Genomic DNA, 42,700 nt, shown 5'->3' with positions numbered 1-42,700 from the left:
GGAGCCCCTGAGTCAGGGACGATGGGGGTCCCCCCGCTCGAGCGAAGCCGAGAGTGGGGGAGGGTAGGGGCGGCGGGGGCGAGAAGAAGGCCCTACACGAACGCCAGGTTCACGATCCAGAAGCTCGCTGCCGCGACCAGCGCCGCCGCCGGCATCGTGATGAACCAGCCGAGGATGATGTTCTTGGCGACACCCCAGCGGACGGCGTTCACGCGCTTGGTGGCGCCGACACCCATGATGGCCGAGGTGATCACGTGAGTGGTCGAGATCGGCGCGTGGAAGAGGAACGCCGAGGTGAACATGATCGACGCACCGGTCGTCTCCGCGGCGAACCCCTGCGGCGGATCCAGCTCGATGATCTTCCGGCCGAGCGTCCGCATGATGCGCCAGCCACCCGCGTACGTACCGAGTGACAACATCACCGCACACGCGATCTTGACCCACACCGGGATCGGATCACCCGCGTCCTCGACATCCGCGATGACCAGCGCCATCACCACGATGCCCATCGTCTTCTGGGCGTCCTGAAGGCCGTGGCCGAGGGCCATACCGGCCGCCGACACGGTCTGCGCGATACGGAAACCGCGCTTGGCCTTGTGCGGGTTGGACTTGCGGAACATCCACAGGATCGCGCACATCACCAGATAGCCGGCGACCAGACCGACGACCGGCGAGATGAACATGGGGATGACGACCTTCTCCAGGACGCCGGACCAGATGACCCCGATCCCACCCGCGAGCGCCGCCCCCACCATGCCGCCGAACAGCGCGTGCGAGGAGGAGGACGGAAGGCCGAAGTACCAGGTGACGAGGTTCCACACGATCGCGCCCACCAGCGCGGCGAACAGGATCCACATGCCCTTGTTGCCGTGCGGTGTCTCGATCAGGCCTTCACTGACGGTCTTGGCGACCCCGCTGCCGAGGAACGCGCCGGCGAGGTTCATCACAGCGGCCATCGCGAGCGCGGCCCGCGGCGTCAGCGCGCGCGTGGACACGGACGTGGCGATGGCGTTGGCCGAGTCGTGGAAGCCGTTGGTATAGGTGAATCCGAGCGCGACACCGATGGTCACGATCAAAGCGAAGGTGTCCATGAAGAGGTCAGGACTCCTTGACCGCGATGGTCTCCACCGTGTTGGCCACGTGCTCGAAGGCGTCGGCGGCCTCTTCGAGGACGTCCACGATCTGCTTGAGTTTCAGTACCTCGATGGCCTCGTACTTGCCGTTGAACAGCATGGCCAGCAGCTTGCGGTGGATCTGGTCGGCCTGGTTCTCCAGACGGTTGACCTCGATCCAGTACTCCGTGAGGTTGTCCATCGTGCGCAGGTTCGGCATGGCCTCGGCGGTCAGCTCGGCCGCCCGCGCCAGTACCTCGATCTGCTGCTCGACGCCCTTCGGGAGATCCTCGACGTTGTAGAGGACGACCAGGTCGACGGCCTCCTCCATGAAGTCCATGATGTCGTCGAGGGACGAGGCGAGGTTGTAGATGTCCTCGCGGTCGAACGGCGTGATGAACGAGGAGTTCAGCTGGTGGAAGATCGCGTGCGTGGCATCGTCACCGGCGTGTTCCGCGGCCCGCATACGCTCGGCGATCTCGGCCCGGCCGGAGGCGTCCGCCCCGAGCAGTTCCATCAGGAGCTTCGAGCCCGTGACGATGTTGTCCGCGGATGCGGCGAACATGTCGTAGAAGCTCGTCTCCCTGGGGGTCAGACGAAATCGCACGTGGGGTCCTCGGATTGCTTGGGTTTCGGTCAGGCTGATGCTAGGCGCATCATCCGGCCACGGCTAACCGGCCGCCCACCAGTGTCGCCCATCGGGCACAGTGATCAGCACGGGGTCCTTCGAGGACGTTGCCCAAGGGCCCTATACCCAGCAAAGTTCGTTACCATATACCCGGTAGGGGTATCAGTCAGCAGGAGGACGCGATGACGACCACCGAGGCCGGCGCCACAGTGCCCTCCGGGGAGTCGCGGGAGGCCGGGGCCCAGGAGATCGTGACCGATCACGACCGCGGGATCCACGGCTACCACAAGCAGAAGGACGAGCACCTCAAGCGGCTGCGGCGCATCGAGGGGCAGATCCGTGGTCTGCAGCGCATGGTCGACGAGGACGTCTACTGCATCGACATACTCACCCAGGTCTCGGCCTCCACCAAGGCGCTCCAGTCGTTCGCCCTGCAGCTCCTGGAGGAGCACCTTCGTCACTGCGTGGCGGATGCGGCTCTCAAGGGCGGTACGGAGATCGATGCGAAGGTGGAGGAGGCCACGAAGGCGATCGGGCGGCTCCTGCGGACGTGAACCCTCCGGGGCGGGCGGTCTGTCAGGTGCGGGTCCGTTGGGGCTGGTCGCGCAGTTCCTCGCGCCCCTAAAAGACTGCGCAGTTCCCCGCGCCCCTGAACGGCAGGCGGTGCTACCTGTCCGTCTTCTCGCCGTGTTCTTCCAGGAAGCGTTCTTCGGCCAGCTTCAGGACCTCGTCGATGCGGTCGGGGCTGAGCCGGTCCTCGCGGGCGGCCGAGGCGGCGATGATCAGGTCGCCGCACAGTTCGATCTCGGCGAGGGCCACGTGGTCCTGAACTGCCGTACCGCGCGCCGGAGCCACGTGCATCACCTCTTCCTGCCGTCACCGACTTCCTAGAGTAGGGAGGGGCCCACGGACGGCGCATGGCACCAACGGACCATTTCCGGCCCCGCACATTCCGGCCTCCCTATTCGGCGATCCGTCCGGCGTAGATGTCTTTCGCGTCCGGCAGCCGTACGTCGACGGGGGCTCCGAAGTCGTACAGCAAGGTCGTCGAGGAGACGGCGACCGTACCCTTCTGCTGCCCGTTCACGAAACTGAAGCGGTGGCGGACCTTGCGGATGCGGCCCTCGTCGTCGAGGTAGACGTCGAAGGGGACCGTCGCCGTCGCGAAGCCCTTCGCCGCCGCCCGCAGGGACGCCCGGCTCCCGGGAGAGGCGTCGCGCGCCGCCGCGCCGAGATCGGCCGTACCGCGGTAGTGCCGTACGGGGGTGCCCGCGACCGACGTGCGGCCCATGTACGTCGCCTTCCGCGTGCCCCGCAGCAGTTCCGCGGCGGCGAACGGGTCGGTCGCGCCGCCGGTGACCAGGTTCCCGTCGGAGAGCGTGGCCGTGTCGACGCGTACCCACTTGTCGGCCGGGACACCCGCGCCGCGGTTCTTCATGTAGAGGGCGCCCGGCGCGAGGAGCTCGGTGATCGGGCGGCGCTCGTCGACGCCGGCCGGGTCCTGGGGGAGGAGCACCTTCAGGCGGCCCACCTGGTCCTCGTAGTCGTAGACGCCCTCGCCGCGGATCGTCACGCGGGTGCCGCCGGTGGCCATCTCCATCGACGTACGCGCCTTGGAGCTGCCCGCCCGGACCAGGTTCTCCGCGCTCCGGTGGAGGATCCCGACCGGGTCCTCGGCGGCCCGTGCGTCCTCGGCGGCGGCCCCGGGGCCCGAGCAGCCGGCGGCGCAGACCACCAGCCCCGCCGTCGCGGCGGCCAGGGCGACAGCGCTGCCCCGCAGTCTCAGTTGCCGCTCCACCATCGCCTGCCAACCCCCAGCCTGGCCGTCCTCGCGCGGGCCTCCTGTCGTTCCGCTTAACGACGGGTGGGGGGTGTTGTCACGCGAGGACCCGGCCCGGGGTGGTGTTCACCCGCGGTGGGTACCGTTGTTCCCGTGGCGCATCAGGAGCAGAGCAACCCTCCGGAACATCACACGACGACGGTCGACCAAGGCCGTTTCTGCCTGGCGCGCTGCACCTGTGGCTGGAGAGGCCCGGCCCGCCGCGCCCGCAGCCTGGCCCGCACGGACGCGGAGACCCATTCAACGGCTCCGGCTTGAGCGTGCCCTCAGCCCTACACGTGCGGGCCGCCCTACATGCGGGCCGCGCGGCGCTACGCGTGCCGCAGCACGGCCAGCAGCTCGTCGACGAGATCCTTGTCACGGGGCTGGGTGAGCCGGTGGCGGGCTCCCGTCGGGGAGAGCCAGAGGATGCGGTCGACCTCGCGGTTGGGGGCGAAGCGGCCCTCCGTCGCCTCGGCGGCCCAGTAACTGACCTGCTTGGGGCGGTCGTTGGCCATGTAGTGGAGCGTGGCGAGCCGGGGTCCGGTGGCGCACCGGTAGCCGGTCTCCTCCTCCACCTCGCGCACCGCGCCCGCGAGCGCGGCCTCGGCGCGTTTCAGCTTGCCCTTCGGGTGTGACCAGTCGTCGTACTTCGGCCTGTGGACCAGGCAGATCTCCAGTTCGCCGTCGAACGGCGAGTGGCGCCACAGTACGCAGCCCGCCGCGAGCACGGGGTCTCCGTTCGTCGCGTGCACTGGGCCTCCCATCGCGTGTACGGGGCCTCCGCGGGTCACGGAGTGCCGACCGTCTCCCTCATCCAGGCCCGCTGGAACGCGAACCTGGCCGCTTCCACCTCGTGTCGCTGGTCCGCGTGCAGCACCCCGAGCGCGTACGCCGTCGCCGGGGCGATCCGCGGGGTGCGGGCCGCGGAGGCCGCCGCCGCGGCGGCCTCGGCCGCGTCGCGGTGCCGGTCCAGGGCCTGCCCCGCGGTCAGCAGGCGTACGTCCACGGGGGCTTCGTCGCCGAACCGGACCTCGCACGCATAGCGGTGCAGGCGCAGCAGGAGCCGGACCTGGTGCCAGGGGGAGTCCTGGGGCTGCGGGGCGGTATCGGCGGAGAGGCCGTGGACGAGGGCCTCCGCGTTGTAGGGGTGGCCCGCGGTGATCAGGGGCAGCCCCGCCACGGCGTCGCGGAGGCGTTCCTCCGCGGCGGCGGCCAGGGGCTTGAGGCCGGTGGCGGACGCGGACGCGGTCAGCGGGACCTCGCTGGCGAGGACGGCGACGTTGTCGGCGACGGCGTGGAAACGGGAGGAGCCGAGTGCTTGCAGAGCGGCGGAGTGGGCGCGCGTCCGGGCCAGCGTCAGCTGGCGCTCCAGAAGGGCGCCCGCCTTGGCTGCTCCGACGGTCAGGGCGCCTTTCTCCGAAGGGAGTTGGGCGCGAGCGCCGGGGTGCGTGCCGGGATGCGCGTCGGGGTCGGAGGCCTGGGCCGGGAACGCCGAAGAGCCCGACAGGCGGTGCAGGGCCGCCAACAGGCGTTCCAGCCGGGCCCCGTACGCGTGCTCGCGGGCCAACGTGCCCGAAAGCCAGGCCAGTTCGGGGCGCATGCCCTCCGACCAGCCCTCGTCGAGGAAGGGCCGGAACGTGTGCAGCGTGCCGCTGATGCGGCGCGCCGAGCGGCGCAGGGCACGCGCCGCGTCCACAGCCTCCTCCACGCCGTTCGTCGCCGTCGCCGTCGTACCGCCGGTCTCGCGGTGCTGGCGCAGCGCGCGGAGGAACTCCGTGGCCTGGGCCTGGAGATAGGCCTCCAGGGTGTCCCCGGCCACGGGTCCGGCCGTGGGGTCAAGGTGTTGCTGTGCCACGCCGGCGCCTCCGGGCGTCTATGAGCATCTCCTGGACGTTGCGCAGCGGCTGGCCGTCGGCGTCGGTCGCGTGCCGGGTCCATTCGCCGTCGGGGCCGAGGTGCCAGGAGGAAGTGGAGTCGGACATGCCGGTCTCTAGGAGCCGGTTGAGCGCCGCCCGGTGCGCCGGGTCGGTGACCCGGACCAGGGCTTCGATACGGCGGTCGAGGTTGCGGTGCATCATGTCGGCGCTGCCGATCCACACCTCGGGCTCGCCTCCGTTGCCGAAGCCGAAGACCCGGGAGTGTTCGAGGAAGCGGCCGAGGATGGACCGTACGCGTATGTTCTCGGACAGGCCCGGGACTCCCGGTCGTACGGCGCAGATTCCGCGCACCCACACGTCCACCGGCACGCCTGCCTCGGACGCGCGGTAGAGGGAGTCGATGAGTGCCTCGTCCACCATGGAGTTGACCTTGATGCGGACGTAGGCGGGACGTCCGGCACGGTGGTGCTGGACCTCCTTGTTGATCCGGGCGATCAGGCCGTCGCGCAGGGACTTGGGCGCGACGAGCAGCCGGCGGTAGGTCTCGCGGCGTGAGTAGCCGGAGAGCCGGTTGAAGAGGTCCGAGAGGTCCGCGCCGACCTGTGGGTCCGCGGTCAGAAGTCCCAGGTCCTCGTAGAGCCGGGCGGTCTTGGGGTGGTAGTTGCCCGTGCCGACGTGGCTGTAGCGGCGGAGGGTCTCGCCCTCCTGGCGCACGACGAGGGAGAGCTTGCAGTGGGTCTTGAGGCCGACGAGGCCGTAGACCACGTGGCAGCCCGCCTCCTCCAGCTTCTTCGCCCACTTGATGTTGGCCTGCTCGTCGAAGCGCGCCTTGATCTCGACCAGGACCAGCACCTGCTTGCCGGACTCGGCGGCCTCGATGAGCGCGTCGACTATCGGGGAGTCGCCGGAGGTCCGGTACAGGGTCTGCTTGATGGCGAGGACGTCCGGGTCCTCGGCCGCCTGCTCCAGGAAGGCCTGGACGGAGGTGGAGAAGGAGTCGTACGGGTGGTGGAGGAGTACGTCCCGCTCCCGGAGCGCCGCGAAGATGTCCGGCGCCGAGGCGGACTCGACCTCCGCGAGGTCGCGGTGGGTGCCCGCGATGAACTTCTGGTACTTCAGCTCGGGCCGGTCGAGCTTGCCGATGCCGAAGAGACCGGTGAGGTCCAGGGGACCAGGCAGCGGGTACACCTCGGCCTCGGTGATCTTCAACTCGCGTACCAGCAGGTCGAGTACGTACCGGTCGATGGACTCCTCGACCTCCAGGCGCACCGGCGGTCCGAAGCGGCGCCGCATGAGCTCCTTCTCCAGGGCCTGGAGCAGGTTCTCGGCGTCGTCCTCCTCGACCTCCAGGTCCTCGTTCCGGGTGACGCGGAACGCGTGGTGCTCGAGGACCTCCATGCCCGGGAACAGTTCCTCCAGGTGGGCCGCGATGACGTCCTCGATGGGGACGTAGCGGTCCGGGGAGGCCTCCAGGAAGCGGGAGAGCAGCGGCGGGACCTTGACGCGCGCGAAGTGGCGGTGGCCGGAGACCGGGTTCCGCACGACCACGGCCAGGTTCAGCGACAGGCCCGAGATGTACGGGAAGGGGTGCGCGGGGTCGACCGCCAGCGGGGTCAGCACCGGGAAGATCTGGTGGCGGAAGAGCGTGAAGAGGCGGGCCTGCTCCTTCTCGGTCAGCTCGCTCCAGCGGACGAGGTGGATGCCCTCCTCGGCGAGCTGGGGGGCCACGTCCTCCTGGTAGCAGGCGGCGTGCCGGGCCATGAGCTCGCGGGAGCGGGCCCAGATCATCTCCAGCACCTCACGGGGCTGCAGACCCGAGGCGGAGCGGGTGGCCACGCCGGTGTGGATGCGGCGCTTCAGGCCAGCCACGCGGACCATGAAGAACTCGTCCAGGTTGCTGGCGAAGATCGCCAGGAAATTCGCCCGTTCGAGGAGCGGTGTGTTCGGATCCTCGGCGAGTTCGAGGACCCGTTCGTTGAACGCGAGCCAGCTGCGCTCCCGATCGAGGAACCTGCCCTGCGGAAGCTGGACACCGTCCTGCACCGTGTCCTCGTACGCGTCGAGGTCGGCGTCGAGGTCGGGCTCCAGGTCGGAGACGTTCGCGGCCACCGTGTGCGGGCGGTGCGCGGCTATGGAGCCGACGGACGGCTGCGGGTGCTGGACCTGTGCGCTGGCGTTGGGCTGACTCATGAACCCATTCTTCCGCGCCGGGGCCGAAACGGGCGCGTCGGAGAGGGCGGGCGGGAGCTGTACGGGGATGTGCGGGCTTCCGTTCTCCCTCACGGACGAGGGCTCGTGCTCCGGCGGAGGCGAGGGCTCGGGCGCGGCGGGGTTCATTGCCCGAGCGTCGCAAGCCCGTCTGAATGACCGGTTACGGCGACATGACGTGCGGGATAGCGGGGGGCGGCTCCCCGGCGTCGGGCCCGCGCCCCGCAAGGGGCGCGGGGAACGGCGCGATCAGTCACAAACGGCCCGCACGTACGACGAACCGCTCAGGCCGTACGGCGCCGAAGCACCCAGAATGCCGCCCCGGTGGCAAGAACGGCGACCCCCAGCACGATCCCGGTCTCCACGAGATGCATCGGCCAGTAGTGGGACCGGGGATGGAAACGACCGGTCCCGTCCCCGATCTGCCACACGTCCTGGGACATCTCGACCCCCTTGGTCGGGGCGGGCGTGACCGCGGGCCAGAGATCCTCGCGGTACTTCTCCAGGTTGTGGTTGACCAGGTACATCACCCCGCAGGCGACCCCCAGTGCGGGCAGCGACCGCCGCAGTACGACCCCGGCGAGCGCGCCCACGCCCAGCCCGCAGAACCCGTACGCCACCAGGGCGGGCCCCCGCGCGGCGAACACGTCGTTGAAGGTCCAGTCGTCGCCCATGAGGTCCCGGTTGGCCGCCCAGGCCCACCGGAACACGAACACGAAGACCGTGCCGCCGACAGTGAGGAGCACCGCCGGAACGGCGAGCGTGACGGCCAGCCACCGCGTCGGCGAGACGGACTGCGTCCAGGCGAGCTGCGCGGTGCCGTTCTCCAGCTCGCGCCCGATCAGCGCGCCGGCGGCGAACGCGGCCACGGCGAAGAAGCTGTAGTAGACGAGGGTGGAGGCCCAGCCGATGGTGCTGCTGTAGTCGGTCAGGTTCTGGAGCCGGCACAGGCCGCCGCCGGTCCGTTCGCACGCGGCCATCCGGTCCCGTACGGAGTCCGCGGTGATCTCGACCTCCCACACCAGCATGCCGAGGGCGGCCAGCAGGAAGGCGCCCCACACCAGTAGCGCCGCGCGGTGCAGCCGCAGCACGGCCCACGGCAGCCCCTTGACCGGCCCGCCCGGCGGCACCCCGGGGGTCTCGGCTGTTCCCCTGACGGCGAAGGCACTCATACGGCGACTCCCTCGGTGGCGGTACGGCGGCGGAGCAGGACGAACGCGGCGGTGACCGCGAGGGCGGCGACGGCCAGCACGACGCCGGTCTCGGCCAGCTGGAGCGGCCAGTAGTGGTACCGCGGGTGGTAGGTGGCCCAGATCTCGTCGAGGCCGCTGTCTGCCAGGCAGCGCCGGAGGCCGGCCACGCCGTCGGCGTCGGCGCAGGCCAGGTTGTTGGCTATGCGGGTGCCCTCGTCCGTGATCACGCCCCGGTCGAGCTGAAGAGCGTCGTCCGGCAGGTTCAGGGCCTTGGCGCCGGTGACCGTGACCGTCGGCCACAGGCTCAGGCGGTACTCGTTGCCCAGGTAGTACACGGCCAGCAGGGCCGCGAAGGCGACGCCCAGAGCGGGCAGCGCGCGGCCGACGACCAGGCCCGCCAGCGCGCCGAGGGCCAGGCCGCACAGGGCGTAGGCGAGCGGAAGGGTTCCGCTCGACGGGTAGATGCTCCGGTCGTACCAGTCCATCGAGCGCAGCCACGCGTCCTGGTCCCAGACCAGACGGTGCAGCGGGACCAGTACGGCCGTGCCCGCGGTGATGAGCAGCGCGGGCACGGCGAGCTTCGCCGCGAGCCAGCGGGTGGGGGAGACGGACTGGGTCCAGGCGAGGTGCGCGGTGCCGGTCTCCAACTCACGGGCGATGAGGGCCGCGCCCGCCCAGACGGCGACGAGGAAGGGGAAGCAGGTGACGGCGAGGGTGCTGTACGAGACGGCCCTGTCGTACCTGATGAACGCGGGGCCGTCAGGGAAGTGGCAGGTCTCCACGCTCTTGCGGCACCGCTCCTGGAGGTCTGTGTCGGCGGCGTCGTACCCAGGGCCGTACGCCCAGAGCATCGCCGCCGAGAGGACCACGACCAGCAGCAGCCAGAGCCACAGGGCCGACCGGTGCAGACGCAGCACGGACAGGGCGAGGCCGCGGCCGACGGCCGGGGAGGCGCTGGAGGAGGTGCCGGTGGAGGTGAGGAGAGTCGTCATGCGCGCGCGTTCTCCTCGTTCTCCTGGTCTTCTCCGGTCTCTCCGGGCTTGCCAGTCTCTTCGGCCTCTTTGGTCCCCTCCGCCTCGCTCCCGCTCTTCTCCTCGCCCGCTTCGGTGTCCTCGGTGAACAGGTCCGGTGCCTTCGGGTTGCGCAGATGGGCCAGGAGCAGCTCCTCCAGGGTGGGTGCGGCGGTCTGCCAGTCGTCGGACGGCGGGCCGCCCGGGCGGATCAGGGCCGTGAGCTGGCGGCCCGTGTCGCGGGACTCGACGACGGTGTGGCCGGTGAGGTCGCGCGCCGGGCCGGTGACCAGGGTGTGCGCGGCGAGCAGCTCTTCGGGGTCGCCGCCGAGCCGGATCCGGCCGCCGCCCATGAGGAGCAGGTGGTCGCAGACGCCCTCCAGTTCGGCGACGACGTGCGAGGACATCACGATCGTCGTGCCGTGTTCGGCGGCCTCGCCCAGGAGTGCCCCGAGGAGTTCGCGCCGGGCCAGCGGGTCGAGGTCGGCCATCGGCTCGTCCAGGAGCATCAGTTCGGGCCGCTTGCCGAAGGCCAGGGCGAGGGCGACGCGGGTGCGCTGGCCGCCGGAGAGGGAGCGGATCCTGGCGGTGGGTTCCAGGGCGCCGTCCCGGGCCCCCTGCTCAGTGGGGTGTCCGTACGCGATGCGTTCCGCGGCCGGCTGGTCCCAGCGGGCGCGGTTCAGCTCGGCGCCGAGGCGGAGTGTGGCGGCGACCGTGAGCTGGAGCGGCAGCGGTTTGCCCTGGGCGACGTAGGCGAAGCGCTCGCGGGCCGCGGCGGGGCTGGTGCCGAGGACGGTCAGGGTGCCCTCGGTGGGGCGTATCAGACCGGCCGCCAGCTGCAGGAGCGTGGACTTGCCCGCGCCGTTCGGGCCGACCAGGGCGCAGATCCGCCCGGTCGGCAGCCGGAAGGAGCAGTCCCGCAGCACATGGCCGCGTCGGCGCCGGTACCGCTTTCCGAGCCCGACCGCTGTCAGTGCGGTCCCATCCCCAACCCTGCTCATTGCTCCCCCTCAGGGCATTTCTCGTCCAGTACGGCGGCGAAGAGCGCGCTGATGTCCTCGCGCTCCAGCCCTTCCTTGCGCGCCTCGTCCAGCCAGGCGGTCAGCTTCGAGCGCAGGGCGGTGTGGTCGGCGGGTGCGGCGCCCAGCGAGCGCCGTACGAACGTGCCGAGGCCGCGTCTGGCCTCGACCAGGCCCTCGCGCTCCAGCTCGCGGTAGGCCTTCAGGACGGTGTTCGGATTGATCGCGGTGGCCTCCACGACCTCACGGGCCGTGGGGAGCTTGTCGCCCGGTTCGAGGACGCCAAGACGCAGGGCCTGCTTGGTCTGCTGGACGATCTGGACGTACGTGGCGACACCGCTGCGCCGGTCGATGCGGTACTCGACCACGACCGACCACCACCCTTTCACTAATTGAGTAGTGAAAGGGTGGTGGATGGTCGGGGGCCTGTCAAGGTGAATGCCGGGTTCCGGAAACTTCTCGCGGAAGCGTGAACCGATCCGTGGGGCTCGTGCGATGAGGGGGTGTGAGGGAAACGAGAAGCGACGGGGATCTGCTGCGGGCCATCGCGGCGGACGGTGACCGGCGCGCCTTCGAAGAGCTGTACCGGCGGTACGCGCCGTGGCTCGGAGCACGGCTGCGCGGGCGGTGCGCGGACGCGGGGATCGTCGACGACGTCGTACAGGAGACGTTCCTCGCGGTCTGGCGCGGCAGTGCCCGCTACCGCGAGGAGGGCGACGTGGCCGGCTGGCTGTGGCGCATCGGCTCGCGGCGGCTGATCGACGCGCTGCGGGGCGACGGCGCCCGGGGCCGGCTGCGGCAGACGCTCTCGCGGCTGCGGCACCGGGACGAGGCGTCCGCGGAGGAGCGCGTGCTCGCGGGGGTGGAGCACGGGGACCTCGCGGGCGCCCTGGTCCGGCTGTCGCCGGAGTTGCGGGCGGTCCTCCAGGCCACGGTCATCGACGGGCTGACCACCAGGGAGGCGTCCGTCCTGCTCGGCATCCCGCCGGGGACGGTAAAGACACGGGCCCTCAGGGCCCGCAAGCAGCTGCGGGAGGAGTTGGCATGAGCAGCGACACGAACGACACGAGCGGTACGAATGGCATGAGCGACGGGGACGGCATGACCTGGCACGTCGCGGAGGACGACCTCCGGGCGTACGCGCGGGGCGAGTTGGCGGCGCCGATGCTCTGGTCGGCCGACACCCACCTCCTCGCCTGCGCGCGCTGCCGGGCCCAGCTCGCCGAGGTGGGCGACCCGGTCGCCCTGGACGCGGGATGGGAGCGACTCGACGCCGAACTGGACGTACCACGGCCCGGGTTCCTGGAGTCGCTGCTCGTCCGGATGGGCGTGGCCGACCACACCGCCCGGCTGCTCGCGGCGACGCCGGTGCTGCGCCGGTCGTGGCTGGGCGCGGTCGTCGCCGTACTGGTCATCACGGTGATCGCCGCCAATGCCGCCCGGACACCCGAGTCCCCGGCGATGTTCCTCGCCCTCGCCCCGCTGCTGCCCCTGGCCGGGGTCGCGCTGTCGTACGGGCCGGTGCTCGACCCGACCTACGAGATGGCCGTGGTGTCGCCGATGCACGGGTTCCGGCTGCTGCTGATCCGCACGGTTCCCGTGCTGGCCGTCGCGCTCGTCCTCAACGGCCTCGCGACCCTCGCGCTTCCCTCGTACGGACTGCGGGCCCTGGCCTGGCTGCTGCCCGCGCTCGCGCTCACCGCGACCGGGCTCGCGCTGACGCCCCGGCTCGGCCCGGTCCTCGCGCCCGGCCTGGTCGGCGGAACGTGGATCGTCCTGCTGGTGGTCGCGCAGCGGACGACCGACGAGACCCTCGCGCCCTACACCGCGGCGGGGCAGGGCATCGCGGCCGCGGTCGCCGCACTCGCCGCCGGGCTCTTCTACCTCGGCCGCGACCGATTCGACTCGACCTCCGCGCGCACACCGTTCGCGGGCTACACGGATGGAGGTACCGCGTGATGTCCGACGCCACGCGCAGGAGGCTCAAACTCCTCAAGGCCGGGCTGCTGATGACCGCTTCGGTCGTCCTGCGGGTCCTCCACTTCATCGCCGTCCTGCTCCCGAAGAGCTCCGGCAACCGGAGTTCCTCTTCTTCCTCTTCTTACGACGGGGGCGGCGAGTGAGGGTGACCGCCCTCCCTCCGGCGCCGGTGCCGTATCCCGGCCGCCGTCTCCCCCTCCCCCTGCTTCCGCTCTCTTCCACAGGAGTCACGCATGTCTGACCTTCCTACGACGCCGACGGTGTCCGCCTCCGGGCTGACCCTCCGCTACGGCGGAACGGCCGCGCTCGACGACGTGTCGGTGCGGCTCGGCGAGGGCGTCACCGGGCTGCTCGGGCCCAACGGGGCCGGAAAGACGACCCTGCTGAGGGTCCTGGCCACCGCCGTGCCCCCGGACAAGGGAGCGTTCACGGTGCTCGGCAACGACCCGGGCACGACCGCCGGGCGGCAGGAGGTGCGGCGCGCGCTGGGCTATCTGCCGCAGGCGCCCGGTTTCCACCCGGACTTCACGGCCTTCGAGTTCGTCGACTACGTGGCGATCCTCAAGGAGCTGACGGACCGCACGGCCCGCCACCGCGAGGTGCGGCGGGTCCTGGACGACGTCGCGCTGTCCGACGTACGGGGCAAGCGCATCAAGAAGCTCTCCGGCGGGATGCGCCAGCGGGTCGCGCTGGCCGCCGCCCTCGTCGGCGACCCCGGTTTCCTGGTCCTCGACGAGCCGACCGTCGGGCTCGACCCCGAACAGCGCATGCGTTTCCGGGAGTTGATCGCCAGGGCGGGGGAGGGGCGGACCGTGCTGCTCTCCACCCACCAGACCGAGGACGTCGCGATGCTCTGCCACCGCGTGATCGTCATGGTCCGCGGCCGGGTCCGCTTCGAGGGCACCCCGGCCGAGCTGACCGCACGGGCGGCGGGCCGGGTGTGGAGCAGCACCGAACGCGACCCCGGCGCGTGGGCCGGATGGCGAACCGGCACCGGCTCCTTCCGCAACGTCGGCGAGCCCCCCAAGGACGCCGACCTGGTCGAACCGACCCTGGAGGACGGGTACTTGCTCACCCTCGACGGTGAGGCCTCGGAGGTGGCGGCAGCATGAGCACCGTTCTCGAGACACCCGCCCGGGCCGTCGAGCCGGCGCACCCGTCCCGCTCCTGGGCACCCGTGTTCGCCCTCGCCCGCTTCGAGGCGCGCGAGCTGCGCATGACCATCCCCCTCTTCGGCCTCTCGATCCTGTACGTCGCCTGGATCGTGTGGGATACCACGCAGCGCCAGGGCGACTATCCGATACTCCAGGACGTCGACCGGGCCACCCCGGGCATGCCGCTACTGATCGGGCTCGCCGTCATGCTGGGCGTCAACCGCGCGGTCCTGCGCTCCCGCCGGTGCGACACGGACCGCCACTTCGACGTGCTGGTGGTCGAGCCGTGGCGGCGCACGGTCGCCCACGCGCTGTCGATCGTCCCGGCCGTCCTGTTCACGGCGGTGTGCGTCCTCGTCCAGTTCATCTGGGCCGCGCTCAAGCCCGGCGCGGCCGGACACGGTTCGCCCGCCGAACTCGCCGTCGGCCCGCTGACGGTCCTGCTGTTCGGCATGCTCGGTGTCCTCCTCGCCCGGCTGTTCCGCTCGGTCTTCGCCGCGCCGGTCATCCTCGTCCTCCTGCTCTTCGGGATGCTCTTCGTGGCGCCCTCGTCCGGCTCCAACTGGACGAGTTGGCTGGGTCCGGTCGTCACCGAGAGCGGCTCCAACCCCCTCCCCTCCGACCTGCTGGAGCGGCCCGCCGCCTGGCACGCCCTGTACCTCGTCGGGCTCGGCCTGACCCTGGCCGTCCTCGCGGTACTGGTCAGCGGTGGGCGCACGACGGTCGTCAAGGCGGCGATAGCGGGATCGGTCGCGCTGACCGTGGTGGGCGTGGTCGGCCAGTCCGCGGGCACTCCGGCCGGGTCGACACCGGCCCGCGACCGGGCGACCAACGCTCCGGAGAAGGTCCAGACGTGCCTCAAGCGCGGCGGGTCCACGTACTGCGCCTTCCCCGAGTGGACCGGCCGCACCGCCGACTGGGCCGAGGTCGTCGACCGGGTCCAGAACCTCGCGGGCGGCAGCGCCGGGGGCGAGCGGCTGACCGTACGGCAGCGCATCGACGCCACCTACGGGCTGACGTCCGACACCCTGATCTCCCCGTCGACCACGCCCGGCCAGGTGACCGTCGGTACCTCCTGGGGCGGCAACCGTGTCCCCGAGTTCGCCGCAGCCGTCGCGTCCGTGCTGGTGGCGGGGAACGAGAAGGCGGGCAGCTCGGTGTGCGACGCCCGCATGGTGACGATCATGTGGCTGGCGCTGGGCGGAGAGTCCGACCCGATGACCGCGCTGCGCAACGTCCGTCTCGACGACAGCGTCTCGGGCTCCGCCATCGTCCTGTCCCCCACGGAATCCATGAGCATGAGCGCCGAACAGACCCGGATCGTGGTGGAACTGCTCAAGAAGCCCCGCTACAGCGTCGCCGGCAAGGTGAAGGCCAAGTGGACGGAGCTCACCTCGCCCAGGACGACCACGGCGAGGGTGGCGGAACTGCTGGGAGTACCGGCCGCGGACAAGTCGGCGGCCAAGGCGGAAGCGGACGGTGACTCGTGCGCGGAATGACCGTCATGACACGCGCCCTGCTGACCCCCGTACTGCGCACACTGCCCTGGCGGGCGCTCGCGGGCGGCGGTGCCACGGCACTGCTGCTGGCCGGCATCCCGCGCATGCTGTCGGGCGCCCCCGACCCCTGGCTCGGCCTCATCTCGCTGCGGGGAGCCGCGCTCGCCCTGGCCCTCGGCCTGGCGTTCCTGCTGGACGACCCGGCCCGGCACATCACCTCGGCGGTACCGGTCAGGCGCCCGCTGCGCGTCGGCCTGCGCGTGGCACTCGCGCTCCCGGGGGCCGCGCTCTGCTGGACGGCGGCGGTGTTCCTCGTACCCGAGGAGGCCCGGCCGCCGGTCGGCGCCCTCACCCTGGAGGCGATCGCCACCGCCGTGTTCGCCCTCGCCTCGGCGGCCCTGATCATCCAGCGCTCGACCGCCACCGAGCCGGGAGTGGCGGTGTCCACCGGGCTACTGTCCACCGCGGCAGCCGCGTTCCTCCTCCTGCCCGACGGCTGGGCCCTCCTGGTCTCCCCGGACGACCCCCGCTGGACCGACACCCACGAACGCTGGGCGATGCTCCTGACGGTGGCACTGGCGGTGGGCACAAGGGCGTGCGTGGAACCGCTACGGGCGTGGCGTCTGGGCTCGTTCAGGGGCAGGGCTCAGCAGGCAGCGCCCCTTTAGGGGCGCGGGGAACTGCGCACCCAGCCCCGACCGCCCCGCACCTTCGACCCGTCCCGCACCTTCGACCCGGCCCGCCGAATCCCGTAGCCCGTCCGGCAAGGACCCCCGCTCAGGACTCCGTCCGATACATCAAATCCGTCTCGTACGTGGCGAACCCGAGCCGCTCGTAAACAGCCACCGCCGCCTTGTTGTCCGCGTCGACGTACAGCATCGCCGTCGGCACCCCCCGCCCCGCCAGATACCGAAGCCCGATCGTGGTGAGGGCCTTGCCGAGACCGCCCCCCTGAGCCCCGGGCCGTACGCCCACGACGTACACCTCGCCGAGCCCCTCCTCCGCATGGACCTTCGTCCAGTGGAACCCGATCAGCTCCTCGCCCCGGAAGGCGAGGAAGAACCCGGCCGGGTCGAACCACGGCTCAGCCTTGCGGTCGTCGAGGTCCCGCTGGGCGAGCGAACCCTGCTCGGGGTGGTGCGCGAAGGCGGCGGCGTTCGCGGCGAGCCACGCCGTGTCGTCCTCGCCGGGCACGAACGTCCGTACGTGCACACCGTCCGGAAGCTTCGGCCCGGGCAGGTCCAGGTCCGTCAACGGCCGCCGCATCTGCCGCAGTTCGCGGAAGAGTGTGAGGCCGAGGACCTGGGCGAGATGGCGGGCGGCGGAGTGGCCGCCGTGGGCCCAGACACGCACCCGCTTGCCGGACTCGGCGAGCAGCGCGTTACCGAGCGCCCGCCCGTGCCCGTGCCCGCGGTGCGCCGGGTGGACGACCAGTTCGGCGGCCGGGGCCTCGATCGGGTCGGTGTCCTCCAGCTGCGCGTACCCGACGAGCAGGTCCTGGGAGGTCAGCAGCAGATGCCGGACCCCCTCCCGGGCGCCACCGCGCAGCTGCAGCCGGCCCTGCTCGGACACCGCCTGCTGTCCGTCGGCCCTGGCGGCCTCGGCGAGGAGGTCGAGCACGGCCTCGGTCTGCTCGGGGCTCAGTGCGGACAGGATGTCGAGGGAGCGGGCCGGGACAGCCGGTGCGGTGTCTTCGCTGGTCATGATTACGAGAGTACGACGTGTCCGGTTCATGGCGAAGTGGCCCAGCAGGTGAGGACGCGTCCAGTGCGCCGCAGGCACGCTATTGGCCCGCCACCTGTCCGGTTCGCGGTGAATCGACCCTCGCGGCAACCAGTCCGTAACCCTGAACCCCCTGTCGCGCTACGCGCGTTGACTCTAGGCTGCGCCGGGACGGGGCCCACATATCAGCCGACCCACAGGGGGGCACATGTCAGCCACACCTCATCCCTACCGACGCAGACGCCGCACCACCCGCTTCCTCGCGGCTGCGGCGGGCGTCGCCACCGTCGGCGCCCTCGTCGCCGCGATGCCGGCGTCCGCGGGCGAGACGGGCAAGAAGCCCGGCCATCAGAAGCCGGGCCGCTACCAGGACGTCCAGCTGCTGTCCTTCAACGACCTGCACGGCAACCTGGAGCCGCCGGCCGGCTCCTCGGGCCGGGTCACCGAGCTTCAGCCGGACGGCACCAGCAAGACGATCGACGCGGGCGGTGTCGAGTACCTGGCGACGCATTTGCGCCAGGCCCGCGAGGGCAACAAGTACTCGGTCACGGCGGCCGGCGGCGACATGGTCGGTGCCTCCCCGCTGATCTCCGGGCTCTTCCACGACGAGCCGACCATCGAGGCGCTGAACAAGCTCGACCTCGATGTGACGAGCGTCGGCAACCACGAGTTCGACGAGGGTGCCAAGGAGCTGGGCCGTCTGCAGAAGGGTGGCTGCCACCCCACGGACGGCTGTTATGTGAAGGGCAAGAAGTTCAAGGGCGCCGACTTCCCGTACCTCGCGGCGAACGTCCTCGACGAGAAGACCAAGAAGCCGATCCTCAAGCCCTACTGGGTGTGGAAGCAGAACGGCGTCAAGGTCGGCTTCATCGGCGTGACCCTCGAGGACACCCCGGGTGTCGTCTCCGCCGAGGGTGTGAAGGGCCTCAAGTTCAAGGACGAGGTCGAGACGATCAACAAGTACGCCAAGGAGCTGGAGAAGCAGGGCGTCAAGTCCGTCGTCGCGCTGATCCACGAGGGCGGGCTGCCCGCCTCGGCGGCGTACAACTACGACTGCGACTCGCCCGGCGGTGGCGACGGCATATCCGGCCCCATCGTGGACATCGCCAAGAACATCACGCCGAAGGTCGACGCGCTGGTCACCGGCCACACCCACGCCGCGTACGCCTGCACGATCAACGACCCGTCGGGCAAGCCCCGTACGGTCACCTCGGCCGCGTCCTTCGGGCGGCTCTACACGGACACGACGCTGACGTACGACCGCTGGACCGGCGACATCGCCCGGACCTCCGTCGCCTCCGCGAACCACGTGGTGACGCGTACCGTGCCCAAGGCCACGGACATGACCGAGCTGATCACGAAGTGGAACACGCTCGCCGCGCCGATCGGCAACAAGCCCATCGGCTACATCTCCGGTGACATCTCGAACGTCGGCACCGAGTCCCCGATCGGCGACCTGATCGCCGACGCGCAGCTCGCGTACGGCAAGGAGCTGGACCCCGAGACCGACCTGGCGCTGATGAACCCGGGCGGTATCCGGGCGCCCCTCACCTTCAAGGCCAACGGTGCCGAGGGCGACGGCGTGGTGACCTACGCCGAGGGCTTCACGGTCCAGCCGTTCGCCAACACGGTGAACCTGCAGAACTTCACCGGCGCCCAGCTCGTCCAGGTGCTCAAGGAGCAGGTCACCGGCGTGAACGCGGCCTCGCCGAAGGTGCTCCAGATCTCGAAGGGGCTCACCTACACGCTCGACCTGACGAAGACCGGCGCCGACCGTGTCGTCGCCGACTCGGTCAAGCTCAACGGTGCCGCGATCGACCCGGCCGCCACCTACCGCGTCGCGACGAACAGCTTCCTCGCGGGCGGCGGCGACGGTTTCACCACCCTGGGTCAGGGCACGGGCGACCTGGTGGGCGACGACGACCTCGCCGCCCTGGAGAAGTACCTGCTGGCGAACTCCTCGGCCACGAACCCGATCGCGCCGCCCGCGGCCGACCGGATCACCGTCGTGAAGTAGCCACCCGGTAACGGCGATCTGTCCGTGAGGTAGATCGCAAAGGGCCTATTGGAGTTGCGGGTGGGGTTGGTACGCATGGTCGAATCAGTCGATGCGTACCCCCCATCCCATCGCGGCGCATTCTCACTCCCCTCCGAACCCGTACGAGGATCTCGCCGCCCTCGACGACGGACCCCTTGAGGACTTCCTCCAGGTGGAGGAGCCGGCCGTGGCCGAGGGGGCCGAGCAGGAGGCGGAGTGGGCACCGCCCAACCACCGCCGCGGTTCCCGGGACTCCGGGGCCCGCCCCCGCCGTCGCACCCGTCGGCGCCGGCGAAGTCCCTTCACCGGACTGTCCCTCGCGGTCAAGGCCGTCATCGCGGTACTCGTCCTCGCCGCCTTCCTCGCCCTCGGCGACCGCTGGGCGCTCCTGTACGCCGAGCGCACCGCCGCCGAGAAGGTCAGGGACCAGCTGAAGCTGAGCGCGTCCCCCGAGGTCGAGATCGAGGGCTTCCCCTTCGTCACCCAGATCCTCGACCAGCGGCTCGACTCCGTGTCGGTCACCGTCCCGGACGTGGCGGCCGACCGGGTCTCCCTCGCGAAGGTCTCCGCCACCGCGACGGGCGTACGGGTCGACGGCGGACCCACCTCCCTGCGGGGCGTCCGGATCCCGGAGCTGCACGGCGAGGTGCTGCTCTCCTTCGACGACCTGAACCGTGAACTCGGCGCGTCCCAGATGACGTTCACCGGTCACGGCGGCGACGAGGTGCGGGCGCGCGGGGTGCTGCCCGTCGCCGGGCACGACCTGCGGATGCGGGCCGACGCGCGGATCAAGCGCGACGGCGAGCGCGGCATCTCGACCGAGGTCGGCGGAATGCGCCTGGACATCGGCGACCTGGCCACCTTCCGTCCCGGCACCCGTGAGTCCCAGGGCCTGCACCTGACCCGCAAGTCCGCCACGCGCCTGGCGAAGGAGAAGAAGAAGGCCAAGGAGCTCCTGTCGGTGCCGTCGATCGCGAAGCGGATCGGTGTGCCGGACTCCGCGGTCCAGGAGGCGCTGAGCGACGACTCCAAGTTCGAGGAGTTCACCGGCTCCCCGCGTTTCGCCGGCCGGCTGATGAAGGTCAACCTCATCGACCTCGCCGTGGAGAACCCCGAGCTCCTCAAGCGCCTCGGCTTCGACCTGGCCCTCCTCGACGGGCTCTCCCGCCTGACCCGCCCCGCCCTCGTCGACCGCCTCTCCATCGGCTTCCGCCTCCCGAAGCCCCCGAAGGGCGAACTGAGCCTGCGGGACGTGCGCGTGCAGAAGGACGGGATCAGAGTGCGGGTCACCGGGCAGGGACTGGCGATCGGCAAGTAGGCCGCCGAGCAGGCAGCCAAGAGGCCGCCGGGCAGGCCGCGCGGTAAATAAATTCCGGGTGAGCGGCGTAATAAAGTCTGTGTGAATTGCAGTCCGGTTCCCGCGAGTTCCTGAAAATCCGTCTCAGCCGCAATTAATCGAGGTCTCAGCGGATTTGGTGATTTTCGCTTCTGCGGTCTCGTAGTGTTTTCCATGTCGAAGCCGAACGGGGCTTACGGCAAACGGAAATACACCACTGAAGAAGCAGAAGAAAGAGGGACGTCTCATGAGCTTCCACAAGATCACCCCGGTCAAGAAGAACCGCAAGCCCGCCGCCCCCAAGAAGCACGCCGCGAAGCCCGCGCCGAAGCCCGGCGCCAAGAAGCCGCAGCGTCGCCCTGTCGGCAAGAAGTAGCCACTGCCACGAGGCGGGGTCTCCGGATTCGTTCCGGAGACCCCGCCTCGGCCGTTTTCGGGATCTGTTGAAGGTAACCGGAGAATCGGCGACTCGGAGAATCGGCGACTCAGGTAATCGGGAAAGGGAATGTGACGGCATGCGGGAAGTCCGGGAGGCATTCGCGCGGTTCTGGCCGCTGACGCGCGGCGACCGCAGATGGCTGCTGCTGATCGTCGCGTGCGTGATCGTGTCGGCGCTGGCGGAGACGGCCTCGATCCTGCTCTTCGCGGAGCTGACCGATCACGCGCTGAAAGCCGGTTCGCTGGCCGCCTTCTGGGGACCGGCCGGGGCCTGGCTCGGTGTCGCCGTGCTCGGCGCGATCGTCGGATACCTGGGGAACTCCCTCGCGGTCTGGACGGCCGAGAGATTCGTACTGAGGCTGCGCGCCGGCGTCTTCCGGCACGTCCAGGACCTCCCGCCGCACTTCTTCCAGAAGCACCGGCAGGGCGATCTGGTCGAACGGCTCACGGGCGACGTCGAGGCCATCGAGCAGATGGTGGTGTCGGGGGTGGTGGGCACGGTCTCCGCGGTGTTCTCGGCGCTCTTCTACTCCGCCGCCGCCCTCTGGCTCCGCTGGGACCTCGCTCTGGTCACCTTCCTCCTCGCCCCCCTCTTCCTCGTCGCCGCCCGCCGCTTCGCCGGCCGCATCAGGACCGCCGCCCAGGACGAGCGCACCGCCGACGGCGCGATCACCTCGGTGGTCGAGGAGTCACTGGGCAACGTCGTGCTCACCCAGGCCTACAACCGCCGCCGCGCCGAGGAGAAGCGCCTCGACAATGAGGCCAGGGCCTGGCTGCGCGCCAGCGTGCGGGGCGCCCGCGCGAGTGAGCTGTACGAGCAGTTCGTCGAGGTCGTCGAGACGGTGTGCGTGCTCGCGGTCATCGGGCTCGGCGCCTGGGAGATCGCCCAAGGACGCATGTCGCTCGGCCAGTTGCTCGCCTTCGCCGCCTTCCTCGGCTACCTCTACCCGCCGATCCGCGACCTCGGCCAGCTCGGCCTGACACTGACCGCCGCGACGGCCGGCGCACAGCGGCTCCAGGAGATCCTGGACGCCGAGCCCGCCGTCACCGACCCCGCCGAACCGGTCCGGCCATGGCCCGTACGCGGCTGGGTCAGCTTCCACGGCGTCTCCTTCCGCTATCCGGGCGGCGGCGCGGAGCGCGACGCCCTGCACGACGTGACGTTCACCGCGCGACCCGGCGAGTTCGTCCTCGTCACCGGCCCCAGCGGCGCCGGAAAGTCGACGCTCTCCAAGCTCCTGACCCGCTTCTACGACCCCACCGAGGGCGTGATCTGCCTGGACGGCGTCCCGCTCACGGACGTACCCCTGGAGTTCCTGCGCGAGAACGTCGCCCTGCTGCCCCAGGAGACGCTGATCCTGCACGGCACGATCCGCGAGAACATCGCGTGCGGGCGTCCGGGCGCGAGCGAGAAGGAGATCGAAGGGGCCGCGCGGGACGCCGACGCCCACGCGTTCATCGACGCGCTGCCGGACGCGTACGACACGGAGATCGCACCCGGCACGGCCATCCTCTCCGGCGGCCAGCTCCAGAGGGTCGCCCTCGCCCGTGCGATCCTGCGGGCCGCCCCCGTCCTCGTACTCGACGAACCGACCACCGGACTCGACGGGCCCGCCGCCCGCCGGGTCGTCCAGCCGCTGCGGCGCCTGGTCTCCGGCCGTACGACCGTCATGATCACCCATGATCTGACGCTCGCCCCGGACGCCGACCGGATCCTGGTCGTGGACGGCGGCCGGCTGGTGGAGGAGGGCACGCACGAGGAACTCATGGCGCGGGGAGGGGTGTACGCGGGGCTTGCGGGGCCGATGCCGGTGGGTGCGGAGACGACGATGAGGCTCCTGCTGCCGCAGCCGCAGCCGTGACCGTAGGGGCGGGGCGTGGCGTGGCGTGGCCGGGTTGGCGGGGCGCCGGCTGGGGAGCGGCTCTTGGCTCGCACTCCCCAGCCGGACGGGTGTCGACCGGCGTGACGTCGGGGCTTGGGCCTCAGGGCGTCAGGCGGTCGGGTTCCAGGTGCCCAGCCAGTCCGCGACCTCCTGGCCGGTGGCCTGGGAGTCGGTCAGCTGCGGGCGGTCGCTGCTCGCGGCGCCCGAGCCGGGGCCGGTGTTCCTGTACTCCGCGAAGCGGTCGTTCTTCCAGGAGAAGCCGCCCATGTCCGACCACGGGGTCGACTTGACCGCGGCGCTGAGCGTGGAGTTGCGGACCGTGGTCTGCGGGCGCAGGGTCGCGTCGCCGCCCGCGTGCCAGTTGCGGCCGAGGAAGAAGCTCCCGGCGGACACGTCACCGTTGACGACCGAGCGGTTGATGAGGATGCCCTTGCGGTCGGCCGTGGTGCTGGGCGCGGTGATGTACCCCGCCGACGTGCCGTCCCAGCGCTTCTTCAGGGTGATGACGGACTGGTCGATCACGGCGGTCGCGCGGCCGAAGACGAAGTCGACGTTGCCGCTGATGTAGGAGTTGGTGACGTAGACCCGGCCGAGCCTGTCCTTGGCCGCGGTGTCCAGGAGCAGGGTGTCCTGGTCGCCGTCGACGATGATCCCGTCGAGGAGGACCTGGTCGGCGGCGGTGCGCAGCGCCACGGCCTGGTGACCGCTCAGGCTCTGGTTCCTCGCCTCGTCGAAGTCGTTGTTGATGGTCAGGTTGCGGGCCTGGAAGTCGTCGGCCTCGACGGCGACGGTCGCGCTGCCGCTCGTGCCGTACGTTCCGCCGCCGGGCTTCGCCGTACCGGCCGCGTTGTTGAAGACGACGACCGTGTCCTTGCGGCTCGCTCCCGCGCCCTGAATGGTCACGTGCGGCTTGTTCGCCGGGACCTTGACCGTCTCGCGGTACGTGCCCGGCTTGACCGAGATCACCACGCGGGAGGGGTTGTTCGCGGGGACGGCGTCGACGGCGGCCTGGACGGTCGTGAACTGGCCCGAGCCGTCCTTGGCCACGGTGAGGGTGGCGGCTGCTGCCTTGGTGCTCGGTGTGGTGGCGGTGCCGATCGTCGTACGCGGTCCCGTGCCGGCCGTGAGCAGCGCGGGCACGTCTGCCGTCCTGTCCAGCGTGTAGGCGTAGAACGACTTGGGGTCGAAGGCCGTGCCACCGCTCTCGTTGCGGCCGCTGGTGCCGGAGAAGGTGTTGCCGCGCTGGACGACGGCGGCCGTGGCGTCCTTGGTGACCGGGTTGTTCATGCCCTGGAAGTAGCTGTTCTCCAGGACCATCTTCGTGCTGCCGCGCGAGTAGTTGCCGTAGGACGACTTGATGGTCGTGCCGGGATCGTCCTGGAGGTAGTTGTTGTAGAGGTGCGCGTGGGCCGCGTTGTCCGTGGACGGGTTGCGCTGCTCGGTCTCGCGGAACCAGTTGTGGTGGATCGTGATGTCGGTGACGAGGTTCTCGGTCCAGCCGATGCCGAAGGTCTTGTTGTTGTCGCTGAACCTGTTCCAGGACACCGTCACGTTGGTGCTGTCCTTGCGGACGTCGATGAGCCCGTCGGCCATGTGGCGCAGGTCGTTGTGGTCGATCCACACGTGGTGGGCGCCGTCCATCTGGACCGCGTCGAAGTCGTGGTCCTTGTCGTTCCAGACGCCCTGGTAGGAGTCACGGATCGTCAGGTTCCGGATGATCACGTTGTGCACGCCGGTGCCGAGGAAGAAGCCGCCGCCGACGATCTGCCCAGACGTGCCCTGGCCCACGATCGTCTTGTCGGACTTGACCTTGATCTCCTTGCCGACCGGGTTCATGGTGATCGCCGCGGCCACGACGATGACGTACGGCTCCTCGGCGGTCGCGTACTTCTCCAGGTCGGCGAGGGTCTTCACGGTGACCGTCTGGCCGCCGCGACCGCCGTAAGTGCCGTTCTGGCCAAGCGAGTTGACGGAGGCGAAGCCGTCGGCGGTGTCGGCGGCCCAGGCCGGTGCGGCGGCGGCCGTTGTGGCGCCGGTGGCGGCGGACGCCGTCTGCTGGGCGCCCTCGCCGAAGACGCCGAGGCCCGTGCCGTACGTCGTGGTCACGGCGGCGGTCAGGGCCAGTGGGATGCCGACCGTCAGCGCGGTCCTCCTTCTGCGGTGGCGGGGTCCGGCAGTCGTCTTGCCGCGGCGCTCACTCATGCGGCGTACCTTCCGTGCGGGGGGGGGGTGGGGGAGTCGGATCGCTGGTGAGTCGCCGCCCCGCACGGAAAGGTTGCCGGGTTCCTGTTGCTCGGGTCCTGGCGCCCGGTTCCTGTCGCCGGGATCTCGCCTGCTCCCCCTACTCGCCCTGCTCGCCTACTGGGCGCAGGTCTTCGGATCCAGCTTCTCCTCCACCTTGTCCTCGCGGCCGTCGGGCTGGCCGTTGGGGAGGAGCTTGTCGGAGGTGCCGTCGATGTAGTAGCCGTACGAGTAGATGGTCTGGTAACCCCGGTCGCGCCAACTGTGCGCGGTCTTACGGCCGTTGCCCTTGTTCCACTGGTAGTCCTCGACGTAGAAGACCGGGTTCACCCGCACCACGCGCTGGTACGGCGTCCACGTCACGGCGACCTGGGTGCACGGCGGGATCGTCTTCTCGCTGCGGCGCTCGAAGGACGAGCTCTTCTCCCAGCCCCACTCGTAGGTGAAGCTGCCGCCCGCGGTGCCGGAGAAGATGCTCTTCGCGGCGGAGAGGCTGATCGAGGCGCCGACGCTCTTCTTGGCGAACGTCTTCGTGCCGTAGCTGCTGACGAAGGTCTCCTTGTCGTCCTTCGAGCCGCGGTTGCCGATCCACGGCGAGGTGCGGACGGCGGCTCCCTTGGTGGACCAGGTGGAGGCCTGCGCGTACCCGCACCAGCCGCGGAAGAGCTCCCAGGGCCCGGCGGGCTCCCACAGCCCGAAGACGTCCCGCAGGTACTCGTCGTGGGTCTTGAACTCGCCGGTGTCGACGTTGAGGGCGCCGTAGACGCCCGTCAGGCTGGTCTCCTGGTCGCAGAGCCGCTCGATCATCGAGTCGGTGTTGCCGGGGTCGACGCCGCGGATGTTGGTCGCACCGCCCGGCCCGGCCGCCTGCGCGGGCCCGGCGACGGTCATCAGACCGGACACGGCGAGCGCGGTGGACGCGGCCACCAGGGCACTCTTCTTGAGGGCCGACTTGAGTACGGATCGCACGCTGAGCTCTCCTCCGGAGGACGGAACCCGGCGGCGGAGGGGGGAACGGCGCCACCGGTGGTCGACAAGAAGCGAACCCGGCGAACGTCACGGGGACATCGCGGCCGGATCAGAGATGCCTCAGAAAACCGGCCCGGCCGGGAGGTTGCCTTACGGTCGACTACCCGCGGCGGACGTCCTGCGGCGGGTCCGGCTCCCTGAGCGAGCGCGGAACCTGCGACTCCCAGCGCCAGTTGAGGAGGGCCGCGAGGACGACGAAGGATGCCGACGGTATGCCTACGAGCAGCAGGATCACCGGCGCCTCGCCGTTGACGACGATCAGCCCCAGCAGGACCGCGAACATACAGAGGAGGACGACAACCGCGCCGATCCACGCGCGCTCCCAGGCCTTGCGGCGGCCCGCCCGCCGGCGGATCCGCGCCTCGACCTCCGGGCGGCGGTCCCAGGTCATGCCGCGATGCCTGGCCGCGGCGGTGAGAAGGTCCGCGACCTCGGCGTGCGGGTCGTCCAGTTGCCAGTCGTCGAGATGCGGAAGGCCCAGGCGGCGGCCGTCGTTCCCGTACAGGAGGGTGACGTGGCGGCGCGCCGAGGGGCCCCCGCCGCGCGGGGTGGGCTCGACGCGGATGTCGTAGATGTCGTGCCAGGACCGCTTGCGCTCGAATACCGCTCCACGTACGGCGATCCCGTCGGGTCCTACGCGCGTGCGTCCTCGGCTCATGAACAGGGTCACCCAGACGACGCTCGCCAGCACGAGGACCGCCATACAGGCCAACAGCCAGGTGGGCAGGGCGTCGAAGTGTCTGCCCATCTGGAGGACGAAGTTGCCGAGCGCGAAGGCCATCACGAGCAGCCAGCCCCTGGGCGGCTTCTTCCGCCTGCGGTACTCGCGCTCGATGCCGTTCCCGCCCCCGTACCCGCCCATCGGCCCCTCCCCAGGGTGTGATCGCCGGGCTCGATCGTAGGGGTGGGCAGGTCGCGGTTGTCCCTGGAGATCGTCAAGAGATGTGCTGGTGGATGTGCCGGCGTCGGTACCGGCAGGGGTACGCCTACACCGGCACAGTGAGCGTGGCCGTATACCCCTTCTCCACGCTGCCCTTCGTCGTCGCCAGCTGCTGGTCGTAGCCGTCGCTGAAGATGTTGTCGGTCTCCAGGGAGAGCTGGCCCATGTTCTGGACGCTGCGGTCGTAGCCGTCCGTCGCGTACACGGTGTCGCACACGTCCTTGGGGAGGGCGAGCTGTGAAGTGGCCGTGATGGACGTGGCGTTGGTGGCGTCCTCCAGGCTGCCGTACACCTCGAAGTGGATGTGGGGCCAGCGGCCGGTGTAGCAGGCGGGGAAGATACTGGTGAACGTGACCTGCCCCTTGGCGTCGGTCTCCTGGACGCCGCGCAGGTAGTTCTCCTCGGTGACGCCCTCGGAGTAGAGGGAGTAGTTGCCGTCCCGGTCGCAGTGCCAGAGGTAGACGGCGGCGCCCTCCTTGGGCGTATCGCAGCCGGAGGCGGCATCGACGACGGTGAGGGTGACGGTCAGCGGCACCCCTTCCGCCTTGCCGCTCGCCGTCCCGAAGCTGGAGGTGATGTCCTTGCGGACGACACCGCTCTCCTTCAGGACGTTCACCCCGTTGGAGCCGTCACCGGGGTACGGGCCGGCCGTCTCGCCGGGGATGGTCTCGCACTCGGCGCTCCCCGAGGAGGCGGCGGACGAGGACGAACCGGACGAGGACGAAGCCGAGGAGGCCGAGTTGTCGGGGTCGTCGCTGCTGCATCCCACCAGCGGCACCAGGCCGACACCGGCCAGCAGCCGGATCATCTTCCGCCGCTGAAGCGTCGGCAGGTCGAAGGAGAGACCCCTGTCGTGGTCGTGCAGTTCTTCACTCATGGCTGCTCTCCCTGTGCCTGTGCCTTCCACGGCGGCTCCACGGCCGCTTCCGCGCCCGTGCCGCCTGCTGCTTGAAAGTGACAGTAGGCGTATTGCCTGTGGGGCATCCATGGGGCGGCTGTTCATGGGCTGAGGGGGCGGAGCAGGAAATCACTGCTCGTTCCCGGGGAGGCGTCCACCCCGGCTGACCGCGACGCGGAGTACGTCTCCCAGGCACTCCACCGCCCTGGTGAGCGCGAAGCGCACGGCGCGTTCGCCCGCCTCCGTGTCGGCGAGTACGGCTCTGGCTCCCGTGAGGACCTGTTCGCCGGAGTCCAGTTGCGCCGCCTCCAGGTCGTCGGCGAGCCGGGAGAGCCTGCTCTCCTCGCTGTCGGTACTCAGGTAGCAGGGCTTGCCCTCCGGGGTCGTCCACGGCAGCAGACGCAGCGGGCCCGTCATGCGGACACCTCCACGTCGCGGAGGTACGGGCGTACGAGGGGTGTGTCCCACTCGAAGGACCGGGCTCCGAGGGTGAGTTGGCAGCGGCACGCGGGTGCGGCGGGCGCCCACGGCTCGCGTCTGTCGCGCGGGGCGGTGGTGGGCGTCGCCCGATGTCGGCCTCGGGCGGGCAGCAGTACGCGCAACAGCAACTCGCAGAGCCTCGTGACGCGTTCGCCCATGGCTGTGCTCCTTCTCGGGAGGGGGCTTTGACGAGCGGTGATTACCGTTCGTGTCTCGATCGTCACTGCTCGGACGTACGCTGCGGAAGGGGTTCGGTGTTGTCTGGAGCGCCAGGCAACGGTTAGGGGTGACGGTGGGCGAACTTGTTGACGGGGCAGGGGATTCGGGGCTCGCGGGGCTCGGGCGGACCCTTCGGCACCTGAGGGAGAAGGCCGGGAAGTCACTGGGGCAACTGGCCCAGGAAACGGCGTACGACAAGAGCTATCTGAGCCGCCTGGAAGCGGGCAAGCGGCTGTCCAAGCTGGCGGTCATGGAGGACCTGGACCGCTACTACGGGTCCGGTGACCTGCTGGTTCAGCTCTGGAAGGTTGCGCGGCACGACGCGTTCAAGGACAAGTACAAGGAGTACATGCGGCTGGAGGCGACTGCCCGGGTCGTGCACCTGTTCACCCCGGGAGTGCCCGGACTGCTACAGACCGAGGAGTTTGCCCGTGGGGTGTTGTCTGGCGCTCAGGCAACAGCTGGCAACGGCGAGGAAGTTGACGAACAAGTCGCCGCGCGCATGGGACGGCAGCTCCTGTTGAGCCGGGACCCGGTGCCCAACGTCCGCTTCATCATCGACGAGTACGCGCTCCGCCGCTCTGCGGCCACCGCGAAGACCTGGGACGACCAGCTGCTTCGTATCGAGGCCGTGGCCATGTGGCCGAACGTTGTCCTGCAAGTGCTCCCCTTCGCCACCGGAGTGCACCACCTCATGGACGGATCACTGACCCTGCTGTGGCAGAAGGACGGGAGTGCCGTTGCCTACAAAGAGGGCAACGGCGGCGGCGAGTTGATCGACGACTCGGAGGAGGTCCTGCGTCACCGTTTGTCCTACGATCAGCTCCGAGACTTGGCGCTGCCCCCGTCGGACTCACTGACGTTCATCCGGGGCGTTCTGGAGGAGCACAGGTCATGAAGTACACCCCTGACCTCAGCACCGCTGCCTGGCGTAAGTCGAGCTACAGCGACGGGGGAGCGAACAACTGCGTCGAGGTCGCCGACGGCTACCCCGGCCTCGTACCCGTCCGCGACAGCAAGATCCCGCAGGGCCCCGCCCTGGTCTTCGGGGCGGAGCCCTGGGCCCTCTTTCTCCGGAACGTCAGTCGGGGATCAAGCGCCAAAGTGAAGTGACTTCGGCGGCTCGGACCCGGTGGAGTGGGTCCGTGGTGTCCCGGGCCCGGGGGTGGCGGGGGCTCGTGTCGAGGCGGTCCGTCACGCGTAGGCCCGCCGTCGTGATGGCGGTCAGCAGGGCCTCGCGGGTTCTCAGGCCCAGGTGTTCCGCCAGGTCGGACAGGACGAGCCAGCCCTCGCCTCCTGGGTTGAGGTGGGCGGCCAGGCCGTGCAGGAAACCGTGGAGCATCGTGCCGTCCGGGTCGTACACGCCCTGTTCGACGGTGGAGGTCGGACGGGCGGGGAGCCAGGGCGGGTTGCAGACCACCAGGTCGGCGCGGCCCTCGGGATAGAGGTCGGGGCCGCCGACCTCGACGCGGCCGGCGAGGCCCAGCCGGCCGGCGTTCTCGCGGGCGCAGGCCAGAGCGCGCGGGCTGATGTCGGTGGCCACGACGTGGGAGAGGCCCCGGCGGGCCAGTACGGCGGCCAGCACCCCCGTTCCCGTACCGAGGTCGAAGGCCGTACGCGGGTTCGCGGGCAGCGGTGCCTGCGCCACCAGGTCGACGTACTCACCCCTGACCGGCGAGAACACGCCGTAGTGGGGATGGACGCGGACGCCGTCCCCGAGGGCCGGCACCTCCACACCCTTCTCGCGCCACTGATGTGCCCCGATGACACCCAGCAGCTCCGTGAGGGAGACCACCCGGCCGCCTCGCGGTGGACCGTACGCCTCGGTGCATGCCCGGCGTACGTCGGGCGCCCGGCGCAGGGTCAGGGAGTGGTCGTCCTCCAGCAGGACCAGGAGTTTGCCCAGTACGCGGGCGCGGTGGCCGCGGGCCCGGCGGTGCAGGTGGAAGGACTCGGCCGGGGTGGCGTCGGGCCGGGCGGGATTCGCTTTCCGGTCGATGCGGCGGCCCATCGCCCGGAGCAGCTGGCGCGCGTTGTGGAAGTCGCCCCGCCACAGCAACGCCGTTCCCTCGCAGGCCAGTTGGTAGGCCGTAGCGGCTTTCGTGCGGTCGTCGGCTACCACGACCCGGTGGGGAGGCGGTGCGCAGCTCTCCGAGTGCCAGTGGGCGGATCGGGCAGGTTGGGCAGGCTGGGCGGATCGGGCGGATACGTCTTCGGACCAGCTGATCGTGGGCGTCGCAGACACGACGTACTCCTCGTGTTCGAACGTGCGGTGGGCACGAAGAGCACTTCGACGAGGAGCCGGGGAAGTGGGGAAGCCGCCGTGCGTGGCAGACGGCCCGTCTCGCGGTGTCGCGCGGTACGACGGGCTCGTAGGTCGGGCAGGAAGGGGCTACCGCTCCCGCGTCGAAGCGCGGGAGGGGGAGTCGCCGAGGACCAGACCTGGAACCATGCCGAGCATCGCGGTCAGCCTTTCGGAGAGATGATGCCCGAGACTCGCACGGGCCTCGCCTCGCGGGCAAACCCGGCCCCGCCCTCCCTGTGACGCAGCTCACGGGAAGGCGGCCCCTCCCGCCGTACAGCTCATAGAGGTGACCACTCATATGCGAACCCGGATACGGGCCGGGGATTCGAGCGCTTTCGCCGAACTCTTCGACGCGTACGCCCGTGCGGTCTACAACCACGCCTTCCGGCTGACCGCGGACTGGTCGACGGCCGAGGACGTGATGGCCGCGACCTTCATGGAGGCGTGGAAGCTGCGCGACAGGGTCGACCCGGAGGGCGGCTCGCTGCGGCCCTGGCTGCTGGGGATCGCCACGAACACGGCGCGCAACCAGTACCGCAGCAACCGGCGCTACCGCCGCGCCGCGAACGCCGCCGCCGCGGCCGAGCTCGCCGTGCCCGACCACGCCGAGGAGGTCGCCGACCGCGTCGACGACCGGCACCGGCTCGCCACGGCCCTCACCGCGCTCGCGAGCCTGCGCAGACCGGAGCGCGAGGTCATCACGCTCTGCCTGGGGGAGGGCCTGGACTACGAGGCCGCGGCGGAGGCGCTCGGCATTCCCGTCGGGACGGTCGCCTCCCGCCTCTCCCGCGCCCGCAAGAAACTGCGTTCGATCGCCGAGGCCCAGCTTGCGATGCCTCAACTCGCCATGTCTCAAGGGGGGTTGGGGAGCCCTGCCGCCGACATCTCGTTCAAGAAAGTTCGCGAGAAACGGGAAGGCACCCGCCCCGTACGACAGACAAGAGGCGATCACGTAAATGCGATCCGGCCCGCACAGGAAGGAAACCGATGAACGCGAACACGTCCCGGCAGCACCCTGCCGAGTGGGACCAGGAGGCACAGCTCCTGTCCCAGACGGCGCGTGACCTGCCGACGGGCCGCCACCAGTTCCACAAGGAGCGTCTGATGGCCCAGATCGACGAGCAGGTTCAGCAGGTCCAGCGGGAAGAGCACACGGCGACGACGGGGGCTACGGGGATGACCGCCGCGGCGCCTCAGAAGGCCCGGCGGTTCCGGCTGCCGCGTCCCGCGATCACGCTGCCCGCGATGGCTGCGGCCCTGTCCGCGGTGGTCATCGCCGGAGTGGTGACGGTCGGCGGCGACGGCAGCGGGGTTCGGGACAGTGGCGTAGCCACCGGACCGGCCCTGACCACCGACGTCGGTACCGCGTCCACGAAGGGCGTGCCCCAGCTGCTCGACCAGATCTCGCTGGCGGCGGCCGAGGGCGACCACCCGACCGTCAAGCCCGGCCAGTACATCTACATCGAGTCAGTGCTGGCCGACACCTTCGTGAAGACCGTCGACGACAAGTCCAGCCTGGCCAGCCACGAACTGCACCGCCGGCAGATCTGGGAGTCCCCGGACGGCGTCAAGGGCTGGCTGATCGACCCCGCCGTCAACGACGGCCCCGAGGGCGAGACCCTGAGCCTGCCCGACGAGCAGGGCAACACCCCGAAGGCGCACCTGGGCAGCCCGTCGTACGACTACCTGACCAAGCTGACCACCGACCCGGACGCACTGCTGGCCAAGATCTACAAGGAGACCAAGGGTCAGGGGAACACCCCCGACCAGCAGGCCTTCGCCACCATCGGTGATCTGCTCGCCGAGAGCTACCCGCCGGCGGAGCTCTACCCGGCGCTGTTCGAGGCCGCCGCCAAGATCCCGGGTGTCGTCGTCGTCGACGACGCGGTGGACGCGGCCGGCCGGCACGGGGTGGCGGTGGCCCGGCTGGACGACACCAGCGGGCAGCGCGAGGAGTGGATCTTCGACAAGAAGACCCATGTCTACCTCGGTGCGCGCAATGTCCAGGTGAAGCAGATCAAGGAAGAGGGCATCCTGATCAAGCCCGGCACGGTGAACTTCACCATGGCCATCAAGAACCGTGCCGTGGTCGACGGAATGAAGCAGACCCCGTCCCAGGCGGGCTGAGACCGGCCCTCGGGGAAGGGCCGCCTCAGTCCAGCGCGGGCGGCGGTGTCGGGGCGCCGGGCAACCGGATCGTCGCCACCGTGCCGCCGCCCTCGGCCGGGCTCAACGCCACGTCGCCGCCCGCCTGTTGGACCGTACGGGCCACGATGGACAGGCCCAGGCCCGAGCCGGGGAGCGCCCGTGCGCTGGGGGAGCGCCAGAAGCGGTCGAAGACGTGCGGGAGTTCGTCGGCGGGGATGCCCGGGCCGTGGTCCCGTACGGTCAGTTCGCCGTCCTTGAGGGTCACGTCGACCGCGCCGCCCTCGGGGCTGAACTTCACCGCGTTGTCGAGGATGTTCACGATGGCCCGCTCCAGCGCGGAGGGCTCCGCCCGTACGAACCAGGGGTCCACGTTCGCCGTGATCGTCAGCTCCGGGCCGCGCAGACGGGCCCGGCGCAGGGCCGCCTCCACGGTGTCCTGCAACGACACCACCTGCACACGGTCCGCCGGCGTCCCCGCGTCCGACCGCGACAGCGTCTGCAAGTCACCGATCAGCGCGGCCAGTTCGGTCATCTGCGCCTTCACGGACGCGAGCAGCGCCTTGCGGTCCGCCTCGGGGATGGGCCGCCCCGTCTCCTCACTGCGGGTGAGCAGCTCGATGTTCGTACGGAGGGAGGTGAGGGGGGTACGCAGTTCGTGACCGGCGTCGGCGATGAGTTGTTGCTGGAGTTCGCGGGAACTGGCCAGGGCGCTCGTCATCGAGTTGAAGGAACGGGAGAGCCGGGCGACCTCGTCCTCGCTCTCCTCCTCCACCGGGATGCGCACGGAGAGGTCCTCGGTACGGGCCACGTGTTCCACGGCCTCGGTGAGCTTGTCGACCGGCCGCAGGCCCGCACGGGCGACCGCGAGACCGGCGGCGCCGGCGCCGAGGACTCCGATGCCGGAGACGAGGAGCAGGATGAGGGCCAGGTCGTTCAGGGTGCTCTGGGTGCTCTTGAGGGGCATGCCGATGAGGAGTGCCGTGTCGGCGTACAGCTGCGGCCGGCTGGGGCCCTGAGTGACGGTCAGAGGAATCGTCAGGATGCGTACGGCGTTCCCGTCGGTGTCGGTTCCGTTGCGGAAGATCCCGTTTTCGTTGTCCGAGTTCTTGATCACGTCCGTGTCGTCGCTGGTGACCTTGACCGTGCCTTCGGAGTTCACCGAGACGCAGGGCGTTCCGTCCGCCTTGACCAGTTGCAGGTAGTAGGTGTCCCGGGCGCCGAAGTCGTCGTTCTTCGGCAGCGGTGTCTGGGTGCAGCTGTCCAGTGCGGCCTCGACCTGTGAGTACGGCTGAGGTCTGGCGGCCGCTTGCAGGTCGTCGTCGACCTGGTCGTACAGCTTTCCCTGCACGATGAACCAGCACGTCACCGACACGGCCGCCACGGCGAACGCCACCGCCGCCGCGACCAGAAGCGACAGCCGGGCCCGGATCGGGAGGGAGGTGAACCGGCGTACTACGCGCTTCACTCCGCCCCACCCGACCGCAACACGTACCCCACACCCCGCACCGTGTGCACAAGACGAGGCTCGCCGCCCGCCTCGGTCTTGCGGCGGAGGTACATCACGTACACATCAAGGGAGTTGGACGACGGCTCGAAGTCGAAGCCCCACACCGCCTTCAGGATCTGCTCGCGGGTGAGGACCTGGCGCGGGTGGGCGAGGAACATCTCCAGCAGGGTGAACTCCGTGCGGGTCAGCTCGACCGGCCGCCCACTCCGCGTGACCTCGCGCGTCGCGAGGTCCATGCGGAGGTCGCCGAAGGTGAGCGCGTCGTCCGCGGGCGCGCCGACCGCCGCGGCGGCGTAGGAGCTGCGGCGCAGCAACGCCCGTACGCGGGCGAAGAGTTCGTCGAGTTCGAAGGGCTTGACCAGATAGTCGTCGGCGCCGGCGTCGAGGCCGGTGACGCGGTCGCCGACCGTGTCGCGGGCCGTCAGCATGAGGATCGGCGTCGTGGTGCCCGCGCCGCGCATCCGGCGGGCGGCGGTCAGGCCGTCCATCCGCGGCATCTGGATGTCGAGGACGACCAGGTCGGGCTGGTACACCGTGGACTTCTCCAGGGCGTCCGCGCCGTCGACGGCGACCTCGGTGTCGTAACCCTCGAAGGCGAGGCTGCGCTGGAGTGCTTCGCGCACGGCCGGCTCGTCGTCGACGATCAGGATGCGCTGGGGTTCACGGTCGCCTTCGGCGGGGCTCATCGCGGTCAGTTCCTCGGGTGCGGTGGGACGTGGTCGGGGCGCTTTCAGCCTCGCACGTTCAGAGCTGTTCAGAGCTGTTCAGGGTTGCTTGGGGCCGCTCGGGGCTGTTCTTGTCACGCCTGCCGGGCCAGTGAGCCCGGCAGGATCAGCCTCGTACGGTACGGCCGGCGCGGGCGCCGGCACCCCGGCGGGCGCCGCGCGGAGCGGCGACGGGGGCCACCTCGGGCGCGCGGGGCGCCGGCGCGTGGAGCTCGTACGCCACTTCGAGGGCCAGGGCGAAGGCGGCCGGGTCGGCGCCCGTGAGGGTGTGGGAGACGTTCCTGATCTTCATGACGAACTCCGGGTGGCTCGGTGCGAGGGGGTGATCGAAGCGCGCGGTGGACTGGCGGGGTCAGCTGTCGGAGCCGCCGGCCCGCAGGGTGTCCAGGTCGGCCTTGACGGTGTTGATCGGGATGGCGAACCCGAGGCCCACGCTGCCGGCGCTCGACGAGGTGGCGTCCGCGGCGGAGTACATCGCGGAGTTGATGCCGATGATGTTGCCGTTCATGTCGATCAGCGCGCCGCCGGAGTTGCCCGGGTTGAGGGACGCGTCGGTCTGGAGGGCCTTGTACGTGGTCGTGGACGAGCCGGTGTCGCCGTTGAACTCCTGGCCGCCGAACTCGAACGGCCACTGACCGCTGCCGCCGCCCTGTTGTTGCTGCTGCTGGCCCTGGCTCTCGTCCGTGGAGACGGTGACGTCACGGTTGAGGGCGGAGACGATGCCGCTGGTGACCGTGCCGGTCAGACCCTCGGGGGAGCCGATCGCCACGACCTGGTCGCCGACCTTGACGCCCGCGGAGTCGCCGAGGGTCGCGACCGTCAGACCGGACGGCGCGTTCTCCAGTTTGATCAGCGCGAGGTCCTTCTTGCTGTCGGTGCCGACGACCTTCGCGGTGTACGACTTGCCGTTGCTCAGCTGCACCTTGATCTCGGAGGCGCCCGAGACCACGTGGTTGTTGGTGATGATCTCGCCGCCGCTGGTGATGATCACGCCGGAACCCGTGGACTGGCCGGCGTTCGAGGTGGCGCTGATCTCGACGATGCTCGGGCTGACCGCCTTGGCGACCCCGGCGACCGTGCCCTTCTCGCTGGTGGGCACGACGCTGGTGCTGGTGCTGCTGCTCGCCACCGTGTCGCTGCCGGTCAGCTCCTGGAAGGCGTAAGCGGTACCGCCGCCCACTGCCGCGGCGGCTATCGCCACGGCGGCCAGCAGCGCCAGCGGACCCTTGGCGCGCTTGCGGGGAGCGGCGGGAGCGGGGGAGACGGGCTCGGTGAGGAGGGCCGTGGGAGCGGCGCCCTGCTGCGCCGGCTCGTACGCCGGCGGGGGCGGCCACTCCGGGTTCACGGAGGAGCCGTAGGAGGGGGTGGAGGAGTCGGAGGAGGAGCTCGCGGGGTGCGCGGAGGCGTACGGCTGCTGGGGGTACGCGGACTGCTGCGCGTCGCCCTGCGTGTACGCGGACTGGTGCTGGTCGCCCTGGGGGTACTCGCCGCTGCGGCGGAAGCTCTCGGTCATGACTCAGACTCTGAACCCCGACCATGAGAGCTCCCTGAGTGCTCCCTGAGAAGCCCGACAGAACCGCGTATGCCCGATATAAAGGCGCCCGGGGCCCGGTATGAAGCCGATCGGGGCCCGCCGGGACCGGTGAAACGGGGGGTTGCCGCACGGTGATGTGCGGGAAGCGGCGGACGAATACTTGTCGGACCGCTGTGAAGGACGTGTGCAACGGGAAACGAGGGGCGCAATCTTGGTGGGTTCACGACACACCACCACCTCAGGAGCCCTGAGTGATACGTGCCCTGCGCGACCGTTGGAGACGCCCCGTCACGGCGTTCCCCGCGGCCGCTCTCGCGCTGGCGCTGAGTTGCGCCGGCGTCCTCGCGGCCCAGCCCGCGACCGCGGCGGACGACCCCACCGGGGGTCTGCCCGACGCGAACCTCTCGCAGCCCGCGAAGCCGACGGCCTCCGCGAAGGAGCTGCGCGACCGGATCGTCGAGGCCGCGAAGGCCACCGGCGAGACCCCGGACGAGGCCTCGCCCAGCAAGTCACCGTTCATCATCGGCGGCGGTGAGACCACCATCGCCAGTGCCCCCTGGATGGTCCAGCTCGGGTACTCCGACCCGGCCACCGGCAACGGCTACTTCTGCGGCGGCACCCTCGTCGCCCCGAACAAGGTCCTCACGGCCGCCCACTGCGTCGCGGGCCTCGACTGGGTGAGCAACGGCGCCGTCCTGGCCGGCACCACCGACCTCGACGACTACGCCACCGGCACCCCCGCGGGCGTCTACCGCCAGTGGACCCACCCCCGCTACAACGAAGCCACCGCCCAGAACGACATCGCGGTGCTCACCCTGGACCGCCCGCTGGAGCAGCAGTGGCTGCGGCTGGCCGCGTCCGACGACAGCGCGCTCTACAAGGCCGGCACCGCGGCCACCGTCTACGGCTGGGGCCTGACCTCCGGCGCCGACGACGCCACCCTCTCGACGAAGCTGAAGAAGGCGAGCCTGCCGCTGGTCGCCGACGCGACCTGCAACAGCGCCATGCAGGCGGTCCTCGGCGACGACGAGTTCATCGAGGGCTCGATGACCTGCGCGGGCACCCCCGCGACCGGCGCCGACGAGGGCACGAACAGCCCCTGCAACGGCGACTCAGGCGGCCCCCTGGTCGTCGGCAACAAGATCGTCGGCATCGTCTCCTGGGGCGTCGCGGGCTGCACCGGCAAGGGCGCCTACCCGGTCTTCACCAAGGTCAGCTCCTACGCCTGGGCGGCCCAGCCGCGCGTCGACGACACCGACCTGACGTACGACGGCCGCGCCGACCTGCTGGCCCGCACGCCCTCGGGCGGCCTCTTCCAGCAGGACAGCAAGGGCACCTCGCTGGCCCAGCGCGCCTACCAGGGCAACGGCTGGCAGACCGCCACCTGGGTCCTCCAGGCCGACCTGGACCGGGACTTCTACCAGGACCTGATCGTCCGCGACAAGACCGACGGCAAGCTGTACCGCAGCTACATGGACCACGCCGTCGGCGACTGGACCTGGATGCAGATCAGTTCGGTCTGGGGCGGCTACAAGTCGTACGCGATCCCCGGCGACATGACGGGCGACGCCCGCCCGGACCTGCTCGCGGTGGACGCCGACGGCTCGGTCTACCTCTACCCGGGACGCGGCAACGGCGAGTTCTACGGCAAGGTCAAGGTCGTCAGCGGCTCCTGGAAGAACGTGAAGATCTTCGGCCACGGCGACCTCTCCGGCGACGGCAAGCCCGACCTCCTCGTCCGCTCCACGGACGGCACCCTCTGGCTCTACCGCGGCACCGGCAAGGAGAAGACCCCCTGGTCGGCCCGCATCAAGGCCCGTACCGGCTGGAACTTCACCTCATACGTCTCCAACGGCGACGTGACGGGCGACGGAGTGGCCGACATCATGACCCGCGACTCCGCCGGCACCCTCTGGCTCTACCGGGGCACGAACAAGGCGACCACCGACCTCTTCGCGGCACGCACCAGCCTGGGAACGGGCTTCAACCAGTACAACCTGCTGTTCTAGAAACCGCTGAACAGACGTCGGCCCCCACCACTTGGCGGGGGCCGACTCTTCAGGGGCGCGGGGAACGGCGCAATCTTTTAGCTTTTTAGGGGCGCGGGGAACTGCGCAATCTTTTGGGGCGCCAAGAACCACCTGCTGTTAAGGGCGCCGGGAACCACCTGCCGCTAGGGGCGCGGGGAACTGCGCGACCAGCCACGACCCACCCGCACCCAACCACCAACCCACCAGCGGAGCTACCCGCACCCAACCACCAACCCCACCAGCGGAGCTACCCGCAGCCGCAGGACCTTCGCACGACCAACTGCGACGGGAACAACTTCAACCGCTCCCGCCGAGCACCGGCAACCCGCAGCCCATCATCAAGCACAAGATCAACCGCCGCCCGAGCCATCGCAGACCGATCGCTCGCGATCGTGGTCAGCGGCGGATCGGTCAACGCCGCTTCCTTGATGTCGTCGAACCCGGCGACAGCCAGCTCCCCCGGCACGTCTATCCGAAGCTCGCGCGCCGCCCGCAGCAGCCCGACCGCCTGGTCGTCCGTGGAACAGAAGATCGCCGGCGGCCGGTCCGGCCCGGCCAGCAGCTCAAGCCCCACCTTGTACGCGTCGTACCGGTTGTAGAGCGCCTCGAAGAGGCGACCCTCCGTCGAGCGCCCGGCCTCGTGCATCGCGCGCCGCCAGCCCTCCACGTGGTCGGAGACGGGGTCACCGACGGTCGGGGTCTCCGCGACACCGCCCAGACAGGCGACGTACTCGTACCCGTGCTCAAGAAGATGACGGGTGGCGAGCTGGGCGCCGCCCACGTCGTCCGTGACGACGGCGACGTCGTCGATGGCCTCGGGCCGCTCGTGCAGCAGCACCACCCGGGCGTCCCACGCCTCGATCTCGGCGGCGGCCAGATCGTTCAGCGCGTGGCTGACGAGGATGAGCCCCGAGACCCGCATTCCGAGAAAGGCCCGCAGATAGTGGACCTCGCGCTCGCCGACATAGTCGGAATTACCGACGAGCACCATTTTCCCGCGCTCGGACGCGGCCTGTTCGACCGCGTGCGCCATCTCCCCGAAGAAAGGCTGGCGCGCGTCCGGCACGATCAGGCCTATGAGGTCCGTACGCCGCGACGCCATGGCCTGGGCGACCCGGTCGGGCCGATACCCCAGCTCCTTGATCGCGGCGAGGACACGCTCGCGCGTGGCCGGGGCAACCGGCCGGGGTCCGTTGTTGATGACGTAACTGACGACGGCAGTCGACGTCCCTGCCAGTCGTGCTACGTCATCCCGAGTCACCTTGGCCACGCGCGGAGTCTACGCGGATGGACCTACCTCTGTGCAGGTCGTACGGGCTCCTGTGCCTCCACCGTGACCTCGGCACTCTCGGTGGCGTCGAGGTGTGCCGACTCGTCCGCATCCTCCGGCTTCGGCTGGGCCGCCTTGGCCTTCGCCTCGTCCGTCGCACGGTCCGCCTTCTCCGGCGTGACGAAGCGGTAGCCGACGTTGCGGACGGTTCCGATCAGCGACTCGTGCTCGGGTCCGAGCTTCGCCCGCAGCCGTCGTACGTGGACGTCGACGGTCCGCGTGCCACCGAAGTAGTCGTAGCCCCAGACCTCCTGGAGCAGCTGGGCGCGGGTGAAGACGCGGCCGGGGTGCTGCGCCAGGTACTTCAGGAGCTCGAACTCCTTGAAGGTGAGGTCGAGGACCCGGCCCTTGAGCTTGGCGGAGTACGTCGCCTCGTCGACCGACAGGTCGCCGTTGCGGATCTCCATGGGGGAGTCGTCGTTGACGATCTGCTGGCGGCCCATGGCCAGCCGCAGCCGTGCCTCGACCTCCGCCGGACCTGCGGTGTCGAGCAGGACGTCGTCGATGCCCCAGTCGGCGGTGACGGCCGCGAGACCGCCCTCCGTGACGACGAGGATGAGCGGACAGCCGGGCCCGGTGGACCTCAGCAGCTGGCAGAGGCTGCGGACCTGAGGCAGGTCGCGGCGCCCGTCGATCAGGATGACGTCGGCACCAGGGGTGTCGACGAGAGCGGGGCCCTCCGCCGGAGCCACGCGCACGTTGTGCAGCAGCAGGCCGAGGGCGGGAAGCACCTCCGTCGACGGCTGGAGAGCATTGGTAAGGAGCAGCAGAGAACTCATCGCACCCCACCTGCCTGGGTCGTCACACGGTCTTGCACGGTTTGCTTGCCCATAACGTCGGTTCCTCCTCGGTCCCTGCGAGGACGTTTGCGGCACTGCTTCGTACTTCTCGCGGCTCCCGCGCCCCTGGGCGCCGCAATTGCGCTCTGACATCGCACTTCCTGTCGCGATATATCCCCGGGGAGTCGTATACAGCGTTCGTATACAACGCTCCAGAAAGCGCAAAAGGACCCGGGGGCTTCGCTGCCCGAGTCCTCTGCCCAGCAGAATAGCCCACATGAACCTAGGTCCGGCAGGTCATGTGACGCGATCTTTGATTCGTCCACGCCTTGAGACAACCCTGCGGCCACCTCTGCGGAGATTTCTGCGCACGGTCGACGGGGTCACGATCGATGCCGCGTACGACCCCGGAAGGGGTACGTCCGACACCGCGGACGACGTCCTCGGCAACGTCCCCGGTGACCTCGCCATCGTCGTCGCGCACGGCTTCACGGGCGACCTGGAGCGGCTGCACGTACGTCGGGCGGCCACCGCCTTCACGCAGTACGGGGCGGTCGTCACGTTCTCCTTCCGGGGCCACGGTGCCTCCGGCGGGCGTTCGACGGTCGGCGACCGCGAGGTGCTCGATCTCGCGGCGGCGGTGGAGTGGGCACGAGAACTCGGTCACACCCGGGTGGCCACGGTCGGCTTCTCGATGGGCGGATCCGTCGTCCTGCGGCACGCGGCGATCAATTCGGCCGGCGGTGAGGAGCACGAGGGGCGCACGGGAGCGCATACGGACGCGGTGGTTTCGGTCAGCGCACCAGCTCGCTGGTACTACCGGGGCACGGCCCCTATGCGCCGCCTGCACTGGCTGGTAACCCGCCCGGTCGGCCGGGCCGTCGGCCGCTACGGCCTGCGCACCCGCATCCACCACCGCGAGTGGGACCCCGTCCCCTCCTCCCCGGTGGAGTCGGTCCCGCTGATCACGCCCACGCCGTTGCTGATCGTCCACGGCGAGCAGGACGGCTACTTCCCGGTGGACCACCCCCGGATGCTGGCCGACGCCTCCGACGGCCACGCCGACCTGTGGCTGGAGCCGGGAATGGGCCACGCGGAGAACGCGGCGGACGACGAGCTGCTGACCCGCATCGGCCAATGGGCGGCCGGGGCGGCAGCGCCTGCGGGCTAGCCTGGGCGGTGCTTGTCACCCATTCACCCATTCACCTTCACCGACCGACAGTCGACCGCCGACGGTCGACCGAAGGATCAGGAATCAGGATTCAGATGGCAAAGGGCACGGTGCGTTACTGGGCCGCCGCCAAGGCCGCAGCGGGCATCGCGGAGGAGCCGTACGAGGCGGAGACCCTCGCGGACGCGCTCGACGCGGCACGCGAGCGACACCCCGGCGAACTCGTCCGCGTCCTGCGGCGATGCTCGTTCCTCATCGACGGTGACCCCGTGGGCACCCGCGGACATGAGACGGTACGGCTGGCCGAGGGCGGCACGGTCGAAGTGCTCCCGCCGTTCGCAGGAGGGTGACGGGACCATGAGCAACCAGCCGTACGAGGGCTACGACCCCTACCAGCAGCCGCCGTCGGGGTGGCCGGGCCATCAGCAGCAGTACGAGGCCGACG

Annotated in this window: 43 protein-coding genes; 18 read left to right on the top strand and 25 right to left on the bottom strand. The window is 70.2% G+C overall.

All coding sequences use genetic code 11. The features are described from left to right. Positions 1–92: 92 nt before the first annotated feature. Both AOK17_RS24480 and AOK17_RS24475 read right to left on the bottom strand, forming a co-directional pair. Complete coding sequence (locus tag AOK17_RS24480) at positions 93–1,091, bottom strand: inorganic phosphate transporter (RefSeq protein WP_055614695.1); 999 nt, start codon at positions 1,089–1,091, stop codon at positions 93–95. Positions 1,092–1,098: 7 nt separating this feature from the next. Continuing rightward, positions 1,099–1,719: a DUF47 domain-containing protein gene (locus AOK17_RS24475; protein ID WP_055614694.1), complete on the bottom strand. Its 621-nt coding sequence runs from the start codon at positions 1,717–1,719 to the stop codon at positions 1,099–1,101. Positions 1,720–1,922: 203 nt separating this feature from the next. Between AOK17_RS24475 and AOK17_RS24470 the strand changes: the two genes are divergently transcribed. Next, a complete protein-coding gene (locus tag AOK17_RS24470; RefSeq protein ID WP_055614693.1) occupies positions 1,923–2,294 on the top strand; it encodes a metal-sensitive transcriptional regulator in 372 nt (123 codons plus the stop codon). A 112-nt stretch (positions 2,295–2,406) separates the two neighbouring features. Here AOK17_RS24470 and AOK17_RS24465 read toward each other — a convergent pair whose 3' ends face one another. The 9 genes from AOK17_RS24465 to AOK17_RS24425 form a co-directional block, all read right to left on the bottom strand. Beyond that, positions 2,407–2,601 carry a hypothetical protein gene (locus AOK17_RS24465; RefSeq protein ID WP_206190818.1) on the bottom strand — a complete coding sequence of 65 codons (195 nt, stop codon included), beginning with the start codon at positions 2,599–2,601 and terminating at the stop codon, positions 2,407–2,409. A 100-nt stretch (positions 2,602–2,701) separates the two neighbouring features. Continuing rightward, positions 2,702–3,541 (bottom strand): SCO4651 family lipoprotein, encoded by an 840-nt coding sequence (locus AOK17_RS24460; RefSeq protein WP_055614692.1) that lies wholly within the window; start codon positions 3,539–3,541, stop codon positions 2,702–2,704. A 350-nt stretch (positions 3,542–3,891) separates the two neighbouring features. Next, the gene (locus AOK17_RS24455) at positions 3,892–4,326 is read right to left on the bottom strand and encodes an NUDIX hydrolase (RefSeq protein WP_055614691.1); all 435 of its coding nucleotides are present in this window, start codon (positions 4,324–4,326) and stop codon (positions 3,892–3,894) included. A gap of 23 nt (positions 4,327–4,349) precedes the next feature. Next, a complete protein-coding gene (locus AOK17_RS24450; RefSeq protein ID WP_055614690.1) occupies positions 4,350–5,417 on the bottom strand; it encodes a CHAD domain-containing protein in 1,068 nt (355 codons plus the stop codon). Continuing rightward, a complete protein-coding gene (locus AOK17_RS24445) occupies positions 5,398–7,629 on the bottom strand; it encodes an RNA degradosome polyphosphate kinase (RefSeq protein WP_055614689.1) in 2,232 nt (743 codons plus the stop codon). Before AOK17_RS24445 ends, AOK17_RS24450 begins: the two co-directional genes overlap by 20 nt. Positions 7,630–7,931: 302 nt before the next feature. Next, the gene (locus AOK17_RS24440) at positions 7,932–8,819 is read right to left on the bottom strand and encodes a hypothetical protein (protein WP_063997285.1); all 888 of its coding nucleotides are present in this window, start codon (positions 8,817–8,819) and stop codon (positions 7,932–7,934) included. After that, positions 8,816–9,832: a hypothetical protein gene (locus AOK17_RS24435; RefSeq protein ID WP_055614688.1), complete on the bottom strand. Its 1,017-nt coding sequence runs from the start codon at positions 9,830–9,832 to the stop codon at positions 8,816–8,818. Before AOK17_RS24435 ends, AOK17_RS24440 begins: the two co-directional genes overlap by 4 nt. Next, the gene (locus AOK17_RS24430) at positions 9,829–10,851 is read right to left on the bottom strand and encodes an ABC transporter ATP-binding protein (protein WP_079053254.1); all 1,023 of its coding nucleotides are present in this window, start codon (positions 10,849–10,851) and stop codon (positions 9,829–9,831) included. The genes AOK17_RS24435 and AOK17_RS24430 overlap by 4 nt, the downstream gene beginning before the upstream one ends. After that, the gene (locus AOK17_RS24425; RefSeq protein WP_055614687.1) at positions 10,848–11,237 is read right to left on the bottom strand and encodes a GntR family transcriptional regulator; all 390 of its coding nucleotides are present in this window, start codon (positions 11,235–11,237) and stop codon (positions 10,848–10,850) included. Before AOK17_RS24425 ends, AOK17_RS24430 begins: the two co-directional genes overlap by 4 nt. A 137-nt stretch (positions 11,238–11,374) precedes the next feature. On the opposite strand from AOK17_RS24425, the gene AOK17_RS24420 reads away from it, so the two are divergent. The 6 genes from AOK17_RS24420 to AOK17_RS24400 all read left to right on the top strand — a co-directional run bounded on the left by AOK17_RS24420 (position 11,375) and on the right by AOK17_RS24400 (position 16,170). Further along, positions 11,375–11,917, top strand: coding sequence for an RNA polymerase sigma factor (locus tag AOK17_RS24420; RefSeq protein WP_055614686.1), 543 nt, complete (start codon positions 11,375–11,377; stop codon positions 11,915–11,917). A 53-nt stretch (positions 11,918–11,970) separates the two neighbouring features. Beyond that, on the top strand, positions 11,971–12,828 hold the full coding sequence (locus tag AOK17_RS24415; protein ID WP_055614699.1) for a cupin domain-containing protein: 858 nt from the start codon (positions 11,971–11,973) through the stop codon (positions 12,826–12,828). Next, entirely contained in the window at positions 12,828–12,992 is a 165-nt protein-coding gene (locus AOK17_RS50835) for a hypothetical protein (RefSeq protein WP_157881385.1), read from the top strand. The genes AOK17_RS24415 and AOK17_RS50835 overlap by 1 nt, the downstream gene beginning before the upstream one ends. 90 nt (positions 12,993–13,082) lie before the next feature. Then, a complete protein-coding gene (locus AOK17_RS24410; protein WP_055614685.1) occupies positions 13,083–13,961 on the top strand; it encodes an ABC transporter ATP-binding protein in 879 nt (292 codons plus the stop codon). Next, positions 13,958–15,502 (top strand): ABC transporter permease, encoded by a 1,545-nt coding sequence (locus AOK17_RS24405; RefSeq protein WP_055614684.1) that lies wholly within the window; start codon positions 13,958–13,960, stop codon positions 15,500–15,502. The genes AOK17_RS24410 and AOK17_RS24405 overlap by 4 nt, the downstream gene beginning before the upstream one ends. Continuing rightward, positions 15,499–16,170, top strand: a complete 672-nt coding sequence (locus AOK17_RS24400) for an ABC transporter (protein WP_079053253.1) — start codon at positions 15,499–15,501, stop codon at positions 16,168–16,170. Before AOK17_RS24405 ends, AOK17_RS24400 begins: the two co-directional genes overlap by 4 nt. 109 nt (positions 16,171–16,279) lie before the next feature. Here AOK17_RS24400 and mshD read toward each other — a convergent pair whose 3' ends face one another. Then, the gene (gene mshD / locus AOK17_RS24395; RefSeq protein ID WP_055614683.1) at positions 16,280–17,206 is read right to left on the bottom strand and encodes a mycothiol synthase; all 927 of its coding nucleotides are present in this window, start codon (positions 17,204–17,206) and stop codon (positions 16,280–16,282) included. A gap of 226 nt (positions 17,207–17,432) precedes the next feature. Between mshD and AOK17_RS24390 the strand changes: the two genes are divergently transcribed. From AOK17_RS24390 to AOK17_RS24380, 4 genes are all read left to right on the top strand, one after another. Further along, positions 17,433–19,241 (top strand): bifunctional metallophosphatase/5'-nucleotidase, encoded by a 1,809-nt coding sequence (locus tag AOK17_RS24390; RefSeq protein WP_055614682.1) that lies wholly within the window; start codon positions 17,433–17,435, stop codon positions 19,239–19,241. 91 nt (positions 19,242–19,332) lie between these two features. Next, positions 19,333–20,580 (top strand): LmeA family phospholipid-binding protein, encoded by a 1,248-nt coding sequence (locus tag AOK17_RS24385; protein WP_055614681.1) that lies wholly within the window; start codon positions 19,333–19,335, stop codon positions 20,578–20,580. 265 nt (positions 20,581–20,845) lie between these two features. After that, the gene (locus AOK17_RS53615; protein ID WP_257678082.1) at positions 20,846–20,974 is read left to right on the top strand and encodes a hypothetical protein; all 129 of its coding nucleotides are present in this window, start codon (positions 20,846–20,848) and stop codon (positions 20,972–20,974) included. A 139-nt stretch (positions 20,975–21,113) separates the two neighbouring features. Further along, complete coding sequence (locus tag AOK17_RS24380) at positions 21,114–22,898, top strand: ABC transporter ATP-binding protein (protein ID WP_055614680.1); 1,785 nt, start codon at positions 21,114–21,116, stop codon at positions 22,896–22,898. Positions 22,899–23,027: 129 nt separating this feature from the next. Here the strand turns inward: AOK17_RS24380 and AOK17_RS24375 are convergent, their stop codons facing one another. The 6 genes from AOK17_RS24375 to AOK17_RS24350 form a co-directional block, all read right to left on the bottom strand. Beyond that, positions 23,028–25,121 (bottom strand): pectinesterase family protein, encoded by a 2,094-nt coding sequence (locus tag AOK17_RS24375; protein WP_055614679.1) that lies wholly within the window; start codon positions 25,119–25,121, stop codon positions 23,028–23,030. Between the two features lie 156 nt (positions 25,122–25,277). Then, positions 25,278–26,129 (bottom strand): hypothetical protein, encoded by an 852-nt coding sequence (locus AOK17_RS24370; protein ID WP_055614678.1) that lies wholly within the window; start codon positions 26,127–26,129, stop codon positions 25,278–25,280. A 160-nt stretch (positions 26,130–26,289) separates the two neighbouring features. Then, entirely contained in the window at positions 26,290–27,051 is a 762-nt protein-coding gene (locus AOK17_RS24365) for a hypothetical protein (protein ID WP_055614677.1), read from the bottom strand. Between the two features lie 124 nt (positions 27,052–27,175). Continuing rightward, complete coding sequence (locus tag AOK17_RS24360; RefSeq protein ID WP_055614676.1) at positions 27,176–28,006, bottom strand: intradiol ring-cleavage dioxygenase; 831 nt, start codon at positions 28,004–28,006, stop codon at positions 27,176–27,178. Positions 28,007–28,156: 150 nt separating this feature from the next. Further along, the gene (locus tag AOK17_RS24355) at positions 28,157–28,444 is read right to left on the bottom strand and encodes a hypothetical protein (protein WP_055614675.1); all 288 of its coding nucleotides are present in this window, start codon (positions 28,442–28,444) and stop codon (positions 28,157–28,159) included. Then, positions 28,441–28,665, bottom strand: a complete 225-nt coding sequence (locus AOK17_RS24350; protein ID WP_055614674.1) for a hypothetical protein — start codon at positions 28,663–28,665, stop codon at positions 28,441–28,443. Before AOK17_RS24350 ends, AOK17_RS24355 begins: the two co-directional genes overlap by 4 nt. A 134-nt stretch (positions 28,666–28,799) precedes the next feature. On the opposite strand from AOK17_RS24350, the gene AOK17_RS24345 reads away from it, so the two are divergent. Both AOK17_RS24345 and AOK17_RS24340 read left to right on the top strand, forming a co-directional pair. Further along, positions 28,800–29,624, top strand: a complete 825-nt coding sequence (locus tag AOK17_RS24345) for a helix-turn-helix domain-containing protein (RefSeq protein WP_055614697.1) — start codon at positions 28,800–28,802, stop codon at positions 29,622–29,624. Then, the gene (locus tag AOK17_RS24340) at positions 29,621–29,839 is read left to right on the top strand and encodes a DUF397 domain-containing protein (protein WP_055614673.1); all 219 of its coding nucleotides are present in this window, start codon (positions 29,621–29,623) and stop codon (positions 29,837–29,839) included. The genes AOK17_RS24345 and AOK17_RS24340 overlap by 4 nt, the downstream gene beginning before the upstream one ends. Here the strand turns inward: AOK17_RS24340 and AOK17_RS24335 are convergent. After that, the gene (locus AOK17_RS24335) at positions 29,808–30,953 is read right to left on the bottom strand and encodes a methyltransferase (RefSeq protein ID WP_055614696.1); all 1,146 of its coding nucleotides are present in this window, start codon (positions 30,951–30,953) and stop codon (positions 29,808–29,810) included. The genes AOK17_RS24340 and AOK17_RS24335 overlap by 32 nt on opposite strands. 376 nt (positions 30,954–31,329) lie before the next feature. Here AOK17_RS24335 and AOK17_RS24330 point away from each other — a divergent pair, with 376 nt between their 5' ends. Continuing rightward, a complete protein-coding gene (locus AOK17_RS24330) occupies positions 31,330–32,022 on the top strand; it encodes an RNA polymerase sigma factor (protein ID WP_055614672.1) in 693 nt (230 codons plus the stop codon). Then, entirely contained in the window at positions 32,019–33,158 is a 1,140-nt protein-coding gene (locus AOK17_RS24325) for a CU044_5270 family protein (RefSeq protein ID WP_055614671.1), read from the top strand. Before AOK17_RS24330 ends, AOK17_RS24325 begins: the two co-directional genes overlap by 4 nt. A gap of 25 nt (positions 33,159–33,183) precedes the next feature. Here AOK17_RS24325 and AOK17_RS24320 read toward each other — a convergent pair whose 3' ends face one another. The 4 genes from AOK17_RS24320 to AOK17_RS24305 form a co-directional block, all read right to left on the bottom strand. Then, a complete protein-coding gene (locus tag AOK17_RS24320) occupies positions 33,184–34,644 on the bottom strand; it encodes a sensor histidine kinase (RefSeq protein ID WP_055614670.1) in 1,461 nt (486 codons plus the stop codon). After that, positions 34,641–35,372, bottom strand: coding sequence for a response regulator transcription factor (locus AOK17_RS24315; RefSeq protein ID WP_055614669.1), 732 nt, complete (start codon positions 35,370–35,372; stop codon positions 34,641–34,643). The genes AOK17_RS24320 and AOK17_RS24315 overlap by 4 nt, the downstream gene beginning before the upstream one ends. Positions 35,373–35,517: 145 nt before the next feature. Then, positions 35,518–35,703 (bottom strand): hypothetical protein, encoded by a 186-nt coding sequence (locus AOK17_RS24310; RefSeq protein WP_055614668.1) that lies wholly within the window; start codon positions 35,701–35,703, stop codon positions 35,518–35,520. A 60-nt stretch (positions 35,704–35,763) separates the two neighbouring features. Next, a complete protein-coding gene (locus AOK17_RS24305) occupies positions 35,764–36,924 on the bottom strand; it encodes a S1C family serine protease (RefSeq protein WP_055614667.1) in 1,161 nt (386 codons plus the stop codon). A gap of 272 nt (positions 36,925–37,196) precedes the next feature. On the opposite strand from AOK17_RS24305, the gene AOK17_RS24300 reads away from it, so the two are divergent. Next, positions 37,197–38,954 carry a trypsin-like serine protease gene (locus AOK17_RS24300; RefSeq protein WP_055614666.1) on the top strand — a complete coding sequence of 586 codons (1,758 nt, stop codon included), beginning with the start codon at positions 37,197–37,199 and terminating at the stop codon, positions 38,952–38,954. Between the two features lie 268 nt (positions 38,955–39,222). On the opposite strand, the gene AOK17_RS24295 is transcribed toward AOK17_RS24300, so the two are convergent. Both AOK17_RS24295 and AOK17_RS24290 read right to left on the bottom strand, forming a co-directional pair. After that, a complete protein-coding gene (locus AOK17_RS24295) occupies positions 39,223–40,245 on the bottom strand; it encodes a LacI family DNA-binding transcriptional regulator (RefSeq protein WP_055614665.1) in 1,023 nt (340 codons plus the stop codon). A 23-nt stretch (positions 40,246–40,268) separates the two neighbouring features. Further along, positions 40,269–41,084 (bottom strand): winged helix-turn-helix transcriptional regulator, encoded by an 816-nt coding sequence (locus AOK17_RS24290; RefSeq protein ID WP_055614664.1) that lies wholly within the window; start codon positions 41,082–41,084, stop codon positions 40,269–40,271. Between the two features lie 277 nt (positions 41,085–41,361). On the opposite strand from AOK17_RS24290, the gene AOK17_RS24285 reads away from it, so the two are divergent. Continuing rightward, the gene (locus tag AOK17_RS24285) at positions 41,362–42,255 is read left to right on the top strand and encodes an alpha/beta hydrolase (protein ID WP_055614663.1); all 894 of its coding nucleotides are present in this window, start codon (positions 41,362–41,364) and stop codon (positions 42,253–42,255) included. Positions 42,256–42,350: 95 nt separating this feature from the next. Continuing rightward, the gene (locus AOK17_RS24280; protein ID WP_055614662.1) at positions 42,351–42,605 is read left to right on the top strand and encodes a MoaD/ThiS family protein; all 255 of its coding nucleotides are present in this window, start codon (positions 42,351–42,353) and stop codon (positions 42,603–42,605) included. Positions 42,606–42,700: the final 95 nt, after the last annotated feature.

The organism is Streptomyces phaeochromogenes (assembly GCF_001418655.1).
GTDB lineage: Bacteria > Actinomycetota > Actinomycetes > Streptomycetales > Streptomycetaceae > Streptomyces > Streptomyces phaeochromogenes.
Note: the sequence above shows the minus strand (reverse complement) of the source record. Positions and strands in the feature narration are given on the sequence as shown.

Excerpts from the sequence above, each read along its gene's own strand:
- AOK17_RS24480 (WP_055614695.1), bottom strand. The coding sequence starts at position 1,091 with ATGGACACCTTCGCTTTGATCGTGACCATCGGTGTCGCGCTCGGATTC.
- AOK17_RS24470 (WP_055614693.1), top strand. The coding sequence starts at position 1,923 with ATGACGACCACCGAGGCCGGCGCCACAGTGCCCTCCGGGGAGTCGCGG.
- AOK17_RS24465 (WP_206190818.1), bottom strand. The coding sequence starts at position 2,601 with ATGCACGTGGCTCCGGCGCGCGGTACGGCAGTTCAGGACCACGTGGCC.
- AOK17_RS24460 (WP_055614692.1), bottom strand. The coding sequence starts at position 3,541 with ATGGTGGAGCGGCAACTGAGACTGCGGGGCAGCGCTGTCGCCCTGGCC.
- AOK17_RS24455 (WP_055614691.1), bottom strand. The coding sequence starts at position 4,326 with ATGGGAGGCCCAGTGCACGCGACGAACGGAGACCCCGTGCTCGCGGCG.
- AOK17_RS24445 (WP_055614689.1), bottom strand. The coding sequence starts at position 7,629 with ATGAGTCAGCCCAACGCCAGCGCACAGGTCCAGCACCCGCAGCCGTCC.
- AOK17_RS24440 (WP_063997285.1), bottom strand. The coding sequence starts at position 8,819 with ATGAGTGCCTTCGCCGTCAGGGGAACAGCCGAGACCCCCGGGGTGCCG.
- AOK17_RS24435 (WP_055614688.1), bottom strand. The coding sequence starts at position 9,832 with ATGACGACTCTCCTCACCTCCACCGGCACCTCCTCCAGCGCCTCCCCG.
- AOK17_RS24430 (WP_079053254.1), bottom strand. The coding sequence starts at position 10,851 with ATGAGCAGGGTTGGGGATGGGACCGCACTGACAGCGGTCGGGCTCGGA.
- AOK17_RS24415 (WP_055614699.1), top strand. The coding sequence starts at position 11,971 with ATGACCTGGCACGTCGCGGAGGACGACCTCCGGGCGTACGCGCGGGGC.
- AOK17_RS50835 (WP_157881385.1), top strand. The coding sequence starts at position 12,828 with ATGTCCGACGCCACGCGCAGGAGGCTCAAACTCCTCAAGGCCGGGCTG.
- AOK17_RS24410 (WP_055614685.1), top strand. The coding sequence starts at position 13,083 with ATGTCTGACCTTCCTACGACGCCGACGGTGTCCGCCTCCGGGCTGACC.
- AOK17_RS24405 (WP_055614684.1), top strand. The coding sequence starts at position 13,958 with ATGAGCACCGTTCTCGAGACACCCGCCCGGGCCGTCGAGCCGGCGCAC.
- AOK17_RS24400 (WP_079053253.1), top strand. The coding sequence starts at position 15,499 with ATGACCGTCATGACACGCGCCCTGCTGACCCCCGTACTGCGCACACTG.
- mshD (WP_055614683.1), bottom strand. The coding sequence starts at position 17,206 with ATGACCAGCGAAGACACCGCACCGGCTGTCCCGGCCCGCTCCCTCGAC.
- AOK17_RS24390 (WP_055614682.1), top strand. The coding sequence starts at position 17,433 with ATGTCAGCCACACCTCATCCCTACCGACGCAGACGCCGCACCACCCGC.
- AOK17_RS24385 (WP_055614681.1), top strand. The coding sequence starts at position 19,333 with ATGCGTACCCCCCATCCCATCGCGGCGCATTCTCACTCCCCTCCGAAC.
- AOK17_RS53615 (WP_257678082.1), top strand. The coding sequence starts at position 20,846 with ATGAGCTTCCACAAGATCACCCCGGTCAAGAAGAACCGCAAGCCCGCC.
- AOK17_RS24380 (WP_055614680.1), top strand. The coding sequence starts at position 21,114 with ATGCGGGAAGTCCGGGAGGCATTCGCGCGGTTCTGGCCGCTGACGCGC.
- AOK17_RS24375 (WP_055614679.1), bottom strand. The coding sequence starts at position 25,121 with ATGAGTGAGCGCCGCGGCAAGACGACTGCCGGACCCCGCCACCGCAGA.
- AOK17_RS24365 (WP_055614677.1), bottom strand. The coding sequence starts at position 27,051 with ATGGGCGGGTACGGGGGCGGGAACGGCATCGAGCGCGAGTACCGCAGG.
- AOK17_RS24360 (WP_055614676.1), bottom strand. The coding sequence starts at position 28,006 with ATGAGTGAAGAACTGCACGACCACGACAGGGGTCTCTCCTTCGACCTG.
- AOK17_RS24355 (WP_055614675.1), bottom strand. The coding sequence starts at position 28,444 with ATGACGGGCCCGCTGCGTCTGCTGCCGTGGACGACCCCGGAGGGCAAG.
- AOK17_RS24350 (WP_055614674.1), bottom strand. The coding sequence starts at position 28,665 with ATGGGCGAACGCGTCACGAGGCTCTGCGAGTTGCTGTTGCGCGTACTG.
- AOK17_RS24340 (WP_055614673.1), top strand. The coding sequence starts at position 29,621 with ATGAAGTACACCCCTGACCTCAGCACCGCTGCCTGGCGTAAGTCGAGC.
- AOK17_RS24330 (WP_055614672.1), top strand. The coding sequence starts at position 31,330 with ATGCGAACCCGGATACGGGCCGGGGATTCGAGCGCTTTCGCCGAACTC.
- AOK17_RS24325 (WP_055614671.1), top strand. The coding sequence starts at position 32,019 with ATGAACGCGAACACGTCCCGGCAGCACCCTGCCGAGTGGGACCAGGAG.
- AOK17_RS24315 (WP_055614669.1), bottom strand. The coding sequence starts at position 35,372 with ATGAGCCCCGCCGAAGGCGACCGTGAACCCCAGCGCATCCTGATCGTC.
- AOK17_RS24310 (WP_055614668.1), bottom strand. The coding sequence starts at position 35,703 with ATGAAGATCAGGAACGTCTCCCACACCCTCACGGGCGCCGACCCGGCC.
- AOK17_RS24305 (WP_055614667.1), bottom strand. The coding sequence starts at position 36,924 with ATGACCGAGAGCTTCCGCCGCAGCGGCGAGTACCCCCAGGGCGACCAG.
- AOK17_RS24290 (WP_055614664.1), bottom strand. The coding sequence starts at position 41,084 with ATGAGTTCTCTGCTGCTCCTTACCAATGCTCTCCAGCCGTCGACGGAG.
- AOK17_RS24285 (WP_055614663.1), top strand. The coding sequence starts at position 41,362 with ATGAACCTAGGTCCGGCAGGTCATGTGACGCGATCTTTGATTCGTCCA.
- AOK17_RS24280 (WP_055614662.1), top strand. The coding sequence starts at position 42,351 with ATGGCAAAGGGCACGGTGCGTTACTGGGCCGCCGCCAAGGCCGCAGCG.